53 protein-coding genes and 1 tRNA gene (2 of these 54 cut by a window edge) are annotated in these 57,671 nt (G+C 43.5%); 35 read left to right on the plus strand and 19 right to left on the minus strand.

Annotation, left to right across the window (positions count from 1 at the left end):
* Positions 1–118, plus strand: partial view of an HP1242/YdcH family protein gene (locus L884_RS0117085; RefSeq protein ID WP_028768632.1) — the final stretch only. It extends 128 nt beyond the left edge of the window; only the last 118 of its 246 coding nucleotides appear in the window; its start codon lies beyond the left edge, outside the window; its stop codon occupies positions 116–118.
* 125 nt (positions 119–243) lie between these two features.
* Here L884_RS0117085 and L884_RS0117090 read toward each other — a convergent pair whose 3' ends face one another.
* Both L884_RS0117090 and L884_RS0117095 read right to left on the minus strand, forming a co-directional pair.
* Positions 244–3,348, minus strand: coding sequence for an efflux RND transporter permease subunit (locus L884_RS0117090; protein ID WP_028768633.1), 3,105 nt, complete (start codon positions 3,346–3,348; stop codon positions 244–246).
* A 6-nt stretch (positions 3,349–3,354) separates the two neighbouring features.
* Positions 3,355–4,467 carry an efflux RND transporter periplasmic adaptor subunit gene (locus L884_RS0117095; protein ID WP_028768634.1) on the minus strand — a complete coding sequence of 371 codons (1,113 nt, stop codon included), beginning with the start codon at positions 4,465–4,467 and terminating at the stop codon, positions 3,355–3,357.
* Between the two features lie 192 nt (positions 4,468–4,659).
* On the opposite strand from L884_RS0117095, the gene L884_RS0117100 reads away from it, so the two are divergent.
* On the plus strand, positions 4,660–5,274 hold the full coding sequence (locus L884_RS0117100) for a TetR/AcrR family transcriptional regulator (RefSeq protein ID WP_037411123.1): 615 nt from the start codon (positions 4,660–4,662) through the stop codon (positions 5,272–5,274).
* A gap of 185 nt (positions 5,275–5,459) precedes the next feature.
* Positions 5,460–6,350, plus strand: coding sequence for a DUF6268 family outer membrane beta-barrel protein (locus L884_RS0117105; RefSeq protein ID WP_028768636.1), 891 nt, complete (start codon positions 5,460–5,462; stop codon positions 6,348–6,350).
* 19 nt (positions 6,351–6,369) lie between these two features.
* Here L884_RS0117105 and L884_RS0117110 read toward each other — a convergent pair whose 3' ends face one another.
* From L884_RS0117110 to L884_RS0117120, 3 genes are all read right to left on the minus strand, one after another.
* Entirely contained in the window at positions 6,370–6,930 is a 561-nt protein-coding gene (locus tag L884_RS0117110) for a chalcone isomerase family protein (protein WP_028768637.1), read from the minus strand.
* 30 nt (positions 6,931–6,960) lie between these two features.
* Positions 6,961–7,440, minus strand: a complete 480-nt coding sequence (locus L884_RS0117115; protein WP_028768638.1) for a DUF2947 domain-containing protein — start codon at positions 7,438–7,440, stop codon at positions 6,961–6,963.
* 124 nt (positions 7,441–7,564) lie between these two features.
* The gene (locus L884_RS0117120) at positions 7,565–10,036 is read right to left on the minus strand and encodes a motility associated factor glycosyltransferase family protein (protein ID WP_028768639.1); all 2,472 of its coding nucleotides are present in this window, start codon (positions 10,034–10,036) and stop codon (positions 7,565–7,567) included.
* 240 nt (positions 10,037–10,276) lie between these two features.
* Here L884_RS0117120 and L884_RS0117125 point away from each other — a divergent pair, with 240 nt between their 5' ends.
* From L884_RS0117125 to L884_RS0117155, 7 genes are all read left to right on the plus strand, one after another.
* A complete protein-coding gene (locus L884_RS0117125) occupies positions 10,277–11,341 on the plus strand; it encodes a putative sugar O-methyltransferase (RefSeq protein WP_037411125.1) in 1,065 nt (354 codons plus the stop codon).
* Between the two features lie 221 nt (positions 11,342–11,562).
* A complete protein-coding gene (gene pseB, locus L884_RS0117130; protein WP_028768641.1) occupies positions 11,563–12,564 on the plus strand; it encodes a UDP-N-acetylglucosamine 4,6-dehydratase (inverting) in 1,002 nt (333 codons plus the stop codon).
* A complete protein-coding gene (gene pseC / locus L884_RS0117135; protein ID WP_028768642.1) occupies positions 12,561–13,709 on the plus strand; it encodes a UDP-4-amino-4,6-dideoxy-N-acetyl-beta-L-altrosamine transaminase in 1,149 nt (382 codons plus the stop codon). The genes pseB and pseC overlap by 4 nt, the downstream gene beginning before the upstream one ends.
* A gap of 8 nt (positions 13,710–13,717) precedes the next feature.
* The gene (gene rfbF / locus L884_RS0117140) at positions 13,718–14,488 is read left to right on the plus strand and encodes a glucose-1-phosphate cytidylyltransferase (protein WP_028768643.1); all 771 of its coding nucleotides are present in this window, start codon (positions 13,718–13,720) and stop codon (positions 14,486–14,488) included.
* Positions 14,489–15,556 (plus strand): CDP-glucose 4,6-dehydratase, encoded by a 1,068-nt coding sequence (rfbG, locus tag L884_RS0117145; RefSeq protein WP_028768644.1) that lies wholly within the window; start codon positions 14,489–14,491, stop codon positions 15,554–15,556.
* Positions 15,549–16,865 carry a lipopolysaccharide biosynthesis protein RfbH gene (gene rfbH, locus L884_RS0117150; RefSeq protein WP_028768645.1) on the plus strand — a complete coding sequence of 439 codons (1,317 nt, stop codon included), beginning with the start codon at positions 15,549–15,551 and terminating at the stop codon, positions 16,863–16,865. Before rfbG ends, rfbH begins: the two co-directional genes overlap by 8 nt.
* The gene (locus tag L884_RS0117155; protein ID WP_028768646.1) at positions 16,858–17,709 is read left to right on the plus strand and encodes an NAD-dependent epimerase/dehydratase family protein; all 852 of its coding nucleotides are present in this window, start codon (positions 16,858–16,860) and stop codon (positions 17,707–17,709) included. The genes rfbH and L884_RS0117155 overlap by 8 nt, the downstream gene beginning before the upstream one ends.
* On the opposite strand, the gene L884_RS22665 is transcribed toward L884_RS0117155, so the two are convergent.
* From L884_RS22665 to L884_RS0117210, 11 genes are all read right to left on the minus strand, one after another.
* Complete coding sequence (locus L884_RS22665) at positions 17,670–18,617, minus strand: glycosyltransferase family 2 protein (RefSeq protein WP_028768647.1); 948 nt, start codon at positions 18,615–18,617, stop codon at positions 17,670–17,672. The two genes, L884_RS0117155 and L884_RS22665, sit on opposite strands and share 40 nt — an antisense overlap.
* The gene (locus tag L884_RS0117165) at positions 18,617–20,053 is read right to left on the minus strand and encodes a B12-binding domain-containing radical SAM protein (RefSeq protein WP_028768648.1); all 1,437 of its coding nucleotides are present in this window, start codon (positions 20,051–20,053) and stop codon (positions 18,617–18,619) included. Before L884_RS0117165 ends, L884_RS22665 begins: the two co-directional genes overlap by 1 nt.
* Before the next feature lie 9 nt (positions 20,054–20,062).
* Positions 20,063–21,781: a cytidylyltransferase domain-containing protein gene (locus L884_RS0117170; RefSeq protein ID WP_028768649.1), complete on the minus strand. Its 1,719-nt coding sequence runs from the start codon at positions 21,779–21,781 to the stop codon at positions 20,063–20,065.
* Complete coding sequence (locus L884_RS0117175; RefSeq protein ID WP_028768650.1) at positions 21,774–23,696, minus strand: glycoside hydrolase; 1,923 nt, start codon at positions 23,694–23,696, stop codon at positions 21,774–21,776. The genes L884_RS0117170 and L884_RS0117175 overlap by 8 nt, the downstream gene beginning before the upstream one ends.
* Before the next feature lie 2 nt (positions 23,697–23,698).
* Positions 23,699–24,925: an ATP-grasp domain-containing protein gene (locus L884_RS0117180; protein ID WP_028768651.1), complete on the minus strand. Its 1,227-nt coding sequence runs from the start codon at positions 24,923–24,925 to the stop codon at positions 23,699–23,701.
* Positions 24,926–26,125: a class I SAM-dependent methyltransferase gene (locus L884_RS0117185; RefSeq protein ID WP_245603156.1), complete on the minus strand. Its 1,200-nt coding sequence runs from the start codon at positions 26,123–26,125 to the stop codon at positions 24,926–24,928. It abuts the gene before it with no gap.
* Complete coding sequence (locus L884_RS0117190) at positions 26,118–26,855, minus strand: 3-oxoacyl-ACP reductase family protein (RefSeq protein ID WP_245603157.1); 738 nt, start codon at positions 26,853–26,855, stop codon at positions 26,118–26,120. Before L884_RS0117190 ends, L884_RS0117185 begins: the two co-directional genes overlap by 8 nt.
* Positions 26,845–28,590, minus strand: coding sequence for a thiamine pyrophosphate-binding protein (locus tag L884_RS0117195; protein WP_037411128.1), 1,746 nt, complete (start codon positions 28,588–28,590; stop codon positions 26,845–26,847). Before L884_RS0117195 ends, L884_RS0117190 begins: the two co-directional genes overlap by 11 nt.
* A gap of 5 nt (positions 28,591–28,595) precedes the next feature.
* Positions 28,596–29,456 (minus strand): N-acetylneuraminate synthase family protein, encoded by an 861-nt coding sequence (locus tag L884_RS0117200; RefSeq protein ID WP_028768655.1) that lies wholly within the window; start codon positions 29,454–29,456, stop codon positions 28,596–28,598.
* 312 nt (positions 29,457–29,768) lie between these two features.
* Positions 29,769–29,844 (minus strand) — tRNA-Arg (locus L884_RS0117205).
* A 226-nt stretch (positions 29,845–30,070) separates the two neighbouring features.
* Positions 30,071–31,240: a flagellar assembly protein FlgT gene (locus tag L884_RS0117210; RefSeq protein ID WP_028768656.1), complete on the minus strand. Its 1,170-nt coding sequence runs from the start codon at positions 31,238–31,240 to the stop codon at positions 30,071–30,073.
* A 339-nt stretch (positions 31,241–31,579) separates the two neighbouring features.
* Here L884_RS0117210 and L884_RS0117215 point away from each other — a divergent pair, with 339 nt between their 5' ends.
* Positions 31,580–32,197, plus strand: a complete 618-nt coding sequence (locus L884_RS0117215; RefSeq protein ID WP_028768657.1) for a FlgO family outer membrane protein — start codon at positions 31,580–31,582, stop codon at positions 32,195–32,197.
* Positions 32,198–32,647 carry an LPP20 family lipoprotein gene (locus L884_RS0117220; RefSeq protein ID WP_028768658.1) on the plus strand — a complete coding sequence of 150 codons (450 nt, stop codon included), beginning with the start codon at positions 32,198–32,200 and terminating at the stop codon, positions 32,645–32,647.
* Positions 32,648–33,150: 503 nt separating this feature from the next.
* Here L884_RS0117220 and L884_RS0117225 read toward each other — a convergent pair.
* The 3 genes from L884_RS0117225 to flgA form a co-directional block, all read right to left on the minus strand.
* Positions 33,151–33,576: a flagella synthesis protein FlgN gene (locus L884_RS0117225; RefSeq protein ID WP_028768659.1), complete on the minus strand. Its 426-nt coding sequence runs from the start codon at positions 33,574–33,576 to the stop codon at positions 33,151–33,153.
* A gap of 68 nt (positions 33,577–33,644) precedes the next feature.
* The gene (gene flgM, locus L884_RS0117230) at positions 33,645–33,962 is read right to left on the minus strand and encodes a flagellar biosynthesis anti-sigma factor FlgM (RefSeq protein ID WP_028768660.1); all 318 of its coding nucleotides are present in this window, start codon (positions 33,960–33,962) and stop codon (positions 33,645–33,647) included.
* A 76-nt stretch (positions 33,963–34,038) separates the two neighbouring features.
* Complete coding sequence (gene flgA / locus L884_RS0117235) at positions 34,039–34,812, minus strand: flagellar basal body P-ring formation chaperone FlgA (protein ID WP_037411130.1); 774 nt, start codon at positions 34,810–34,812, stop codon at positions 34,039–34,041.
* A 193-nt stretch (positions 34,813–35,005) separates the two neighbouring features.
* Between flgA and L884_RS0117240 the strand changes: the two genes are divergently transcribed.
* From L884_RS0117240 to fliE, 23 genes are all read left to right on the plus strand, one after another.
* Positions 35,006–35,926 (plus strand): chemotaxis protein CheV, encoded by a 921-nt coding sequence (locus tag L884_RS0117240; RefSeq protein WP_028768662.1) that lies wholly within the window; start codon positions 35,006–35,008, stop codon positions 35,924–35,926.
* Between the two features lie 123 nt (positions 35,927–36,049).
* Positions 36,050–36,889 carry a CheR family methyltransferase gene (locus tag L884_RS0117245; RefSeq protein ID WP_028768663.1) on the plus strand — a complete coding sequence of 280 codons (840 nt, stop codon included), beginning with the start codon at positions 36,050–36,052 and terminating at the stop codon, positions 36,887–36,889.
* Positions 36,890–37,032: 143 nt separating this feature from the next.
* Positions 37,033–37,431 carry a flagellar basal body rod protein FlgB gene (flgB, locus tag L884_RS0117250; RefSeq protein WP_028768664.1) on the plus strand — a complete coding sequence of 133 codons (399 nt, stop codon included), beginning with the start codon at positions 37,033–37,035 and terminating at the stop codon, positions 37,429–37,431.
* 2 nt (positions 37,432–37,433) lie between these two features.
* Positions 37,434–37,850: a flagellar basal body rod protein FlgC gene (gene flgC / locus L884_RS0117255; protein WP_028768665.1), complete on the plus strand. Its 417-nt coding sequence runs from the start codon at positions 37,434–37,436 to the stop codon at positions 37,848–37,850.
* Between the two features lie 25 nt (positions 37,851–37,875).
* Entirely contained in the window at positions 37,876–38,703 is an 828-nt protein-coding gene (flgD, locus tag L884_RS0117260) for a flagellar hook assembly protein FlgD (protein ID WP_108947171.1), read from the plus strand.
* Between the two features lie 106 nt (positions 38,704–38,809).
* Entirely contained in the window at positions 38,810–40,171 is a 1,362-nt protein-coding gene (flgE, locus tag L884_RS0117265; protein ID WP_028768667.1) for a flagellar hook protein FlgE, read from the plus strand.
* A gap of 401 nt (positions 40,172–40,572) precedes the next feature.
* Positions 40,573–41,316 (plus strand): flagellar basal-body rod protein FlgF, encoded by a 744-nt coding sequence (gene flgF, locus L884_RS0117270; protein WP_028768668.1) that lies wholly within the window; start codon positions 40,573–40,575, stop codon positions 41,314–41,316.
* Positions 41,317–41,326: 10 nt separating this feature from the next.
* The gene (flgG, locus tag L884_RS0117275) at positions 41,327–42,115 is read left to right on the plus strand and encodes a flagellar basal-body rod protein FlgG (RefSeq protein ID WP_028768669.1); all 789 of its coding nucleotides are present in this window, start codon (positions 41,327–41,329) and stop codon (positions 42,113–42,115) included.
* 23 nt (positions 42,116–42,138) lie between these two features.
* Positions 42,139–42,813, plus strand: a complete 675-nt coding sequence (gene flgH, locus L884_RS0117280) for a flagellar basal body L-ring protein FlgH (protein WP_028768670.1) — start codon at positions 42,139–42,141, stop codon at positions 42,811–42,813.
* Between the two features lie 32 nt (positions 42,814–42,845).
* Complete coding sequence (locus L884_RS0117285) at positions 42,846–43,952, plus strand: flagellar basal body P-ring protein FlgI (RefSeq protein WP_028768671.1); 1,107 nt, start codon at positions 42,846–42,848, stop codon at positions 43,950–43,952.
* Positions 43,953–43,980: 28 nt separating this feature from the next.
* Positions 43,981–45,075 carry a flagellar assembly peptidoglycan hydrolase FlgJ gene (flgJ, locus tag L884_RS0117290; RefSeq protein ID WP_028768672.1) on the plus strand — a complete coding sequence of 365 codons (1,095 nt, stop codon included), beginning with the start codon at positions 43,981–43,983 and terminating at the stop codon, positions 45,073–45,075.
* A gap of 46 nt (positions 45,076–45,121) precedes the next feature.
* A complete protein-coding gene (gene flgK / locus L884_RS0117295) occupies positions 45,122–47,044 on the plus strand; it encodes a flagellar hook-associated protein FlgK (RefSeq protein ID WP_028768673.1) in 1,923 nt (640 codons plus the stop codon).
* 40 nt (positions 47,045–47,084) lie between these two features.
* Positions 47,085–48,275: a flagellar hook-associated protein FlgL gene (gene flgL, locus L884_RS0117300; RefSeq protein WP_028768674.1), complete on the plus strand. Its 1,191-nt coding sequence runs from the start codon at positions 47,085–47,087 to the stop codon at positions 48,273–48,275.
* 93 nt (positions 48,276–48,368) lie between these two features.
* A complete protein-coding gene (locus L884_RS0117305) occupies positions 48,369–49,190 on the plus strand; it encodes a flagellin N-terminal helical domain-containing protein (protein WP_028768675.1) in 822 nt (273 codons plus the stop codon).
* A 284-nt stretch (positions 49,191–49,474) separates the two neighbouring features.
* Positions 49,475–50,293 (plus strand): flagellin N-terminal helical domain-containing protein, encoded by an 819-nt coding sequence (locus L884_RS0117310; RefSeq protein ID WP_028768676.1) that lies wholly within the window; start codon positions 49,475–49,477, stop codon positions 50,291–50,293.
* A gap of 130 nt (positions 50,294–50,423) precedes the next feature.
* A complete protein-coding gene (locus tag L884_RS0117315; protein ID WP_028768677.1) occupies positions 50,424–50,804 on the plus strand; it encodes a flagellar protein FlaG in 381 nt (126 codons plus the stop codon).
* A gap of 35 nt (positions 50,805–50,839) precedes the next feature.
* Positions 50,840–52,204, plus strand: a complete 1,365-nt coding sequence (fliD, locus tag L884_RS0117320; RefSeq protein ID WP_028768678.1) for a flagellar filament capping protein FliD — start codon at positions 50,840–50,842, stop codon at positions 52,202–52,204.
* A 22-nt stretch (positions 52,205–52,226) separates the two neighbouring features.
* Complete coding sequence (locus L884_RS0117325) at positions 52,227–52,547, plus strand: hypothetical protein (protein ID WP_028768679.1); 321 nt, start codon at positions 52,227–52,229, stop codon at positions 52,545–52,547.
* A 6-nt stretch (positions 52,548–52,553) separates the two neighbouring features.
* Positions 52,554–52,964 (plus strand): flagellar export chaperone FliS, encoded by a 411-nt coding sequence (fliS, locus tag L884_RS0117330; RefSeq protein ID WP_028768680.1) that lies wholly within the window; start codon positions 52,554–52,556, stop codon positions 52,962–52,964.
* Between the two features lie 277 nt (positions 52,965–53,241).
* Entirely contained in the window at positions 53,242–54,675 is a 1,434-nt protein-coding gene (locus L884_RS0117335) for a sigma-54 dependent transcriptional regulator (RefSeq protein ID WP_028768681.1), read from the plus strand.
* 185 nt (positions 54,676–54,860) lie between these two features.
* The gene (locus L884_RS0117340; RefSeq protein WP_245603160.1) at positions 54,861–55,922 is read left to right on the plus strand and encodes a sensor histidine kinase; all 1,062 of its coding nucleotides are present in this window, start codon (positions 54,861–54,863) and stop codon (positions 55,920–55,922) included.
* A complete protein-coding gene (locus L884_RS0117345; RefSeq protein WP_028768683.1) occupies positions 55,915–57,267 on the plus strand; it encodes a sigma-54-dependent transcriptional regulator in 1,353 nt (450 codons plus the stop codon). Before L884_RS0117340 ends, L884_RS0117345 begins: the two co-directional genes overlap by 8 nt.
* A 300-nt stretch (positions 57,268–57,567) precedes the next feature.
* Positions 57,568–57,671, plus strand: the 5' end (the start) of a protein-coding gene (fliE, locus tag L884_RS0117355; RefSeq protein WP_028768684.1) for a flagellar hook-basal body complex protein FliE. 229 nt of this gene lie beyond the right edge of the window; the window shows 104 of its 333 coding nt (coding positions 1–104); it begins with the start codon at positions 57,568–57,570; the stop codon falls past the right edge of the window.

Here is a 57,671-nt window from a genome sequence, read left to right on the forward strand (position 1 = left end):
TCGTGGTCTGGAAAAAACTCAAGTTCCAAGTAGCGATGCTTTTTTTAATCAACTAAAAGCGGAGCGGGTTAATCTGAAAGATCAGATCTACAAATTATTGGTTGCCCACTCGAAATAGAGCCACTAGCTTTTTAGGCAGACAAGTATTTTTTAGCGCTGATTATCAACCGTTTATTTGGCTAGCACTTTATTGGTGTTGTGCTAGCCCAATGTAACGTTTGATTAGTGATTAGTGATTAGTGATTAGGGCTTTATCTGTGCTAGCGACTGAACCTGTGCTGCGGACTCTGTTGTAGAACAGTCAGTTAATCGTCTAGGGCGCATGATCAAATGGTACATAGTGGGTACCCAAATCAAAGACAATAGGGTCGTTAGCAGTGTGCCGCCAGCGATTGCAATGGCAAAGGGGGGCCAGAAGCCGCCGCCAGCAATAATGAGCGGCAAGAAGCCACCTATGGTTGTAATGGTCGTTGAGCCGATATGACGGCCACAGCAGGTCACTAAGTCAACGATTAAGCCTGTATCTCCCGCTCGTGTTTCGGCTCTTTCTTCTAATTCGGCAATAATGACAATGGCTGCATTAATCGCTAACCCCATGAGACCGAGCAGACCAATAATAACGGTAAAACCAAACGGGTATCCAAAACTATACACCGCCAGTAAACCAAGGCCTGCTGATTGCATAGCACTTAACAAGATAATGCCCGTCAGCCTAAATGAATTGAAAGACAACACCACTGTGGTTAACAGTAGCGTTACTACCAGCACTAGATTTGACATTAGGTTACCGACAGCCTCGTTGCGCTTAGCACTTTCACCACCGAGCTCGATTCTGTAGCCACTTGGCAAGGCAATACTTGCTAGCGCTTCGCTGGCATTATCAACCACGGTTTGCGGCAATACGCCCGCGGTCAGATAGGCTTCAATAGTATTCACTCGCTGTCCATCTCGCCTTGGAATGGCGCCACGACTGACTTCAATGGTATTGGTTGAGATAGCTGACAGTGGAATACCATTGCCGTTTGGGGAAACCAAAGTGATGGATGACAGTTTAGTTTGCTGTTCTCGCATACTGTCATTTAAACGTACACGAACGGGTAACGACTCAGTTTGTTCTAATATGCTGCCGCCATTGATCCCCGTTGTCGCCATTTCAACTTGTTTAGCAATATCGGTCAGGGATAAGCCACTCATCAAGCTAGCGTCTTCATTTATTTGTAACCATACTTTTGGTGCGCCAGCACTGAGTGTTGCACGGGTATGAATAACATCAGCGGTATCAGATAAGACTTTACGAACTTGCTCACCTAGTAATTGTAATTGATCAAGATTTGGTCCGAAAATTCGCACTTCTACCGGCGCGTTAAACGGTGGGCCTTGCTCTAGTTTACGAACAATAATTTGGGCTTGTGGATAAGCGCTATCTAGCGATTTTTGTAATGTTGGAATTAGGCGGTTAGCTGTGGCAAAGTCTGTGGTTTTGACCATAGCTTGCGCGTAATTACTTGCGCCTTGTTGGCGCTGTAATAAGTTGTAGTAGAAAGAGGGCGCATTGCCACCAACCACCCAATCGATGCGCTCAACGCCTTGGGTTTGTCTTAGATCGAGATCTATGTTCTCTATTTGTGTGCGAGTTTGGCTAAGGCTGGCTTGTGGCGCTAAATACACCTCTATTTGGAACATATCTCTATCTGAAGGTGGGAAAAACTGTTCAGTCATTTTTCCTGCGGCAATAAAGCCCATTACCGGCAACACACCAATGATAATTGCAGCGATTAAAGGTCGCGACAGGGCTAAAGTTAGCGTTTGACGAAATGCTTGGCTCAATAGTGGCAAGTTTATGCCGTGGTGATACCAGCGGCTTCCCTTACCATCTACACCAAAACGACCTGCAAGTCCGGCGATGATGGTGTGAGAGATAATAAATGAGCCTAACAGGGCAAAAATAACTGAGATAGCAATGCCGCCAACAAACTCACCAGCGGCACCTGGCATTAGTACAATTGGCGCAAATGCCAGCATGGTCGTAATGGTTGAACCTGCCAAAGGTAGCCACAGGTGTTGTAAAGTCTGTTTAACCGCGTTGAGTCTATCCATGCCTTGCTGACGTCGCTGGGAGATGGCATCGACAATAACAATGGCGTTATCGACCATAATACCGAGTGCGACAACAAGTCCGGTTACTGACATTTGATGGATAGGCAGTCCAATAAATTTCATACACGCTAGCGTAAATAAGGCGGTAAGCGGCAATGACAGCGATACGATGACAGCGTTTCTCAGCCCCAGAGTTAGCATCAATACGACAAGGATGATGATAAAGCCAAGTAACAGGCTGCCAATCAAGTCACTTAGTCTTTCAGTGGTATAGCCTTCCTGATCGAATAGCCACTCGATCTCAATATTGGCTGGAATGCTGCTTTGAAGATCATCAACCACAAGTCTCACCTGCTCGAGCCAAAGATCTACGCGAGTATTGCTTAGCATTCTAGCTGCGACCATAACCCCTTGTTGCTGCTCAATTAAGGCGATACTGCTCGCAGGTTCCTTAGGTTGACGGCTGATTTTGGCTATGTCAGCCAAACGAATGATTTGGCCATCAGTAGTAATTTTTAAAGGCACTTGGGCTACACGGCTAATGGAGTCTAGTTCACCGGAAACCTCAACGAGAGCTTTAAAATGTTGGTTGTTAATTTCGCCTGCAGACACTTTAGTGTCAGCATCTTGCAAGATTTGCGCAATAGCAGCAGGCGACAGGCCGAGTTGATTAACTTTGTGACCATCGAGTTGGACTAAAATTTCTTCGTTGGGCTGACCGTACAAGATGACAAAATCTGTGCCACCTAACAGACGTAATCGACTTTGTAACTCTTTGGCATAACGGTTTAGCATGTCGGTTCGAACGCTGCCACTGCCGCGCCAAGCCACGCCCAAAATGGCGGTATTGGCGTAACCAAGTTGGTCATCTAAATTGGAGTTTTGTGCCGATGCAGGCAACAAGCCCTTGGCATCGGCGATCAGATCTCTGGCCCTTGACCAAACTGGTGCGGTTTCTAACACATCATCTTTGAGCTCTAACTGAATAACTGAAATGCCAGGGCGAGAGGTGGATTGCACTAGCTTTAACTCTTCTAGTCGCCTTAGTTGGCTTTCAAGCTCTTCGGTAACTAATGCCTCAACTCGCTCAGCAGAGGCGCCTGGGTAGTGGGTAATCACTGATGCAAAGCGGTTAGTGATCTCTGGATCTTCCATTCGAGGCAGGCTTGAGATCGCACCGAGTCCAGCAACAATCAGCAACGCGATGACTAAGCTAATGAGGCGGCCGTTTTCAACTAATGACTTGACCATCAATGCTTACCTCGTTGCAACTTGGGTTTGTTGGCTAACGAGCTGACCGGCAACCAGTTTATGAAGGCCTTGGGAGACGTATTGCTCATTTGGACTGATAGCACCGTTAATAAATGCTTTATTGTCAGTGGTATAAATAATCTCTACGTCGCGTCTCTCAATGCTAAATAGGTTGTTGTCGGCAGGGCTAAGCGTGTAGATATTCCACAGACCACGGACACCATCTGTAAGCGCGCTGAGTGGCACCCAATAACCTTGGCTAGCTTGGGTTTGTTGGTAGTGTAAATAACTTAGCTCACCATTAATCACCTTAGCCGATTTTGGCAAAGTCACGCGCAAATCAACAGTGCGAGTTACTGGGTTTAGCTCTGCGCCTATCCCTGCGATAACACCTTGCAATGGCTGATCTCTAACGGTGATATCAACGGCTTGCCCGCTGGTTAACTGGCTGGCTATTTCAACAGGAACGCCGATATAGGCTTGAATATTGTTGTGTTCGATGATGGTGAATACCGGGCTACCCACATTAACGACTTCTGCTAAATTATGGTTGCGCTTACTGATCACACCGTCAAAGGGGGCTAGTAAAGTGGACTTGTCGATTTTTAGTTGATTGGCTAGTAACGATGCTTCTAGGCGTGTTTTTGCCGCGAGTAAACTATTGAGTTGCCCCTTGAGTTCATCTAGTTGTTGCTCAGAGACATAGCCTTGCTTCTGCAGGCCTAAGCTTCTATCTAATGTTGCTCTAGCTAAATCTAAATCGGCTTTGTTCTGTGAAAGGCTGGCATTGAGTTCGTTTTGGGCTGCGACTAAAAGACGGGTATCTAGCTTGGCAAGTAGTTGTCCTTGCTTAACATTATCGCCGCTGTCTACTGCTAGCGCCTTAATCTTTCCTGAGAGTTCAAAGCCAATCTCTGTGGTATTGCCCGAACGAATGGTACCAGAGAAGGTTTGTTGGTACAGGTATGAATCGGCAAGCACTAATGACTGGCTGCTAACAGATTGATAGCTTGGTTGAGGAGCTTGTTCTATAACAGGATCTTGGCAAGCGGATACTAGAGAAATTGCCACTAAACCCATTAGCCATTTTTGATTAGCTAGAACTCTTGTCGTTATCATTACATACAACCTGTCTTGTTAAGCACTAGAGTGAGTAAGGTATAAAAAATGTTAAACTAGACTGCCTAGTCTAGTGGCTAAGAACTAGACTGTCTAGTCTATTTAGTAGTTAAATGGACTGGCTAGTCTAGTTTATGTTTAAATATCGTTATTAAGTATTGTTATGGCTAAACAGTAGGAGTGTTGCTGGTGATGAATGTACCTGTATTGAATCGCAGTGAACAAAAAAGATCGCAGATCTTACAAGCCGCAAAGGAGCTTTTTTGTGAGCAAGGGTTTCCAAATACCAGCATGGATGAGGTCGCTAAGTTAGCAGGTGTATCTAAACAGACAGTCTATTCCCACTTTGGCTGTAAAGACGATTTGTTTGTGGCATCGATTGAATCTAAGTGTTTAGTTCACGGCGTGAATCAAGATCTGTTATCTGATCCTTCAAGTCCTGAAGCAAGCTTAGCTTTATTTGCTAAGCATTTTGGCGAGGTGATCACTAGCCCCGAGGCGGTAACTGTTTTTAAGGCTTGTGTGTCACAGTCTGATACCCACCCAGAGATCTCTGAGTTATTTTACAACGCAGGACCCAAACATATTCTTGGTTTGCTTGCAGACTATTTATCAAAAGTTTCTGCGATGGGGAAATATCAGTTCAAACAGCCGCATCATTGCGCGGTAAGACTGTGTTTAATGGTGTTTGGTGAAGTAAGAATGCGTTTAGATTTAGGCCTCAATGTTGATGATTTACAGTCTGAGCGCGACGCCTATGTACAAGATACGGTAGAGATGTTTTTAAAGGCTTACAAAGTGAGTTAAGCTGAAATTGATTACCCCCAAAAGCAGCGATTAGCTGCTTTTTTTATATCAAGTCGCCAGCTAAATAAGTGTTCTACAATAATCAGATACAAAATGATCCTTTGGTGTTGGCGTGCCGTAATATACAGTCATACAAAATATCTTTATTAATTTTCATATAATAATTAGCTAATGGAGTTAGCAAAATGAACAAGTTACTAGCAACCAGTGCGCTAGCCTTATCTACATTAGTTTCGTCGCCAGCGGCATTAGCTGAGCAGCAAGCGCAATCTTCCTATCGACCAAGTCCATTTAGCTTAAGTGCTACCAGAATGACTACTGGCACTGCAGATGTTGGTACTAATGAGCTACAGCGTGACCAATGGATGTTTGATTTTAAAGCTAGCATGCCACTTGGAAAGAAATGGTTTATTGGCGCCGGTGTTGGTTATGACAACCTTGATTACGACTGGCGTTCAGCGAGTTTGGTTGGTAATACTCAAACTTGGGATAAAATTGAGCGTTATCGTGCAAGTTTGTCGTTGTCATACAGACCAAATAAAAACTGGATGTTTATGCTAGCGCCTAAGCTGCAATATGCTTATGCCGATACGGCTTCCGCAAGCAATGCTGAAAGTTACGGTACGGTATTATCGGGTATGTATCGCTTTGATTCGGGCAATGTATTGGGGCTTGGTGTTGCCTACCTAAATGATATTGATGAAGTAAGAACTATTCCTTTTATCGCTGTTAATTGGCAAATTACTGAAAACCTAAAGCTAGGTAATCCGTTTTCGGCGGGCTTTAGTGGTCCCGCTGGATTAGAGTTAAGCTATCAATTAGACCCCAATTGGCAGCTGGGTGCCGGCACATCAAAACGTACTAACCGTTTTTTAATCGCCGATGACAAAGAAACTGCTGAAATTGATGAATGGGTTAGCTTTATTCGTTTAGGTTGGGATATCTCTAAGGCGGTAAGCGTTAATGCGTATGCTGGCTACTTCTTCAATGGTGAGCTGGAATTAAACCCACAAAACAGTAAACAGGATATAGATAACCAGGGCGCTGCCGCCCTGGATGTGACATTCAAATTTTAGCAAGGCGCTAAAATCTAAATTACTTGCCCAGCATAGCTTCTTTTAAGCTATCTTGGGCAGGTGCTTTACCTAGCCAAATTTTTAATAACGCTTGGCGGAAATCTTCACCAGCGATTGTTGCCTGAGCTTGACCATTTTTGTACGCGGTAACGCCTGTTGCTTTATCAGCTAATAGTGTAAATTGGTCGCCTTCAATAATTTCAGCGCTAAATAGCCCCATAAACTGCTCAATTTTTGCGGCAATAGGCGCTGTATTGCCATCGGTGGCATCGTCAAAACCTTCGGTGATGGCATCTTTCATTTTATCAGCAGTGATCATACCTGAGGTGATATTCAAACGTACTGCAACACTTGGCGCATCAAGGGCTGCTTGCGCATTATCAATCTGACTTGGCACATATAGGCTACCAACGTATAAATCGATAAAGAACTTGCTACGAACACCGGCACCATTAAGTACCAATGCCTGATCCTCAAGCGTGATGCTATCGTCAAGTTGTACGCCTGATACTTCTTTTGCTTGTAGCGAAGATGACAGTAACATGCTTGTTGCAAGGAGTAGGGGAGAAAGGTATTTCATTATTATCTCATCTTAAAAAAGCGGCTAGTTTTAGCCGCGAGTACCTAATTGAAACTGGCCGCTTTGATGGAAAATAGCGGCTTGCTTTTGTTTAGCTGAAATAAGCAGAGGACCATCGTCAAAGAATAAGAAACACTTCCAGTTACGGACAAATACATCCCAGCGTGTTTCTATCACTTGGTATTTTTCGTAGCAAAAATAAACTGGAGTATCATCAGCCCAGTTAAAGTGTTCACTAAAACCTTCTGGTAGAGCTGGATCTTCGCTATCCCAAGCACTTTGCCAATGCTCTGTAAGACTCCAAGCATTGCTCTTCGCTGCCCAGTCACCTTTGGTGAATTGTTCGGTACGGCTACTTTTATTACTTATCCATTTATTCCAAACTTCCATCGATGATTTTTGATCAAGCGGTAAAATTTGCGCTTTATCTGCATCAGTGACTGGCAGATCTTTATGGTTAAAGATCCACTTACGTTTGTATTGTTCAAATGGAATATAGGTATGTGCCACAGCGCCTCACTTGCAAGGATAGTAATATTAAAAACGCTGGCATTATACCTTGCAAGGCGGGGGAATAGCAGCGGCGCAATGAGTTTTTTTACTTCACGCCGCAGCTGACTTGTGTTTTGGCTGGTTATGCTTGCAACTGCTGCAAATAGTTTGGCGCTGTAAGGTTATCAGGATCAATGATAAGCACTTGCTCAAAGCTTGAACGTGCACCGTCAATTTGCCCCATCTCAGCCAGAAAAACACCTAATTTTAACAGGACACTAATGTCTGTAGGGTATTTATCCAGATAATCTAAATAGGCATTGAGTGCTTGTTGATTTTTTCCTTGTAGGCTCAATACATGAGCATATTGGCTAAGGTACTCATCACTATAAGCAATTATCTTTTCGAGCGTGTTTTCGGCTAAGTCGATATTATGCAGTTTTAACGCTAACAATAGCAGTTGCTTTAACTCAACTTCAGTACGATTTTGTTTGTCTATTTGTTGAAGTGCATCGAGCGCCGCTACATCGTTTTTATCCAAAATATGCCAATAGCATAGAGCAAGGTAATGCAGCCGTTGTGCCAGTGCATCGCTAGAGGTCATAGGTTTTATATTCTCTATGAGTTGTGATAACCCTGTCATGTTTTGACTTTTATATAGGTCTACCACTTTAGCTAACGTATTGTGTAGCGATTTGTTGGCACTACCTATCGAGAAGTATGCGTGCTCCATTGATGCTAATTGGTGCTGGTAGTCGTTTGCTATCGCGTCAAACTGGGATTGATGCATAGTAACGTCGAGATTTAGCTGCTCTCTTAATTGTAAAACCACATGTATGCGACCAGGTTGATTATGGATACGCCATTGGTCTATCAACCAGTCAAAGTCGGCAGATGGCTGCAACTCAGCTAATCTGACTTTAAGTAAACTAATTGTCTCAGTTAAATATTGCACCAGCTCGATTGAAATAGACTTAAACGCTTTATAGTAAAGGCGAGTCATCTCTTGCATTTGTTCCACAGACCAGTTTTTGCTGTCTTTTGTGGTGAGAAATTTAGAGAATTCAAAGTAGCCATAGAACTTAATGACTTGGCAAAAATCATCAAACTGTTTATTGAGTTGCTCTTCAATAGCGTTGATTTTATCGATGATTTTTTGGTGTTGTTTAGATTGAAATTGATGCTTTCTAGCTTGTGCGTTCAAGCTTATCGCTTGCGTAGAAAGTGCCGTGATAGTTTCAAATGCTTTTACTGCATTTTCAGTTCCACTTAACATCTCATCAAGATGTTTAGCTGTTGATTCTGCAACACTTGGTAGCATATTTAATAAGTCTTTCGGGCTGACTTTTGCAGGCTCGAGCTTTACCTCCGCGACTGACTGGTAGCTAACTCCATCAAGTTTTACAGCATTCTCTGACAAGTTAATAATATTAACCTGCGGATGTTTTAATGCTTCTTCATTTAGTGCTTGTGCTGCATAGATAAGTTGAACTGGCGTTTCTGCCATGTGGCCTGCATAAGTTTGAACCCATTCGCCTATTTTACTGTTATTGGCACCGGCGCTGGCTTCTAACGCCCCTTTAGCATGTGATACCCCTTTGCTTGAAAAGCAAAAATCGGCACCTGTTAATAGAATTGTGTTAAAGCCTAACCGTATCGCGATGCGCACCGCGCTATTGGTTACGGTGGGGCCAACGGTTGGAATATTGGCATAATCTTCCTTTAGCCAAGGTAGTTTAGGGCCTAGGAATAAAGATTTACCTTGCCATTGGGATAATAGACGGTGATTAACATGATGTGAGTTAATAAAAAGACTCTCTTTGGAGAGTGACATCATGTCGCGATTCACTTCAAAGCTGACATCTTGAGGATCCACAGAAACAATAATATGAGCTGGAATATTCTCGCTCGATAGCCTTGCAGCCATTCGAGATACTGTAAGTATGAAAAGATCGTCATAATGCTGCTTGATCCAATCTATATGGTCATCCAGTGAGGGGCCGCCACCTATGACAATACAGGTTTTGCCCTGAAATTTACCATCTAGAAGTGAAGCTGGATATTGGTTGTCTGCTAGGTTCTTGAGCTGTTGAACTAAAAATGCTTTTTGCTCAAAGTACGACTTTTTTTCGACCGTTCGCAGCATTATTTGTTTGTGTACAAACTTAATGCAATGACTGTATTGCTCAATAATGCCCATAGTTGAAGCGATGGAGTTATGGGTAAGACACTGATCTTTTATTAAGTATAAGTCATCATCTCCAGACTCTAGATGTGCGGCAAATTGCTCCATGCTAAGTACTTGAACATACGGTTGAAACTCAGGTTCAATATCAATATTTAATAAATTAAGAACTTCATCTAATTCAACAAAAATGTACTTACTTCCATTGGGTATAGGCTGGCTAAGTATGTAGTTTGCGAGTAAACCGGAATCTAAACCTATGATGATATGTAACGTATCCTCTTTAAAGAGGTGCTGTTTAAATCTTTGTTTAAATGCTGTTTTAGAGTCAATTTTCTCGAATGTATCTCTGTTTACGCTGGGTAAGTAATACTCACCAAAGTTACTCACTGAAAATTGGTTAGTAATGATAGAGTCAGATACGTTCATTGCCTATGAGAGCCTTTTAATCATGAGTTTATGGTGTCATGACGTCAATAATTCGTCGTTTTACCAATAAAAGTAGTGTCGAAGTTTGCTAAGCAATATTTGCGCCAGAAGGCTTTTTGAGATTTGCGTAGAATATTTTACTTGGAAAGTATTTATATTATTTAAATAATATAAGCTAGATGTTTTAATTACAATTTTAGGCTTTTGCCATTATTGGTCACGAAAATAAGTCAGAGCGTTATGTATAAAAATAATATTGAGCAGATCATGATAGATATGCATGATGTAGCAGCATGCTTTAAACCTAGCCACTTTTGGCAAATGGGCGCTGAGAAATTACAGCAAGATCTGCAATCGAAAGGGATGGAGAACTTTCGCCGCTTTCCTAGCGCTCTTGGTTACTTCGTACCAACTTATCAATTTTCAGGCTGGATAAATCAGCCTGACAAGTATCAGCATTTACTCAGCGAAAACCAAGCGACCTTAGTTGATGACAACAAGGCTTGGTTAAACATGCAAGCTTTTTTGTCAGGAAAAATGCAGGCTGAAAGTGACTACCGTGTTTACAAAGCCAGCGAAAGCGCTTTACTGCCAAATACTGCTGCTTTCTCAGAGAGTGCAGTAGGGGCGCCAGTTGAGCAGTTTGAATTTGAGCAGCGTGTTTTTAGTCGTTCAAGCTTGAACTATCTCATGGGAATAAACTTTTTAAAGCAGCATTTACTTGCAGATGAACAGATCAAAAACGTATTAGAAATTGGCGGGGGATTTGGCTCATTAGGCGAAATATTATTAAGTGATGCGGCTAATGATTGTTTTTATTTAAATGTTGATATTCCACCGACATGTTTATTCTCCAGTTACTATTTGCAGCAAGTGTTCGGTGAGCAGTTAGTGGCAGACTATTTGGATAGCAAGCGCTTTACAAATTTGTCTATTGAGGGCATGCGAGTAACCCATAAAGCGGCTGTACTTTGTCCGTGGCAGTTATCTGAAGTATCAGGAACAATAGACTTATTCGTTAATTTTATCTCATTCCAAGAGATGGAACCTGATATTGTTCAAAACTATCTCAATGAAGTTGAACGTTTACAAGCAAAGTATGTGTTGTTGCGAAACCTTAAAGAAGGTAAGCAGATTGCCAAGTCAGCGGGTGACGTTGGTGTTAAAACACCAATATTAGGCGATGACTATGATGGTTTTTTACCAAATTACGATTTAGTCGCCTGCAATGTTTTTCCCTTTGGCTATAAAACCATTGATGGGTTTCATTCTGAATTAAGGTTGTATAGAAGAAAGTCAATTTAGCACGAGTTTTAAAACTGTTTTAGAAGAAACTATCGGTTAATTGTTCACCGATTTAACTGTTTACGTTATAAGTTTTGCGATCAAATATAAAGTTATTATGTACCTAGCTAAATGATAACTTTACACTGTATTTATTATTAACGTTTCGTACGTATAACGAGATGCTCAGTCGCTGTTAATGGTCACTAAGAGCACAGATCTCAAAGGTAGGGTTTAAAATCATGTTTAATAATTCAACGATTTTGATTACGGGCGGAACCGGCTCATTTGGGCAAAAGTATACCGAAACTATTTTAAGCCGTTATAAGCCTAAAAGATTGATCATCCTTTCTAGAGATGAGCTCAAACAGTATGAAATGCAACAGAAGTTTAATGACTCTTGCATGCGATACTTTATTGGTGATGTGCGCGACGCAGATCGTATGATGCAGGCGATGAGAGGGGTTGATTACGTTATTCATGCCGCAGCATTAAAGCAAGTTCCGGCTGCAGAATACAACCCAATGGAGTGTATTAAAACCAATATTCATGGTGCTGAAAATGTCATTAAAGCGGCAATTGCAAATGGCGTTAAGAAGGTGATAGCACTCTCTACCGATAAAGCGGCTAATCCAATTAACCTTTACGGGGCGACAAAACTGGCATCGGATAAGTTATTTGTGGCAGCAAATAACATTGTTGGCGAGGGAGAAACCCGTTTTTCTGCTGTTAGGTATGGCAATGTAGTTGGTTCTCGTGGTTCAGTGGTGCCGTTTTTTAGAAAGCTAATAGCCCAAGGCACAGAGTCACTGCCTATTACCCATCCAGATATGACGCGTTTTTGGATTACGTTGCAAGATGGTGTCGATTTCGTGTTGAAAAACTTTGCCCGAATGCAAGGCGGCGAAATTTTTGTACCCAAAATTCCTTCAGTAAGGATCACTGATCTTGCCGGCGCTTATGGACCGGATCTTAAGTTGGATATTATTGGGATAAGACCTGGTGAAAAGATGCATGAAATTATGTGTCCTGCAGATGACTCTCACCATACGGTAGAATTTGAAGACCATTTCGTTATCACTCCTAGCATTACATTTTTTGGCAGAAGCAACGAATATTCAACGAACCTCCTCGGTGAAAAGGGCACACTCGTCCCGCTAGGCTTTGAATATCACTCAGGTAATAACTCGCATTTTCTTACGAAACAAGAAATCCTATCGATGGAAGAGCAAGCAAAGCAATGATCCTTTATGGTAAGCAAGATATTTCTAATGCAGATATTGATGCAGTTGTTGATGTTCTACAATCAGATTTTTTAACTCAAGGTCCTAAAGTTCCAGCTTTTGAGAAAGCAATATCCGATTACTGCGGCGCAAGCTTTGCCGTTGCAGTCAATAGCGCGACATCTGCTTTACATATTGCCTGCTTGGCATTAAATGTGGGTGAAAATGATTGGGTGTGGACTTCACCAATAACATTTGTAGCATCAGCCAATTGTGCTTTGTATTGTGGTGCAAACATAGACTTTGTGGATGTAGAGCCCACCAGTGGCAATATGTGCCCTAAAGCCTTAGCAGCCAAACTTGCGTGGGCGGCAGAAAATGCATGCTTGCCAAAAGTGATTATTCCTGTGCACTTATGTGGCCATAGCTGCGACATGAAAGCCATTTCAGCCTTAGCTAAACAGTATGATGTGAAAGTCATTGAAGATGCATCCCATGGTATCGGTGGTTCCTTTGACGGGAATAAGTTGGGATGTTGCCAGTATTCAGACATCACAGTGTTTAGTTTTCATCCTGTAAAAATCATCACTTCGGCAGAAGGGGGCGTTGCGACCACCAATGACTCTCAATTAGCCCAATCTATGGCGATGTTGCGCAGTCACGGCATAACCAAAACGCCGCAGAAAATGTTACGTCCTAATGAAGGTGATTGGTATTATGAGCAGCATCAGCTGGGCTTTAATTATCGAATGACCGAGTTACAGGCGGCATTGGGCCTGAGTCAGATGGCGCGCTTAGATGAGTTTATTAGCCGCAGAAATCAGCTGGCTCAGCACTATGCCACGCAGTTATCAGGACTGGCAGTTAACATTGTTGAGCCTTTGTCTAACAGTGTTAGCGCCCGCCATCTACAGATGATAAGGCTACAAACGCCAAATAAAAGAAAAGCGATATTTGCTGCTTTACGCAATGCAGGAATACAGGTTCACGTGCATTACTTCCCGGTACATCTGCAACCTTATTACTTAAATTTGGGTTTTGCAGTAGGCGATTACCCGCAAGCTGAACGCTTCTATGAGCAGATTTTGACACTGCCTTTGCATACACAGTTGACAGAGCAACAAGTTGAGTTGGTAAGTTTGGCGTTAGCTGAGCATATTGTTTAGGAGTTCTTTTGAAAGTAGTTATTTTAGCTGGTGGTTTAGGCACGCGATTAAGTGAAGAAACGGCAGTTAAGCCCAAGCCAATGGTGGAAATTGGTGGCAAACCATTGTTGTGGCATATCATGCAAATGTATTCAGCTCATGGCCTTAATGAGTTTATTGTGCTTTGCGGCTACAAAGCAGAAGTGATTAAGCAGTATTTTAATGATTTTCATCTACTTGATTGTGACATTACATTAGATTTCGCCACCGGAGAAAGAGTCATTCACAATGCGCCGTCAGTGCCTTGGCGTGTCACTATGGTTGATACTGGTAATGATACTATGACCGGCGGGCGTTTAAAGAAAGTCGCTGAATTGCTCAAAGATGAAGAGATGTTTTGTATGACCTACGGCGACGGTCTTGCTGACATCGATATCAGTGCCTCGATCGCTTTTCATAAGTCACATGATAAATTAGCGACATTAACTGCGGTTATTCCTCCGCCAAGATTTGGCGGCTTGTCACTTGATGGTAACTTAGTGACCCGTTTTGATGAGAAGCCGCTTAACGAAGGTGGCCGTATAAATGGTGGCTTTTTCGTGCTGTCTCCTCAAGTGCTGTCATATATCGAAAACGATCAAACCTCTTGGGAACAAGAACCGCTGAGTCAATTAGCACAAGCAGGCGAGCTAATGGCCTATGTGCATAATGGTTTTTGGCAGCCTATGGATACCTTAAGAGATAAAATGCATTTGGAATCTCTTTGGAATAGTAAAAATCCGCCTTGGAAGGTTTGGTAAATGAGCGCACAGTTTTGGAAGGGTAAGCGGGTTTTAGTTACTGGACATACTGGCTTTAAAGGCAGCTGGTTAACCATGATTTTGCATGCGTTTGGTGCGCAGGTGTTTGGTTTCTCAGATCAAGTCAAAGATGGTTGGCTATTTGATATTGCCAAGTTACAGACTATTTGTGATCACATGATTGGTGACATAAACGATACTGAACAGTTTGCAGCTCGTATTGCTGAAGTTAATCCCGATGTGGTGTTTCATTTAGCTGCACAGCCATTAGTTTCAGAAGGTTATAAATTTCCGCTACAAACATTGGAAACCAATATCTTAGGAACGGCAAAGTTATTAGATAACTTTAAAAACTGGCCAAGGCATATTGCGTTGGTGATCATAAGCTCTGACAAATGCTATCTACCGCGCCCGGGCGCACAACCTTTCGTTGAAACAGACCCTTTAGGCGGCTATGACCCATATTCAAGCTCTAAAGCAGGTTGTGAGCTAGTTGTTGAAACTTACAATGCGTCGTTTTTTGCCGCAACATCACATATAGGTTTAGCTTCAGCGAGAGCGGGCAATGTTGTAGGCGGTGGTGACTATGCTGAAAATCGGATTATTCCCGATATTATAACAGCGGCTTTTGCGAATGAGCATGTCACACTTAGAGCGCCGAATGCGGTTCGACCATGGCAACATGTGATGGAAGCCTTAAGCGGTTATTTGTTGTTAGCCGAGAAACTGTATGCAGAGCCTAAGCACTACTCTGGAGCCTGGAATTTTGGCCCACGTGAACAAGATATGTGTGCCGTCGGTGAACTGGTCAAAATGTGTTATCAGAAGTTGGGTCAAACCTATCAGCCGAATATTACGCAGGCCGACTTTAAAGAGACGGACATTCTTAGACTGAATAGTGATAAAGCAGTCAACCAACTAGGTTGGCATCCTAGATGGACACTAGATGAAACATTAAGCAATGTGCTGAAGTGGTACCGAGATGTTGCAAATGCACATGAGCCACTCAAAGTGACTCGTAGTCAAATAGATAGCTATTTTGAAATAAAGGATGGCTTAGTTGAATAAGCAAGAGCAGTTAAAGCAAGACATTTTAACCTTAATCCAAGACTATTCTCAGGTTAAATACCAAGAACAATTATTCATTGCCGGAGAAACTTACGTACCGGTATCGGGTAAAAAGCTCGATGGTGATGAAATGAGTTTAATGGTGGAGGCTTGTCTAGATGGCTGGTTGACCACAGGCCGATTTAATGATGCGTTCGAGAAACAGGCCGCAGAATGGATAGGTGTAGAGCACTTATTGACGACATCATCGGGTTCTGCCGCAAATCTATTAGCTTTTACTGCCCTAACGTCGCCTAAACTTGGTGATAGAGCCATTCAACCCGGCGATGAAGTTATTACCGTTGCCGCCGGATTTCCGACTACGGTAAATCCAATTGTGCAAAACAATGCCGTTCCTGTGTTTGTTGATATCGATCCGCGCACACTCAACATAGATGTAAGCATGTTAGAGCAGGCGTTAAGTCCAAAAACACGCGCGGTGATGATTGCGCATACACTGGGTAACCCTTTTGATCTGAAGGCGGTAAGAGCATTTTGTGACCGTCATAACTTATGGCTTGTTGAAGACTGTTGTGATGCCCTAGGAAGCCGCTATGAAGGGCAGCATGTAGGTTTGCTTGGTGATCTGGCAACCCTGAGTTTTTACCCAGCGCACCATATTACTATGGGCGAGGGGGGCGCGGTGTTTAGCCGTTCTAAAAAGTTGGCAAAAATTGTTGAGTCGTTTAGGGACTGGGGGCGAGACTGTTATTGTAACCCCGGACAAGATAACACCTGTAGACGTCGATATGAGCAAAAAATGGGGGACTTACCTCAAGGCTATGATCATAAGTATATTTATAGCCACATGGGCTACAACCTTAAAATAACCGACATGCAAGCTGCATGTGGACTTGGGCAATTGAAAAAACTCGATGGTTTTTGCCAAATCCGCAAGCAGAACTATCAGTATTTAGCTGAGAAGTTAAAAGGTATACCAGGCTTAGATATTTGCCGTGCCACTCAGGGAAGTGAGCCGAGTTGGTTTGGCTTTCCGATCACCTTACGAGGTGAATTGGCGGCGCATCGTAATGAATTAGTAAAAGCATTAGAGCAAGCTAAAATTGGTACCCGACTGTTGTTTGCAGGCAACTTGACTAAACAGCCATATTTTAAAGGACGTAACTACCGAGTGGTTGGTGAGCTTGCCAATACTGATGAGGTGATGAACTGCACTTTCTGGCTGGGTGTGTATCCCGGCTTAACGCCAGTAATGCTGGATTACATTGCCCAGACATTAATTGACTTATGTCGAGGCTTAGTTGAATAAGCGAATCGTTGTAACTGGGGCGAGGGGGTTTTTAGGTAAACACCTTGTCAATGCTGCGAAAGAACGCGGCGATGAAGTGTTGTTAATTCATCGCGCTAGTGATGAGTTGGCGATTGGGTGTAATGATGAACAGCTTGAAGCTAAATTGAGCCAATTTGCTCCTGATGCAGTAGTGCATCTAGCGGCCACTTATGCTGATTCTGCAAAAGGGGACGGACTACAAGCTAACTTATTATTACCTTTGCGTTTGCTTGAGTGGGCGGCATCAAATGGCGGGGTAAAGTTCATATCTGCCGGCAGTTTTTGGCAATATGGCGATCTGCAGTCTCCCGGTGCGGTGGACTTTTATAGCGCCAGTAAAAATGCGCTAATGGCTTACTTAGAGTATTACCGACAACGAGAGAAGGTCGAAGCATATCAACTTGTGCTTTCATCGACCTACGGCCCCGATGATCACCGCGGCAAATTGGTTGATTACTTAGTAAAGTGCGCTATCACTAATCAATCAGTCGAGCTGGGGAATAAAGCTAAGCAGTTCTCCCTAACGGATGTTAGGGATGTTGTTGCAGCAATATTAGGGGTGGTAGATGACTCAAGCCAGCTTTCACAGCTGAGTTATAGAGTAAGAGCCGATGAGCTATATACCTTTGAGCAGTTATCTGAGCTATTTGCTGAATTAGGTGTGCCTCTACACCTCAAGTTTGATAATGCTGGTTTTCCTTTTGAGATCCTGACCCCATTAGACAGTGATGTCCCGCAGCTGCCAAGTTGGCAGCCTAGGTTTTGTCTTGCAGACTATTTAGGTTATGCGTTAAGCAATATTGAGCCTGCTGGTGGCGCATAAGGTGCAGAACCTGATGGCAGTTCTGGCTTATCGATAGTGACTTGGCTGAGTTTATTTTCCAATTCAGAGATCTTTTCTTGGTAGAAGGCTGCCTCTTTTAATAAGCCGTTATTGTGCATTTCGTCTCGATAACGGTTTGCCAGTTTTAAGCTATTGAGTATCACACCACGGATTAAATTAACGTTTGATAGCTGGTATTTCTCAACAAACTCATCTTTCATCGCGATAACTTCATCTAAGGCGATGAGTTGCTGAACACATCTATTGGTTTCGTTTTCTTCATGTTTGCGATAAAGGAAAAGTGGTGCCTTTACGTAGGCAACTTGCTTTGCTATAGCACTCATATTGAGCCAAGCATGCCAGTCTGTGCAGAAGTTCTTAGTTTGATCAAACCAGCCAATGTCTTGCAATAACTGCTTTTGGAACATACAAGCTGTCAAAGGGAAGTTGTTACTTTTTAGAAAGATTTCACTTTGGGCTGAGCCAGGAATAATGACATTATCTTGATAAAAGGCCGTTTTAGGCGTGCGAATATCATTAATAAGAAAATCATACTCAAAGAAGATAGCTTGTACTTGGTTTGATCTTGCGATGTTTTTTAAACGACAGATACTATCAGCAAGCAGTAAATCATCAGCACATAGCATGATTACCCATTGCCCTTTAGCAGCTTGGACAACTTTATTCCAATGGGCTGACATCGATACCGTTTGCGGTTGCTGTAATAGGGTTAGCTGAGTTTTATGTTTAAATTGGTTAATCACATCTAAACTGGCGTCAGTTGAAGCATTATCTGAAATAATGACTTCAACATCAGTAAGATCTTGATTGAAAACAGCATCAAGCGTTTGTTTAAGCAATGAGCCGTGGTTGTAGTTTGGAATACAAATGCTGATTAATGGCTTCACTAAATAATTCCCTCACCAACTTTTCGAGCTGATGTTGCATATACTGGTGCACACCACTGCTTGTCATATGAAGAGTAGTGAACGCCACTTTGTTGATTTTTTTGGTTGATCCGAGTCCGAACTTGGGTGCCATAGTCGAAGGCTTTATTGATTTTTTCTGCCGGATAATCCGGAAGATCCACCATTGAGCCATAACTGCCGTCATAATCAGAGTCGGTCATAATTAACCAGTCAGCTTCTTTGGCTTTAGTAAAAAATGGCGTGCCTTGTAACGGGGTATTAATAGAGAGCGAGAACTCCTGTATATAACCTTGGCTATGGAGCTTTTCTACGGTATCTAGCGACTCGATATCTGAGTCGAAATTGGCCCCAACAGTGCCAACAGACATGGTACCGTATATTTTGATGCCTAACTCTTTGCAGTCATGAAGCACGTCTAATAGGCGGCTGACATTACTTTTAGATCTAAATTTAGAAATGTGTTGCATGACTGATTCATCTAAGCTTTCTAAACCAATCCTGATCTTGTAATAACCGGCTTGCTTCATCAGCTTGAGGGTTTCAGTATCAAGGGTGTCGTAATTACCCATACAATTAAATTTTAATTGCTGGTTGAGTCCTTCATCGATAAGTCGTTGGCACAAGGCTCGCAAATATTGACGATTAATCGTATGCGCTTCTTCATTAAAGAAAATGCCCTCTAAATCCGGAATCGTTGATTGTAGGTATTTTATTTCTGCAATCACATCATCAATTTCACGTACTCTGTGGTTTGGGCGACCGTAATAAACGTTGGCTACTACACAAAAGTTGCACATCACTGGGCAGCCACGAGTGACCCACATTTCAACTTCGTTATATTCTGAGCCATATAAGCGGCAATAATCTCTTCTTTTGATATCGTTATCTTCGGGAAAGGGAAGTGTATCTACATCCAGAAGTTGACGGCGACTATTTGGATAGATCCCGGCTATATCGCTGGCAAATCCACTTTCAATCAGTTCTACAATTGAGGCTTCAAATTCACCTATTGCAACGTAATCCGCACCTTGGCTGAGCGTGTCCTCAGCTGTTGCTGTAGGCTGTGGGCCGCAAGCAATAATTTTTAAGTTCGGTAATTCACGCTTAAGTGTAGTGAAGATAGCCTTCTGCTTACTGTAGATAATCGAGTCGATTTCAACGATTAATACATCAGGATTCAGTTTGCGCACAATATCGATATATTCTTCTGAATCAACACCATAGTAATTCATATCAACCATTTTCACTTGGTGCGTTGTTGATTGTTTCAACATCGCAGTGAGGTAGGCTAAATTAAATGGGTAAAATGACGTGACTTTGTACTGTCCAGAGCTCCCGCTCCATCGACTAGGGTAGTAATCTATCTGTTCACCAAGTTCGGTTCTGCCAACCGGGGTTGTGACAAGAATAAACATAGTGCTTCCTTATACTTTAGCGTTTTTGTCTAACAGCGTGCGAACATGGTTTGCTAATGCTGTTAATCCATTTTTAGTGGTAAATAATGAGCGGCACTTTTCAGCAAGCCTAGCTTGCTGCATTGGACTGCTTTGAATGTTGACTAACAGCTCTGCGATATCATCAAGCTTCTCAACCATTTCACATGCTTGTTGCGCGCGTAGTGCTTTAAGCTCGTTTTCGCTGCATAAATGCTGGGTTGGTAATAAGATGACGGCGGCACCTTGTGCCATGGACTCAAATAGAGACAAGCCATAACATGTGACAACGATCTTTGCTGTGGCAATCAAATCATTAAGATCGGCTGGGTTTTGTAGGCACTCAATAGCGGCGTTTGGCATGATATTTGGGGCACTCGCCATTGGCCCTTGGACCCACACATAGCGCCAATCTTGATCGAGTTTAGGTAATAATAGATCTGGTAAAACATCACCATAACCTAACGCATCACTGCCGCCTGTAAGGATTAAAACAATATTTTGTTTTGTTGATGCTGAAGCTGTAGGCAATAAATAGTTTTGCCAGCCAAAATCGACTTTAGGATCGCTTAACTCACTATAAAAGCTCGGTACAAAAAGCAGATCACACCAAGGCAATAGAGCAGACATTTTGTCTAAGGCCACAATTGGAATTTGCTGATGTTGCTTTTTGAGGCAAATGGTTTCTAGCATCTCCAGTGGAATATGTTCTGGGTGAAGATCGATAATCAATAATTTATTGATATCGTTATTCATATGGGCAAGAAAATCAGCTGTTTCACTAAACCAATGTGGTTTGCACTTTAGCCATGGTAGTTGAGTCTCTTCACCTAAAATAACCACTTCTGTTGCAACGCTTAACTGCTCTTGTAACGCATCGGCAATAAGCGCGCAGCGCTTTAAGTGGCCGAGGCCGACTAGCGGGCCTATCTGACAATAAATAGAGACTTTTTCATATTGACGATCAGGTGCCTTTTGATTGACATGAGCGTTAATTGACAGCAGATTTTCATCTTTTTGTAGCTGCTTAATAACCCATGTTAGGCTCACAATGCTATCGCTTGGGTTCGCTGCGTACCAGCGTTGGTAGACTTCAGCCATAAAGCGATAGTCGGCTTGGGTGTCGACAGAAATCCTGTGTTTTATAGCGGAAAAATCGTCGCTATCAGCAATAGATAGTTTGTTCAGAACTGGTGATAAGCTATCAGCATAACCAACATGTTCACGTGACATTGCGCATTGACTGGCTTGCATCAGTTTGTTCCAGCCTGCCAGTGTATAGAACGCCATTCCTTCATGAATACTTTTTATGTCAGTACTTAATTGAATCGTGTCTTTAGTCTCTGCACCTGATAAGGATGTTATGGCATGGTCGATAAAGCCGGGATCGATTAACGGGCAATCACCGCAGATATATACGATAAAACGCGGTTGTTGTTGCTGAATAATAAAATCAAGCCTCGCCATGAGATCATTGACATCCCCAGTATATGGCGTGCAATTAACATGATGATCAGCAGCCCAATCAATCAAAGGTTGATTAAATTCATCTGCGGTTGTCGCCAACTGTATTGTGTCAATTTGCTGGCATTGCTTTAGTCGTTGGCAAATGCGTTCGATCATAGGCTTGCCAGCAAGTTGCAGCAGATGCTTATTGGGCAGTCGGCTTGAATTTAACCTAGCCCCCACAATAGCGAGCGTGTTAGTCATGAAGTCTCCGGCAAGTCGGTTTAATACAGTATTCAAAGTCTAATAAAGTGCCGTTTTGTTTGAGGGTTTCGTCAGCTTCAGCTAATGAAAACCACACTCGATTGAGATACTGATGATTGATTTTCTTGCTTGAAATCATTGGCAGCGCAGCGCACTTAGCCGGATCCCAAGTTATTTGAATTCCAGTATTATTTACGCCGAAGAGTAGCTCACCATTGGTAGCGCCAATTGCGCTATTCGCTGAGACCAGTGAAGACACCGGCGCACCTTGGTCGATATCAGAGCTAAGTTGAAAATGCTCTTTTTGATAACCACCTAAGTGGCAGGCATACCATGGACGTTGTGAGCAATCCTGCATGGTAATAAAGCCTAAGCGAATGGCGGCTTCTGGACGTAGGCTATCTTCAAAATGAAATCCGCAGTGCACAGACTCTTGCTCAAGCATATACCACTTCAATAACCCACCGGTCTTGAGCTTTTGATGGCAATAAATCACTAAATTGCCGTCTTTTTGGCCGAGTTGATAGTCCACTTTATTAAGATCTGTCACTCTATCTCTGTCTCTAAAGCGTTCGAATAGTAAGTGATTACTATAGAAATCAGCGCCATAGCTTATATGATCAAAATAACCATGAGATAGGGTGGCTAATGTCGGTTTAAATTGTTGTGAGCTGAAGCTGAGCTGCTCGATGGCAAGTCCGCGATTTGCATTCAGGCTCAGTGCTAAGTGAGGGGTGCGCACATGTAAGCGATGCCTTTCTGCATCGTAATCAATTTTGAACTGCTCGGTGTCAAGTTGATACTGGTTTTGCCATGACTCGAAAACGGGCGCTGGTTGATTAACTGCTGCTAGGTTGAGACGGTCATATCTTGATTGTGTGAGATGAGTGCGCAGATCGCTACTCCACATTCTACATAGCGAGCGCCACAGAGAATCGTCAGCAGCTGTTTGTTTTAGTTGTTGCCATTGCTGATAGCACAAGGTATTTAAAAGCAGGTCGTTACGACCACTAAGTGCCCAACGGGTAATATTGTACTTGGCTTGTTTTTTGACCGAGACCGGATGTTCAGCATTCGTTAATGCCAAAGGCTGCTGTTTTTGCCAGAGGTTAAGGATCTCAGAAGGGCATTGCCAATTAAATTGCTTACTTGTGGCTAAAAAATTAAATAGTGCGGCAATTCTTTGCCATTCACCCTGTGTAGATTTTGTTTCTGTTTGATATCGGCCAGGTCGAAAATCAAATACTTCTGCATCACTACCATAAATAGGAAATGCGCTCATATTTTGCTGGCACACAGTGCTGAGGTAGTCAGTATAATCAGCTAATGGTAGTTCGCCATGGGCATAGCGTTGGAACTTTTGAAACGCGATAGCATTGTTCCAAATCACTTTGATTTCACGGCCACTTGCAGCAGTTAATGATTGTGGACGCTCGAGAGCCTTGGTAGTCCAGTTGGGGTTGTGAGAGTAAGGGTTATCCCATTCAACCACGACCGCTTCGAAACCGACATCTATGTATACGTCAAGTAAGCCTGCGGATGTCGCTTGCTCATTGATATAGGCAATTTTCGGTGTCACTTGTAGCTGTTGTTGATAGCTTTTTTGGCCGAGCACTAGATTGGCTCGGTTGACTTCGGCAGGGATAAGCGGGCCTATAATTTGGCTGTCACCACTGGCAATTAACTCACATTTTTGCTGTTGTAAAAGCGAACGAAACAGCGCTATCCATTTGCTATCAACTTTTGCTATACACTCAAGTGTATAGGCTGTCATTTCAATTCCGACTGGGATCCCTTGTTGAGCCAACTTGAGTAGCGGCCAATAACAGTGTTTGATAACGTCTAAATGTTGCTCTTGTTCGATTGACGAAAACGCAAGATTCAAATGAAAAACAGTATAGAGATTAACAGCCATAGTTATTGTTCATACTCGATTGTAATGCAGGCTAAAGCAGAGAGTGATTTTTCGATTGCTTGTTGCTTCGTTGCACCACAAGCGATAGCAAAACCCGCTCTTTGGGTGTGATTGGCAAGCGGCTGAATAATATCTCCGGCATTAATAAATAGCTTTAGCATCTCAACCCCTTCGGTTTGATAAGCTTTATCCAAGCCGTTTATCGCTCGGATTTTGCCAGGTGCTAGATCTAAATAACGAATTGCAACCGCATTGTTTTTAGTCGGTGTTACAGCATCGGTCGTTAACGAATAACCGAGGGCTAATTTTATCGCTTGTTCGATAAAATTAACCCCAGTGGCCAGCGGGATCTGCGTGGTGGAAAAAAAGCCACCAGATAAACGTCCGGCTATTTCAATGACTTTTGCACCGTCTTTGGTATACACCATATCGCCTTTAGCAACGCCTTGAGTGATCCCTAAACAGGCGGCAGCTTGCTCAACAGTTTCAGTAACAGCAAGTTTGACGTCATCGCTTATAGCAGTTGGGGAGTCGCCGCCATTTTCGATGATAAATGGCTTGGTTCTTGGCAGCCATTCATAATTTCTGTCGGCAAAGCCCAGAGTATACGCTTTGCCGTTATCAATGAGTGTTTCTGTACTGAATTGTGGTCCAGCCAGATACTCTTCCAGCATGACTCGTGCAGTTGGCGACTCTTGAGCTGCCAACTGCCAAGCTTCAGCAAGTTGCTCAAAATGTTCAATTAGCTGAACACCTCTAGCCCCACGACTATCGACAGGCTTAATAATCAAAGGCAGGCCAATTTCTTCAGCACGCGCTTGCAGTAACGTCATATCAGAAACGTCAGCGTATCGCGGAATAGCGACGCCTTCAGCTTTAAGCCTATCTTTCATTGCAAGTTTGTCTGAAACCCAAAATGCTGACTCAATAGATAGTCCTGGTAGTCCTAGCGCATTGGTGACTGTGGCTACGCTCATCGGTACATCGGCACACATTGCAATAGCGCCGTCGAGAGTAATTCCTTGCTCTGCTAGGGCTTTTACTTGCTCAAGAATAGCGGCGCCATCATAGGTACTGGCAATAATTCTCCAGTCAGCCATTTCTAGACCCGGAGCTTGAGGGTTGCCATCGGCAATGATTAGCGTTAAGCCCATTGCTTTAGCTGTTTTAATGCCTTCACAGGCCTCTATGCCTGCGCCAATGATTAATAGGTTTTTATTGAATGGCATTTAATGGGCCTTAGTATCGTCAACATTATGTAATCTAAGGGTATTAACCCCTTTAGCCCTAAGCCAATCAAGGGCGTCATAGATCTCTTTCTCTGAAGCGTAGGAGGAGATAATAACCGTATCGCCCGCTTGCCATTGAATGCTATCAGGGGCTTGGCAAATCCAATCTCCTTGGCGCAATCCCCATTTTAATGATGAGGTATCAGTTAGTCCGGCAATGTGCCACTGCTGCAGTAAATCTGTATTGGCAACAATTTGGCTGGTATGAATGCCTGCTCCCCAGAGGAAAATTCGTTCGCTTTTTTCAAGCTCTGGGTTGATGCTATCAAGACAACCTTGCCAATATTCAACTTCTTTAGTGCGATAGTCTTTTAAGATCTTGGTGTTTTTCTGCACTTCAGGGAAAAAATGGTCATAGTGTTGTTGTGCTTTGCTACTGGCAAGCACACCAATAATTGGAGACAGATTACTGTTAAAATGCTCAACAACAGAGACAGGGCTATAACCTGCGTCTGTTAAGCTTCTTAAGAGGTTCTCTTTGGTGTAATAATTGATATGTTCAAACGAGAAAAAGCCAGGGCATAGGCTTTTTGGGTTAGCCATTAATGGCACTTCAACGTAAATAAAGCCTTCTTTTGTCTCATCATGTAGTGCCCTACATTTAGCTAACGTCTGCTGTGGCTGGTATAAATGTTCCAACACATGGGTAAGCAAAATGAGATCGAAACTTTCATTAACCTGAAACGCTTCAGCACTGCTGTGAATGCAGTCAATGTCATAGACTCGTTTCGCTATTTCAACCGAGGCATTGCCGGGCTCAACGCCAATAACTCGTTGGACTCCCGCATCACGAAAACGTGACAGGGTATAACCGTCAGAGCTGCCGATCTGCAGTACTGAGTCTGGAAGCGTGCCTATGCCACGTTTGATAAACTGAATTTGCTCATCGAGATCGCGGATTTTTGCGTCTGAAGGGCGCTCTTGACGCCCTGGATTGGTGTAAACAGCCATTGAGCTGTAAAACATCATCATCTCGTTAAAGCTAACCGTAGGGCTTTGACAGACAGAGCCGCAGTCCGGGCAAATTGAAAAACCAATCTCTCTCGGTTTTAAGCCGGGCAGTACCCAAGTTGTTGAAAAAATTACTTCAGTTTTTGAGCCACAAATAAAACAGTCTCGTATCACTTTTTCGTTAACCAAAATACATCCCACCATTTGCGTTAAGTGTTTGCCCTGTTAAATAAGCAGCTTGCTCAGAGGCTAAAAATAGCGCTATTCCGGCAATATCTTCCGTTGTGCCCATGCGCTGCATCGGGATCGCTGCGACCTTACGTTTTCCTGCTTCGGTGCTAAGTTCATTGGCGGTCATATCCGTCTCGACAAGGCCGATGGCAATAGCATTACTTGTCACTCCCTTAGCAGAATAAACTTTCGCTAGAGATTGGGTCAGGCTGATCAGCCCTGCTTTAGACGCTGCATAATGTACTTGATTAAGGCCGCCCCATTGCCCGCCAATGGAGGTAATGTTAATGATCCTACCTTGGCCTTTATTGACCATTTTTGGCGCCAGTGCCTGTGAAAGCAGAAAAGGCCCTTGCAGGTTAGTGTTGAGCATATTAGCCCAATCATCTGCGCTGATCTGTTCAAAAGGCTTTTCTTGGGCGATAGCGGCGTTGTTTATCAGTACATCTATGCTGGTTGCAAAATGCTGCTCAATTTTGCTGATAGCTTGCTCGATATCAGCAGGCAAGCCCTGATCCATTTTTACCGCAAAGCAATTATTACCTAGCGCTGACATTAAGCTGTTAGCTTGTGCTTCTTGCTGACAATAGCTGAAAGCAACCTTATAGCCCGCTTCGACAAACGAAGTAACTAGCTGTTTGCCAATGCCCCTTGAACCACCGGTGATGAATACGAGTTTATTCATCATTGTGCTCCAGCTTATTGCCTTGCATATCATAGTAAGGCCACATCTTATCTGTAGTTTGCCCGCCTAATAACATAGGTAATACGTCATGACGATTATCGATTTCAATGTGCAGTAGTGCCGCGCTGTCGGTTTGAACAAATTGTTCGATAGCACTGGCAAGTTGACTCGGATCGTTACAGTGCTGAGCACTTAGGCCATAACCTTTCGCTATCATGCAAAAATCAGGAGTATGCTTTTTGCCGCAGGCGACATCGGTGTCCCAGTTCATTAACTGGAATTGGGAAACTAAACCTAGCCTATGGTTATCAAGTACGACAATTTTTACTTTTAAACCGTATTCAGTAATGACGCCTAGCTCTTGAATATTCATTTGGAATGAGCCGTCACCAACGATACACAGGACTTCAGACTCAGGTGAGTGCATTGCAGCACCTATCGCGGTAGGGAGATCATACCCCATAGCGCCATGACCAGCTGAAGTGAAAAACTGTCTATTCGGTAGTGCAAACCTAAAGTGGCGAGCAACCCAGTGTTGATGAGCGCCCACACCGGTAACACAAATGGTGTTTTCTGGCATTTGAGCTGATAAGGTCTCGATAACCTTAACTGGAGATATACCCGGGTAGGCAGGGTAAGGCCAGCTGAATTGGGATTTTAATGAAGCGATCTGCTGGTGCCAATCAGCGAGGTTGATAGGCGTTGCTAATGCTTCGATTTGTTGACAGAAATGAGGTAAAAATAGCTCTAATGCAAGGCTAAGTTGCTTATGATTTTTGATACGAGCATGGGTTAGTTCATCGCTGTCAAAATCGACACGATACAGTTGAGCGTTAGGCGCAAATGTATCCACAAGGGTACCGGTTTGTCTAACATCTAGACGCGAACCTAGCACTAATACTAAGTCGGCCTCATTAATGGCATAGCCTGCGACTTGGCTACCTGTGTGACCATGAAAACCTAATGCAAGAGGCGAGTGGGAATCTAGCACGCCAATGCCAAGTAGGCTATGACTCACAGCTGCAGGCCAACAGGTCAAAATCTTATTTAGTACCACAGATAACTCTTTGTTAGCCATGCCATTTCCGCAAATGATGACAGGCTTTTTCGCCTGAGCAACTTGTGCCATTAGCGATTGAGTAAACTCGGTAAGTTCACTGTTATTGACGAGCTGCGCAGGCGCTGCTTTTGGCGTAATCGTTTGCTGATACGGACTGCGCTGAACATCCATTGGTAGGTCAATTGAAACAGGTCCTTTACGCCCCTCAATGGCGATATTCCATGCCTGCGGCAATATTTCTATAAGCTCTGCCACGCTTTTAGGTTGGAACTGTGCTTTAGTTACCGCCTTCATTAATAAAGGTGTATCAACTTCTTGAAAGCCGCGTTGGCGAATGCCTTGATAACGATTGATATCACCTGTGCCAACCTGACCGGTAAAAACGAGTAGCGGAATACTGTCAAAATAGGCATCTGCAACTGGGGTGAGAATATTGGTCACACCTGGGCCTGAAGTGACGCCAACAATACCCGGCAAGCCGGTTAATTTTGCTTGCGCTAACGCGGCGTATCCAGCACCTTGCTCATGACGTGAAGTGATGACATTAATATCAAATTGAGGGCAAGCATCCAGAAGTGGCGCAATAGTCCCGCCCGGATAATTGTGGAATGTATTGACCCCCATGTTATGTAAGAAATGAATAACGGCGTCAGCAGCGACTTTTATTGGATTTGTCATGAAGTTTATAGTCCAAAGGTTGAGCGGATCTGTTTAAATGGGCGTAAACCGTCATCTGGATCGGCACGCCATTCTCTGTCTGCAGTTTCGCAAGGAACAAATTGTTTTACTGGGCTACCATCAATGTTATCAATGAGTTTTGCCCCTCGAATAACCGGTGCTATCTGTTGTGGAAGCCAGCAATGTCCAGCTGCATATTCAGCACCTTGCTCATCTAAATCGAGATGAAACTCAATGGTGTCAGCTTGCCACTTATGAATTGCTCGATTAAGTACAGCGGGGGATACAGTGTGATCAGACCAACCGACTTTCACACCGTATCTTTCTCTAAATGTTTGTAAAACTGCTAAATTACATTGGTCTTCAGGGGTTGGATAAGCGGATACACAATGCAATAGCGTAATATCATCGGCACCATGTTGTTTAAGCGTTGCAATTGCGCCATCTATCTCTTCAATGGTTGCCATGCCGCTAGAGATAACAATAGGCAATTGGGTCTTGGCGCACTCAATTAATAGGTCTGTCCAAAGTAGCTCATAAGAGGCTATTTTGAAAAAATGTACATATGGCTCAAGCTCTTTTACTGCTTTTAAATAAAACGGTGTACAAGAAAACTGAATATTAAAATGCTCACAGGCTTCACGTAACGCTGGAATAAATTCAACAGGCAGTTCCCACTCTTTTCTGGCGCGATGCATTTCACTTTTCTGCAGAATTTCACTTGCGAAAAGCTCATCAATTTTAAAGAGCTGGAATTTGACCGCGTCACAGCCAATAGCGGCAGAAGTTTCTATAAATTCGATACAACGATCTAAACTTTTATGGTGGTTGCTAGACACTTCTGCAATAAATAACGGCTGACTCATACTTGGTGATTCCTAATGCTAAACTTGTCCATTTGCGCTTATTGCTCTTACGCCTCTACAGTAACGGTATAGGCTGATAAATGCGCGTAATCATATCACACTCAAACTGGATAACTTTGCTGAGTATTCAAAGCGATAATTTAGGTAATACTATCGGCGGCAAAACCAATAAATTTAGCGTTGTTGGAATTTAAACAGGGTTTTCAGGACATCAAAATAGATGATGTTGGCTTAGCAGTAGTGAAGCGACACTACTTCACTAGCAGCAGATCTGGCTGATAATCACTAAATGCATATACAAAGGTATGTATATGGTCTCCCCACAGGGACTCGAACCCCGATCGATCGCTTAGGAGGCGACTGCTCTATCCTGTTGAGCTATAGGGAGACGATGTCGATTATACTGGTTTTGACTTAGATGAAAAGGCCAGATGAAAACTCTTTAAATTTAGTTGCTTAATTAATGTTCGTTAGCCGTGTTTTTTATAAAGAATGATTCATCCTATGGCGATTTTTATCAACTTCATAGTACCTCTTTTGTGAGTTTATGGACTCTTGAGCGCATAAATATCCGCTTATTTGATAACTATGCGCTTAATCATTGTCTGTGTAGCTTACATTTTTATGGCTAAATCACTAAGTTGTACATTAAGTGATGCCGCTATGCCTTTAAGTTCAGCGGTTGCGCTTTGCTGACTCACTTGGTCAATAGTGATGTTTGCTCTGCTTTTACTGGCCACGGCGCGCATATTATCTAACCTATCTGGCATGTTTTGCTGTAAAACCAGCTGTAATTTATCGCCGACTCGTAACCCATGATCACGGCCAAGATTAATAATAATCCGCTTACCTTGCCTAGAAACAATCTGTCCAAGTAGTGGTCTGCAATTTAGATTGTCATCAATATCATGGCTAACCTGCGTGAGCACTCGGTCAATGGCTTCACCATATTCGGATTGCCAAAATAGTTCGCTATTTGAATTAACGGTTTGCTGCCGTTTAAATTCCCACTCGGCAGTTTCATTGTATTGCTGGCTCCAAATTTTTTCGCCGCTGATAGCATGAAATAGTGAAACGCGGATTTGGAACGTACGTAGTGGATCGTTATCCCACAGGCCTAACGTGCTAGTAAATGGCTCGGTTGAAATATCAATGATTTCGGGTAATAAGATATATTGGCTATCGGTAATTTCACCTAACCAAGTTGGCAGTCTGTAGCCGCGCACATTGACTAATTCCTGCGCAATATCTAAACGCTCGTTGGCATGCACTAAGGGAAAGCCGGTATTAGATTGTTGAGTTAACGTCTCAGCTAAGCGCTCAGATAAGTTTTGTTCGAACAAGCCTAAATTGCCGTACCTTAACTGGGTGCGATCCTTTATCAGCGCTTGCGGAACTAAGATTGCGGCCTTTAAGTCTCCTAGGCGACAGGTTGGCTCGATTGGTTCGATTAAGTCGAGTCTGATATTGACGGTGAGTACATTATTATCTATTTGCTCAGAGATCAGTTCAACCTGTTGACTTTGAAGCTCTCGGGCAAGGGTGAACGATTCATCGATAAGCTGGCCGTTATTGACCGTTTGCTGGCTGGTAAATTGAGCACCAGATTTTAAAGTGGCATAACTCACCGCCTGATGAATGGCATCTTCACGTGCTTGCGCTACATCGTTATTAATTATCTCAGCTTGACCTGTCACAGAGATCCACTTGGCTTCAGCAGTGGGAATTATGCTTGATGCTGTTAAGCATAAAAAAACGGTAAGTGAATATAGCGTTGATCTCATCTCTGCTTCCAATAGTTAAATTCAATTCGTTTAGGGCAAACGTCGCTTATCTGACACTAGCGCCTTATTTCCATTGTTAAGCAAATTTTGTGCCTGCAATACACACGTAGCTCACTTTGCAAGCTACGGGGTGAGGATTTTCTTGGAATAGTCACCAAAGGCAAGGGCGTAGATGAAATATAAAAGTCATAAAGTTATTTGGCTTGCTGCCGATAACAGCATATAGAGTGAAACTCAGACTTGAGCAGACGCTAGCAATCTTAGTTGGCTTCTTGTTTAGGTTTTCTATTTGCAGTGAATAGCTATGCCTATTGGCGCTACAAAAAGGCGTAAGAAAGTATGTATAAAACTATGATTTGTTTACCAGTGCTGTTTGCCTTAGGTTGTCAAACAATGTCACAGGATGAGGCACAACAATTAGACAACAGAAGTTTGCCGCAAACCAGTGCTGTTAATACTATCTCACAGCAAATGGTAAACAGTTTGACGTTACAAAACGACAGTTTACGTCCCGATCAGCCGATAATTGTTACAACACCTGTATTGTTAGATGATCTACAAACAACTAATGCACTTGGTTTGCAACTGCAACAAGGTTTGATTGCTGCAATGCATCAAAAGCAGTTTAATCTAGTGGATACTAATGTTGCTGAGGCGCTAAGAGTGACACCAAGTGGAGATTTCATTTTAACTCGCGATTGGCAGCAATTACCGGCAGATCTTGCGGTTGAACATGCGGTTGTAACTACGATGAGCTTATCAAGCGCTGGTATGGCGATTAATAGCCGTATAGTGAATGTGACGAACAATAGAGTCGTGTCAGCTGCGCAAGGCTTTATTAATTCAACAGCCATGAGTGACTATATAAAGCCTTCAGAAACCGTTGTTTCAGCTCATGGACTTTTATATCGAAATGCTCAGGCAGCGCAAACCGTAACGGTAGTGGGAGATAAATAAATGAGAGCGATGTTATATGCTTGCTTTGCGTTAATGCTAACGGGCTGTGCGGCTCAAGATCGTTATGTTCAGTATGAAACTGAAGCGCCGAAATCATTTCCTAAGTTAACAGCCATAGGTTATGCATCGCTTGATGTACAGCCAGCAAAAGAGCAATCTCAACGAGTGTTAATGGCAATGCAGGCATCAAAAATTGCCGCTTACCGTGAACTTGCCGAACAGGTATATGGTCAGCAGTTAAGTGCGAATAGCCAAGTGAGTGATTGGGTGTTGACGGCGGATGAGGTTCAGGCGTCGGTATCAGGGATTATTCGCGGTGCTAAAGTCGTAAAAAGCTATCCAGCTGGAGAGCATTATGTGACTGAGCTTGAGCTCGACTTTGAACAAGTATGGGCGTTATATCAACAGCAACACCGTTCGCAGCGAGTAAAGCAAGTGACGTATTTTTAAGAGACAGGGCGTTCGCAAGCTCACTTCGAGGACCTAGAGTGGACTTCGTCCTTCTAGGTGAGACAGGGCGTTCGCAAGCTCACTTCGAGGACCTAGGGTGGACTTCGTCCTTCTAGGAGCTAGGAAAAGCACAAGCAAAGATAAAGACCAAGTCAAAGACGAACATTCTTATCTGATTGGTATAAGCTTTACCTAGGGCCTAGGGCCTAGGACCTAGGACCTAGGATTCAGGGTGGACTTCGTCCTTCTAGGTACTAGGCAAAGCACAAGCAAAGATAAAGACAAAGTTAAAGACGAACATTCTTATATTGAGTGGTATAAGCTTTTACCGAGGACCTAGGATTCAGGGTGGACTTCGTCCTTCTAGGTACTAGGCAAAGCAGAAGCAAAGTCAAAGACGAACATTCTTATCTGATTGGTATAAGCTTTTACCTAGGACCTAGGACCTCGAAGTGACGTAGTCACGTCCTAGTAGCGAAGCGTCCTTCTCAACAGCCTCAGCTTTACGCTTGTAGGTTATTGCCCAAAGTTGAAATACTTGAGGTTTTGCCTTTGCCATCATAGGTCAAGCTCGATGCATTTCTACTGACTTGTAACGCTTGTGAGAATCGATTCAAGCTGGCTAAACTCAATTCGATTAATGATTCGTTTTCAGCGTTAAGTTGCTGGCATTGAGCCAGTAAGGCTTTGGTTTGGCTCACTTGCTGTGACAGGTCAGGGTCAGTTTTCAATAGAGCAAGATCAGGCTGGGCTGCAATCATCTCATCATTTTGCTTCAGGCTAGTGAGCAAGTTTGCCTTAGTACTGGCAAGCGCAAGTAAAGCATCGGCTTTTTGTTCATGCAATGCTTGCTTCTCTTGGCTTATCACGGCGTTTAGCTCAGTCAACACTTGGTGTTGTGAGCTAAGAAGTTGAGATAGATTTGTCATATTGGCTTACTCATAAATGAAAGTCTGCATACTTGCCGAATATCGGCTAAGTATTATTAAGACGAAAGCTAGTTTAGATCTTTAAGTTCATTTTCAAAGTTAGCAATGTTAGATGCAAGCTTCTCTGGATCGATTTTGTAACGTCCTTCAGCAATTGCAGCTTTTATCTCATTTATTTTGTTTTGATCAACATCAGGCATATCGGCCATCTTAGTTTGCACGTTTTGAATTTGTTGAGCTTGAGACGTGATAGACACCGAGTCACCTTGTTGCGGTGTTGGTGTAGCACTTGTCGGCGCCGATTGTGTAGGCGTTCCTTTAGTGCTTGTCCCGCTGCCAATTCGTGAATTGGCATGGGGGTTAACTTGTTTAATATCAATAGCCATTTTGAGATCCAACATTCTATAAAAAGAGTTTCTTACACACACTATCGGCAGCGTGCTTTATTACTTTAGCTTTATTTTACATTCTTACTTCGACTTCACCAACGCCAGTGACTTGAGCATCAAGGTTTTTTTGTGAGTGGCTGTTTTTAATGCGAATTTTATCACCAACATTGCCATCATGTAGCGCCTCGCCAACGGTTTTAATCACAAAATTTTCTGAACGAGCATAAATCGAAACGCTGTCTCCCTTACATATAATGCAGAGTTGGTTTTCAAAAATAGGTTGCCCGGGTACCACTCGTCTTTTAAGTCTAGCACCGACAACTTCGGATAGATTTTCAAATTGATGGCCACGCAAACTGGTTTGGTCAATGTACTCTATTGCCAAATCACTCTCTGAGAGTAGGTCACCCGGCCCCATGGTTGATTTAGCGACAACGACTGGGTAGAGGATATCGGCTCTCACGGATAGAAATATTTGCCATGGATAAGCTAGATCAGGACTTTTACAGCTGATTTTAACTGTGTTATTGCGCTTTATTTCACGATTACTGGCAATTTCCGCAGTAATAGGCGGATAACAATTGGGTAAGTTAACCCGAGTATCTAGGCTTTGCGGCGTGATTTGGATCTTAGCTTTTTCAGGAGCTTCAATTTTTTGTTCAACTGCGGCTATAGCTAATCGAGATAAGGTCGATATAGAGGGGATACTTGCGGGCTCTATGGCAAATGCGCGCGTAGATAACAAAATAGAGATTAAAACTAACCCAAAGTTCAAATTCCTAATGAATGCAATCGCTTGATTAGCTAGAATGCCTCTATATGGTGTGATTTTTGGGGTAGCAGTCATTGTTATCCTTATATGTAGTGAGCGTCATTAGTTTGACTGAATGTGTCGAGCTAGCGCTGTTCACCAGCAATAAGCAAGTTGTGTGCCGAATACTGCAGTAGCTGATAGCAATCTGGAGATTGGCTATTGGCGTAACCTTATCAAATGAAACAAATATAAACCTATCGAAATAGGTAACAAGGCAAAATATTGTATGTCGAATATTCTTGAATCAGTAAACAAACGAACTCAATTGGTTGGACAAAACCGCTTAGAGTTATTGTTATTTAAGCTAAATGGACGCCAGCGATTCGGCATAAACGTATTTAAAGTAAAAGAAGTCTTACAGTGCCCACCTTTGACTAACTTGCCAAAGCTCAACTCAAAAGTGCGTGGTGTGGCGCATGTTCGTGGAATGACGATTTCAGTGATTGATTTAAGCGCGGCAACAGGTGGCCGTCCAATCGAGAATATCGAAAACTGTTTTATTATTATTTCTGAGTACAATCGCAGCGTACAAGGTTTTTTAGTCAGTTCTGTTGAGCGGATTATTAACATGAACTGGGAAGCGATTATGCCTCCACCGCAAGGTGCGGGGAAATTCTCTTATCTAACCGCTGTAACTGAAATCGACAATGAACTTGTTGAGATTTTAGATGTTGAAAAAATCCTTGATGAGATCTCACCCGTCAATACCAATACCAGTAAAGAGCTTGATGAAGCGCTCACCATTGATAGAGACAAGCATTACCATATTATGGTGATAGATGATTCATCAGTTGCACGTAAGCAAATTATTCGCGCGCTAACGTCGCTAGATCTGCAAATCGATACCGCTAAAGATGGTAAAGAAGCGCTCGATAAGCTTAGAGCAATTTCTGCAGAGTTAGATGATGTATCTACCGAGATCCCATTGATCATCTCTGATATCGAAATGCCAGAAATGGATGGTTATACTTTGACTGCTGAGATCCGCGATGATCCTAAGCTAAAAAATATCAAGGTGGTCTTGCATACATCACTCAGTGGCGTGTTTAACCAAGCTATGGTGCAAAAAGTTGGGGCTAACGATTTTATTGCTAAGTTTAACCCTGATGAATTAGCTGCGGCAGTGAACAAGCATTTAAGTTTATAATAGGCTGTATTGTAGAGTGGCATAGGCTTTGGCTTGTGTTTCTCCCTTTGCTGATGTATAACGCTGCCTTCGTTTTTGCTGTTGCAGACTACGCTATTGCAGTTTGTTTTATTTTATTAGGATATAAGCGTGTCAAATAAATCTCTCGCTGAGAATGAGTACAATCAGTTTCGTCTATTCTTGGAGCAGCATAGTGGTATTGTGCTGGGAGAAAACAAACAGTATTTGGTTCGCAGCCGCTTAGCGCCTTTAATGGGTAAGTATAACTTGCCCTCTTTATCTGATGTGGTTAAACACTCGATGAAACCGACCGAGCGCCAATTGCGCACAGAGGTGATCGATGCCATGACCACCAATGAAACGCTATGGTTCCGTGACCGTTACCCCTTTGAGCTGTTGGCTGATTCAATATTACCAACCTTTAGTCGTTTAGGTCGTCCAGTTAAGATCTGGTCAGCAGCATGTTCATCTGGGCAAGAGCCTTATTCGTTGGCGATGAGCGTGCTAGAGCACCAACAGCGTAAGCCGGGCAGCCTGCCAACAGGGGCGACAATTTTGGCGACAGACTTGTCGCCTTCAATGCTTGAACGCTGTAAAAATGCAGAATACGACAACTTAGCACTGGCACGTGGTTTATCAGATGAGCGTAAGCGTCAGTTTTTTGATGCTTTGCCGTCAGGCAACATGGTAGTCAAAGCCAATGTTAAGCGACTCGTTAGCTTCAGAGCTCACAATTTACTTGAGAGTTATACCTTATTAGGCAAGTTCGATATTATCTTTTGCCGTAATGTATTGATCTATTTCTCACCTGAGGCAAAGCGGAAAATACTGCGGCAATTTGCTGCCGCACTTAACCCTAACGGTATTCTATTTTTAGGTGCATCAGAGTCTATAGCTGGGTTATCTGATGAATTTGATATGGTGCGCTGTAATCCTGGCATCTATTATCAAAAGAAATCCTAACTGCTTCTACCAATAACGCGCTTATTCATAAGCGCGTTTTTTATTGTCTGCTAATTATCCACCTTCCAAAATTTCTTTATATCTACTCATTCTTGGCACAGCTATTGCTTTATTTTTGCCTGTAACGCTGAGGAGGCAATTTTATGGCGATTAGTTTTGATAAAGCATTAGGTGTTCATCAACACACTTTGGGGATCCGTTCTCAACGTGCAGAAGTGTTGTCTTCAAATATCGCGAATGCTGATACGCCAAATTATAAAGCCCGTGATGTGGATTTTGCCAAAGCGATGACTGCCGCACAGTCAAAGCAGTCTGGCTTAGCCATGGTTAAGAGTGACAGCAAACATTTCGATTTAGCAGCCTTAACTCAGCAGCACATCAGTTACCGTGTTCCAAATCAGCCTGATACGGGTGACGGTAATACCGTTGATATCCAACAAGAGCAGTCGGCATTTATGCAAAATGCGCTTGAGTATCAAATGTCACTCGGTTTTTTAGACGGTAAGTTTTCAGGCATGAAAAAAGCGATTAGAGGCGATTAATTATGAGCTTATTTAATATTTTTAATGTGGCTGGCTCGGGGATGTCTGCGCAATCTGTGCGCTTGAATACCACTGCCAGCAATATCGCCAATGCTGACTCTGTCTCAAGCAGTGTCGGTGAAACTTATCGTGCTCGTCATCCTATTTTTGAAGCCGAGATGAGTAAAGCGCAGCAACATCAAAGTGCCTCAGCATCGGTTGCGGTAAAAGGCATCGTTGAAAGTGATTTACCGCTAAATAAAGAGTTTGCGCCAGATCATCCAATGGCTGATACCGATGGCTTCATTTATAAACCCAATGTCAATGTGATGGAGGAGATGGCCAATATGATTTCAGCCTCTCGCTCTTATCAAATGAACGTACAAGTCACTGAAGCGGCAAAATCTATGCTTCAGCAGACACTTAGAATAGGCAAATAAACTCAGTGCAAGCTGGAGGTAAATTTTGAGCCTTATTAATCCGCTCACCGGAACATCGGCAGCGCCAGGGGCAACTCAAGTTGGTGGGATCTCGCCTCAAAGCAATCCTATTTCGCCACAAACAGCTCAAGCAACGCAAAGTAGCGCGGCTGCGGCAACCAATACAGAGCAAACATCAACAGGCAACCCATTTCTTGACGGTCTGCGTTTGCCTGAAGAGAACGCAGTACCAGAGCCAAACAATCAAGAGCTGACTCAAGAAGACTTTTTTGCGCTTTTGAGTCAGCAGTTATCAATGCAAGATCCGTTTAAGCCTGTTGAAAACGACCAGATGATCCAGCAGATGGCGTCATTCTCAACGGTTGACGGGATCAGCAAGTTGAATGAAGAGATTGTTAACCTAAACGCGTTAACCAGCTCAAGTCAGGCGTTGCAGGCATCAGGATTGGTTGGGCAAAAGGTACTTATCCCTTCTGATACCGCACATATCTCTGCTGAAGACACCAGCATGAAGGGCATCATTAGTACGCCGGAATCTATTGAATCGATTACCGTACGCATCGAGGATGAAAAAGGTCAGCTGGTTGACACTTACACCGTTGATGGCAGCGCCGGGGGCAATATCGATGTCAGCTGGGATGGACTCGATAAAAACGGTGAACCAGTTGCTGAAGGTAATTATACCTTTAAGGCAAGCGGTAAGGTTGATGGTAAGAGCGAAGAGTTGCCTGTATCAACTTACGCACATGTTACTAGTGTTTCGCTAGGTACGGCGGCAACAGGTGCTATTTTGAATTTACGTGGTGTTGGCGGTATTAAGATCAGCGATGTACTTGCTGTGTCTGAGACCTAATTAAAAGCGTTAGCACAACAACTAACGACATAAATAATTTTCGGAGCGTTGCATAGCAAGTTGGCAGCGTTTCAATATCGAATTACATAAAGGACTGGGGTGAATCATGTCATTTAATATTGCATTGAGCGGGATTTCATCTGCGCAAAAAGATCTAAATACAACGGCAAATAACATCGCCAACGTAAATACCACAGGTTTTAAAGAATCACGTGCGGAATTTGCCGATGTGTATGCAAGCTCGATTTTTGCCAACAGCAAAACGACTGTAGGTGGCGGTGTAGCAACTAGCCAGATTGCGCAGCAGTTCCACCAAGGCAGTATGCAATTTACCAATAACTCGTTAGATATGGCGATCAACGGTGGTGGCTTCTTTGTTACTTCATCAGAAATTGGTTCACAGGATCACTCATATACTCGAGCGGGTGCGTTTAAGTTTGACTCTAACAACTATATTGTTGATTCAGCGGGTAACTACTTACAGACTTTCCCTGTTGATAAAGACGGTAACTCGACCTCTGTCAGTTTAACCACCACTAAGCCTGTACAGATCCCAGATACAGCGGGTAGCCCAGTTAAAACTGATAATGTTGGCTTGCAAATGAACCTAAACGCGGGTGAGGGGACACTTGATCCGGCAGCGTTTGACCCAGATGATCCAGAGACCTTTAACAACTCTACTTCAGTGACCATCTATGACTCACTGGGTGAGCCACATATTTTGACCTCATATTTTGTGCGTCCGCCAAATGCAGCACATAACAATGAAAGTAACTGGGTCGCATTTTATGCGGTTGATGGTAAGCCAGTTAACCTAGATCCCGACTCTGGTGAATATAAAATTGACGCCGATGGCGACGGCACTGCAGATGGCACGGCAAAAGCTGAAAATGCTGCAGGTTGGAAAGGTGCTGCTGTATCCTTTAACGCTACAGGCGGCTATGAGGGTAGTAACCCTGCGGTAATCACTACTGAAGAGCTAGGTGTTGGTGGTGCTAACGTATTAGGCCCAGGTGCAGACGGTAGCCAAAAGTTAACTCTTAACTTTAATAACCCGACTCAGTTTGCATCACCATTTGAGGTGACTGAATTGACTCAGGATGGTACTACAGTAGGCCGTCTAACCAATGTTGAAGTGGGCGCAGATGGCCTTATCAATGCCAGCTATAGTAATGGTTCTACCGTGCCGCTTGCCCGAGTAGCCTTAGTACGCTTTGCTAATGAGCAAGGTTTGTCACAGTCGGGTAATACCTCTTGGAAAGCCAGCCTAGACTCAGGCCCAGCGTTAGCGGGCGAGGCTAATAGTGGTACATTTGGTAGTATTCGTTCGTCAGCCCTTGAGCAGTCAAACGTCGATCTAACCACAGAGTTAGTTGATTTGATTTCAGCGCAACGTAACTTCCAAGCTAACTCTCGTACCCTTGAAGTGAACAACACCTTGCAGCAATCAATTCTACAAATCCGCTAATCGATAACGGCTAAGGCGGCTTCGTTTTGAGGTCGCCCTTTGCGCTACTAGGACCTAGAACCCAGAACCTAGGACCCAGAACCTAGAACCTAGAACCTGGAACCTAGGACCTAGGACCTAGGAAAAGCTCGCATTGCTTTAATTTTATTGCCGTCGATTTTATTTTATTGCCGTCGCTTTAATTTTATTGCCGTCGCTTTAATTTTATTGCCGTCACTTTAATTTTATTGCCGTAGCTTTAATTTCTCCGTTTTGGAAGCGCTCCTACGAGGCAATCCCACTTGCCGTTAATGAGTTTGTTTCATCTTATCTTTGACCTAGAACCTAGATTCTTCTTTTTGCCAGTTTTGGCACGATGTTTGCTTTCTTGTTGTTTAGACGGAAGTTTGACGGAGTGTCACGTGGACAAATTGCTCTATGTCGCTATGAGCGGCGCTAAACAGAATATGAATTCATTGGCTATCAGTGCCAATAATTTGGCCAATGCGAATACAGATGGCTTTAAGGCTGATCTTGCTCAGGCGCGCTCTATGCAGGCCTTTGGTGAAGGTTTACCTACCCGCGTTTTTTCAATGACCGAAACTCCGTCAGCGAACTTTGCCAGTGGTCCAATAAAAACCACAGGCCGTGATCTCGATGTCGCAGTTAAAGGCGACGGCTGGATAGCTGTTCAGGCTGAAGATGGTGGTGAGGCTTATACTCGCTCCGGCAGCTTACGCTTTGATAATACCGGTGTGCTACGTAACGACAGAGGCACTGCAGTGATGGGCGATAACGGCCCAATTGTGTTACCACTGCCTATTGAAAAAGTCGAGATCTCTCAAGACGGCATAGTGTCCGTTCGTCCGTCAGGTGCTACCGCTGAAGTGATTGAAGAAGTCGCTCGTATCAAGCTAGTTAACCCAGGAAATCAGAATTTAATGCGTGGTGAAGACGGTTTGTTTCGCCTAATGTCCGGCGAAAATGCGCCGGCTGATCCTAACGTAGGTTTATTAAGCGGGGCTGTTGAAGGCAGCAACGTTAATGCAGTACATGAAATGGTATCTATGATTGACCTGCAACGTCAGTTTGAGATGCAAGTAAAAATGATGAAAACCGCAGAAGAAAATGATCGCGCATCTTCTGCCTTAATGCGCATAAGCTAGGAGAGAAACTATGCATCCCGCTTTATGGATAAGTAAGACAGGCTTAGACGCTCAGCAAACTGATATTTCAGTTATTTCAAATAACGTGGCTAACGCAAGTACCGTTGGCTTTAAAAAGAGCCGTGCGGTATTTGAAGATCTGCTTTATCAAAACGTTAACCAAGCTGGTGGCATCAGTGCCTCCAATACAAAGTTGCCTAATGGTTTGAGCATAGGTGCAGGTACTAAGGTTGTTGCTACCCAAGAGATGTTTACCCAAGGCAACATGTTAACCACAGATAACTCATTAGATCTAATGGTTGAAGGCCCTGGCTTTTTTGAAGTGCAGCTGCCAGATGGCACCGCTGCTTATACCCGAAACGGTCAGTTTAGCTTAGATGACACAGGGCAAATTGTAACGCCGGGTTCTGGTTATGTTGTGCAACCAGCGATCACTATTCCTGAAGATGCTACCAGTATTACGGTTTCTGCCGAAGGTGAAGTATCGGTGAAAACCCCAGGCAATGCTGAGAACCAAGTTGTGGGTCAATTAGCGATGTCTGACTTTATCAATCCGTCAGGGCTCGATCCTATGGGGCAAAACCTTTATTTAGAAACTGGCGCAAGTGGTACACCAATTCAAGGTACTGCATCACTTGATGGTATGGGCGCTATTCGCCAAGGTGCGCTTGAAACTTCAAACGTTAACGTAACTGAAGAGTTAGTTAACTTAATTGAAAGTCAGCGCATTTATGAGATGAACTCAAAAGTGATCTCAGCTGTTGACCAGATGTTGTCTTACGTAAATCAGAATTTATAAGCATTTTTAAAGAGGCTTTGACTATGAAGCATTTGTTGGCATTTGCCTTAATTGGCCTAATGGCAGGCTGTAGCTCAACCAATGGTAAGCCTATTGCGGATGATCCATATTACGCGCCTGTTTACCCAGAAGCGCCGCCGACTAAGATCGCTGCAACAGGCTCTATGTATCAAGATAGCCAAGCCTCGAGCCTGTATTCAGATATTAAAGCACTCAAAGTGGGTGACATCATTACTGTGTATTTAATGGAGCAAACTCAGGCTAAAAAGAGTGCCAACAATGAGATCTCTAAAGGTACCGATTTATCACTTGATCCAATTTATGCCGGCGGCGGCAATGTCACTATTGGTGGTAAGCCAATCGATTTACGTTACAAAGACAGCATGAACACTAAGCGTGAATCAGATGCAGATCAAAGTAACAGCTTGTCGGGCAGTATCTCCGCTAACGTTATGGAAGTACTGAATAACGGAAACTTGGTTATTCGCGGTGAAAAATGGATAAGCATTAACAATGGTGACGAGTTTGTGCGTATTACCGGTATTGTCCGTGCGCAAGATATTCGTCCTGATAACACCATTGATTCACAACGAGTAGCGAATGCCCGTATTCAATATAGCGGCACTGGCGCCTTTGCCGATGTGCAAAAAGTGGGCTGGTTAGCGTCGTTCTTTATGGGCAGCTGGTGGCCATTTTAGGTGCTTATGTTGCGCGAGAGGGAGTGAGGATGATGAAATTTAAATTAGCAATGCTGTGTATGGTGCTCTCGTTGTCAGCGGTAATGCTAACCACGCCGGTACAAGCTCAGCGTATTAAAGATATTGCCAACGTACAGGGCGTACGTAGTAACCAACTGATTGGTTATGGTTTAGTGGTAGGTTTACCCGGTACAGGTGAGAAAACCCGTTACACAGAGCAAACCTTTAAAACCATGTTGAAGAACTTTGGTATTAATTTGCCGGATAACTTCAGACCTAAAATTAAAAACATTGCGGTTGTTGCCGTAAGCGCCGAGATGCCGCCGTTTATCAAACCGGGGCAAACCTTAGATGTCACAGTATCTAGCCTTGGTGAAGCTAAAAGCTTACGTGGTGGTACATTACTGCAAACTTTCTTAAAAGGGGTCGACGGTAACGTATATGCTATCGCGCAAGGTAGCATGGTGGTCAGTGGTTTTAGTGCCGAAGGCATGGATGGTTCTAAGGTGGTACAAAATACGCCTACGGTTGGCCGTATTCCTAACGGCGCATTGATTGAGCGTACTGTTGCAACACCGTTTTCAACCGGTGACCATTTAACCTTTAACTTGCGCCGTGCCGACTTTTCGACAGCAAAACGCTTAGCGGATGCGATTAATGATCTGTTAGGCCCAGGTATGGCACGTCCGCTTGATGCTGCATCAGTGCAAGTAAGTGCGCCACGTGATGTATCGCAGCGTGTCTCTTTTTTAGCAACGCTTGAGAATATTGAAGTCGAGCCTGCAGCGGAGTCGGCCAAGGTGATTGTTAACTCTCGCACCGGCACCATAGTGGTTGGTCAAAACGTCAAATTATTGCCAGCAGCCGTTACCCATGGTGGCTTAACGGTGACAATAGCCGAAGCGACGCAAGTATCTCAGCCTAACCCGTTTGGTAATGGCCAAACCGTTGTCACTACTGATAGCACGGTTGATGTGGCTGAAGAAGATAGTCGCATGTTTATGTTTAACCCGGGAACCACGCTAGATGAGCTAGTTCGTGCGGTTAATTTAGTTGGTGCCGCCCCTTCGGATGTACTTGCTATCCTCGAAGCGTTAAAGATGGCAGGAGCTTTGCATGGAGAACTGATAATTATCTAAATATTGTCAGTTTTAATGGAAAGGTGTCATGGAGAAGCTGTCGAACGCATCGCAATTTCTGGATCTTGGAGGCTTGGACTCATTAAGATCCAGAGCCCAAAAAGATGAAACCAGTGCGTTAAAAGAAGTTGCTCAGCAATTTGAAGGGATCTTCGTGCAAATGCTGATGCAAAGTATGCGTGACGCCAATGCGGTATTTGAATCAGATAGCCCAATGAACAGCCAGTACACAAAGTTTTATGAGCAGATGCATGATCAGCAGATGTCATTAAACTTATCTGGCGAAGGCATGTTGGGCTTAGCTGATCTTATGGTACAGCAGCTCGATCCCGCTAATAGTCCAATGACACCTGCCTCGGTATTACGTGGTGATATTAATGGTGGTTCTAAAGCTGCTGCGTTAACTATGGATACGGCGGCGGTGATGCAAATGCCATCAGGTTCAAGCCGTGTTAATCAGCAAGTGGCGGCAACAGATGCGTTAGATGTAGTTTCGACCCCATCAGCTTCAATTCAGCCTGCTGGAACCAATCAAGCCCAGTCACTATTTTCAGCTAAACAAGCTGACACGTTAGATTCAGTGTTAGCAGGCAAAGTTTTGCCGTCTGCGGCAGCCGATAAGTCGCAGGCAAACTTTACTAGCCAACAAGAATTTGTTTCTCGTTTGTACCCTTATGCTGAAAAAGCGGCAAAAGCGCTAGGTACAACACCAGAAGTGTTGATTGCACAATCTGCGTTAGAGACAGGTTGGGGCCAGAAAATGGTTAAAGGCCAACAAGGGCAGCAGAGTAACAACTTATTCAATATCAAGGCTGATAGTCGTTGGCAAGGCGAGCATGCTGCGGTCAATACCCTTGAGTATGAGCAGGGGATTGCAGTTAAACAGCGAGCTAACTTCAGAGTGTATGAGGATATCGGCCAAAGCTTTAATGACTTTGTCTCATTTGTGGGTGACGGCGAACGCTATCAACAGGCGCTTAAGCAGGCTGCCAATCCGCATAACTTTATTCGCTCTTTACAAGATGCAGGTTATGCCACGGATCCAAAATATGCAGACAAAGTCATCCAAGTGATGCAGACCATTACGCGAGACTTCAAAGACGCTTTACAAGGGGTTAAATAATGCAAACACAAATTGTTCAACCTCTTGAGCGAGGAGGCCAGTACCCATGTCTTTAGATTTAATGAATATCGCCCGCACAGGTGTATTGGCTTCGCAATCGCAGTTGGCGATCACCAGTAACAATATTGCCAATGCTAATACTGCTGGTTACAACCGTCAGGTGGTATCGCAATCTGCGCTAGATTCTCAACGCGTCGGAAATGACTTTTATGGCGCAGGTACTTATGTTTCTGATGTAAAGCGAGTTTACAACGATTACGCCACCAGAGAATTGCGTATTGGCTCAACAGCAGTCAGTGAGTCACAAACAACGTTTACAAAAATGAGTGAGCTTGATCAGCTGTTCTCACAATTAGGTAAAGCCGTTCCTCAAGGATTGAATGACTTTTTTGCCAGCATGAATGCGCTGGCGGACATTCCTGATGATATTGGCATGCGTGATTCTTTTCTTACCAGTGCTAACCAGTTAGCTAATGCCGTCAATCAAATGCAAAGTCATCTTGATGGTCAGATGACACAAACAAATGACCAAATTTCGGCAGTGACAGATCGCATCAATGAGATCAGCACTGAACTTGGCAACATTAACCGCGAGTTAATGAAGTCTCAAGGTCAAGATATGCAGCTGTTAGATAAGCAAGATGCGCTTATTTTAGAGCTGAGTGAGTATGCTTCAGTTAACGTCGTGCCGCTGGAGTCAGGTGCCAAAAGTATCATGCTTGGTGGTTCAGTGATGCTGGTTTCCGGTGAGATGTCGATGCAAATGGGCACATCTCAGGGTGATCCTTACCCAAATGAGTTACAGATCACCGCGCAATCAGGCGGTCAAAGCATGACGATTGATGCCTCTAAAATGGGTGGCCAGTTAGGCGCGTTGGTTAACTACCGCGACGATACCCTTATTCCATCACAAATGGAGTTGGGTCAGTTTGCCTTAGGTATTAGTGATGCGTTTAACCAAGCTCAGGCACAAGGTATCGATTTAAATGGTCAGGTTGGTGGCAATATTTTTACAGATATTAACGATCCTGCCATGCAAATAGGCCGAGTCGGTAGCTTAGCTAGCAATACTGGCAACGCAGCGCTTAGCGTCAATATTGATAGCGTTGGTGATTTAACCGGTAGCAGTTATGAACTTAAGTTTACTGCGCCATCGACCTATGAGTTAAAAGATAGTGTTACCGGCAACGTGACTCCGCTGACGCTTAACGGCAATACGCTAGAGGGAGCTGACGGTTTCAGCATCAATATTGATGCCGGGGCAATGGCCTCTGGTGACACTTTTGAGATAAGACCAACAGCTGGCGCCGCGGCGTCGATTTCTGTAGTGATGACAGATCCAAAAGGTATTGCTGCCGCAGGCACAAAGATCACTGCCGATGCGGCTAACTCTGGTAATAGTCAGGTAAGCATAGTGAGCATTAATGATAGAAATGCCGCTAACTTTCCGACCACTGGTGCCGAGCTGACATTTGAAATTGATCCGTCAGCGACACCACCAACCTATGAAGTGTTTGATGTTGACGGTACGTCTTTAGGCGCTGCTGCGCCATACACGCCGCCAACGATCACTGCACATGGTTTTACCTTTGAAATTAATTCAACGGCAACATCTGCTGAGCGTTTTACTTTCGACTTATCTTTTGCCGAAGGTGACAACAGCAATATGGTGAATATGGCAAAGCTCAATGAAGCTAAGTTGATGAACGGCGGTAAAACTACATTAAGTGATGTGTTTGAAGATACCACCCTTGCGGTTGGCAGTAAGGCAAAGTCGGCTGAAATCTCAGTCGGTTCAGCCGAAGCTATCTATAACCAAGCTTATACTCGTATTCAAAGTGTTTCAGGGGTAAACCTTGATGAGGAAGCGGCAAACTTAATGCGTTTTCAACAATCTTATCAAGCCTCAGCACGGATCATGAGCACGGCCAATGAGATTTTTAACACACTATTTAGCTCACTACGTTAATAGACGTTAACGACTAGGGCAAAGATTAGGAACGAACACCATGCGAATTTCAACCGCACAAATGTTTCATCAAAATATTAATAGTGTGACTAATAAACAGTCGCAAACCAGCAAAATCATTGAGCAGTTATCAACTGGAAAGCGCGTTAATACCGCTGGAGATGATCCAGTGGCCGCTGCAGGTATAGGTAACCTTAATCAACAAAATGCAGTGGTTGATCAGTTTTTAAAGAATATTGATTACGCTAAAAATCGCTTATCTATTACTGAAAGCAAGCTTGGCAGTGCATCAACTTTAGCCAGTAGTGCTAGAGAGAATGTATTGAGGGCGGTAAACGGCACATTGACCGACACCGATCGGCAAACTGTTGCCGATGAACTGCGCGGCACACTAGATGAGTTAATGGCGATTGCGAATAGTAAAGATGAGTCTGGTAATTATCTGTTTGGTGGCTTTAATACTGGCACTCAACCTTTCACATTAGATGCGAGTGGCAATGCGATTTACCACGGTGATAGTGGTGTCAGAGAGACGGTTGTTGCATCAGGTACAACGATTGGTGCAAATATCCCTGGTGACAAGGCTTTTATGAATGCCGCTAATGGTTTAGGTGACTACAGCGTCAATTATTTGGCCAGCCAAACCGGCGAATTTAGTGTTGAAAGCGCAAAAGTGACAAATCCTGCGTCACATACTCCAGATACGTTCACTTTTACGATGAATGGTAATGATTTAGAAGTCAGAGATTCGTCTAACGCTGTTGTAACCACAGTGCCAGCTTTTGACCCGAGTAATCCTGTGTCGTTTAACGGTATGGAAGTTAAATTAGATGGCAAGCCTGCTGCAGGAGACTCATTTACCCTAGAACACAAGCCTGAAGTGAGTTTGCTCGATACCATTAGCAGTGCAATTGCCCTGATTGAAGACCCAAATAAGGTTAACACTCCAGCTGGTAAATCAGAGTTGGCACAGATGTTGAATAATATCGACAGTGGAATGAACCAACTGGATGTTGCCCGAGGCGAAGCTGGCAATAGCTTAAAAAGCTTAGACAGTTACGCAGCAACCCATGAAGAAGAAAAAATTGTGAATAACTCGGCTTTATCTATGTTGGAAGATTTAGATTACGCCGAGGCGATAACGCAATTAGAGCAGCAACAGCAAGCTTTAAATGCCGCATCAAGCGTTTTTACTAAGGTAGGTACAGTGTCATTGTTTGATTACATATAAATAAGACGCACTACCTAAATAATTAGAATTCAAATTAACCGAAATTAGCCAAGCCTGAAGTCTTGGCGGTAAATTTAGATAAGGGAAATCACAATGGCTATTACCGTTAATACCAACGTTACATCAATGAAAGCGCAGAAGAACCTAAATGCTTCAAGCCAAGGTCTTGCAACGTCAATGGAGCGCTTATCGAGTGGTCTTCGCATTAACAGTGCAAAAGACGATGCCGCTGGTTTGGCAATTTCTAACCGCCTAAACTCTCAGGTTCGTGGTCTTGAAGTGGGTATGCGTAACGCAAACGATGCGATCTCAATCGCACAAATTTCAGAAGGTGCGATGCAAGAGCAGACTAACATGTTGCAGCGTATGCGTGACTTGGCGATTCAATCTGAAAACGGTGCCAACAGCGCTGATGATTTAACTGCTATTAAAGAAGAAATGGATCAGCTGGTTACCGAGATCACCGCTATTGGTGATAGCACAGCGTTTGGTAATACTAAGCTGTTAACTGGTGATTTCTCTGGCGGTAAAAGCTTCCAAGTTGGCCATCAAGATGGTGAAGATGTCACTATTACTGTAAAAGAGACCAATGCGACTTCACTATCTGTAACTGGTCTTGATGTGACAACATCTGCAGGTCGTGACACTGCAATCGGGCAAATTGATGCCGCGATTAAGAGTATTGATACTCAACGCGCCGAATTAGGTGCGGTACAAAACCGTTTGTCTCACAACATCAGTAACAGTGCCAATACCCAAGCTAACGTTGCAGATGCGAAAAGTCGAATTGTAGATGTTGACTTTGCTAAAGAAACTGCAGAGATGACTAAGAACCAAGTGTTACAACAAACAGGTAGTTCTATGCTTGCGCAAGCTAACCAGTTGCCACAAGTTGCGTTATCACTGTTAGGCTAAAAGCTTAATAAGCTTATTATTTTATAAGCTGTTTATGCAGATACAAACTAGTCCACATTAGCAGATTACTGCTAATGTGGATTTGTTTTTTTAGCAGTTTGAAAGTTATTTGTTATTGTTTTTTATAGTGTTTTTCTATTGTTGATTGAAAAGTGCATATTTTTTTAAAAAAAGTCTAAAGAATAAAAAATCGCTGCCGTTAAAGTTACTGTAACCCAATAGACCCGCCTGGCGTAAATAGACAGGCAAGTTTTTAAGCCAGGTATTTAAAGAGGAAACAAATTATGGCTATTACAGTAAATACAAACGTGACTTCTATGAAAGCGCAAAAGAACTTGAATGCTTCTAGCCAAAATTTGGCTACATCAATGGAGCGTTTATCAAGTGGTCTTCGCATTAACAGTGCTAAAGATGACGCTGCGGGTCTAGCTATTTCTAACCGTCTAGATTCACAGGTTCGTGGTCTAGATGTTGGTATGCGTAACGCGAACGATGCTATCTCTATTGCACAAATTTCAGAAGGTGCAATGCAAGAGCAAACAAACATGCTACAACGTATGCGTGACTTGGCAATTCAATCTGAAAACGGTGCAAACAGTGCCGACGACCTAACAGCTATCAAAGAAGAGATGGATCAGTTAGCGACAGAGATCACTTCAATCGGTGATACAACAGCATTTGGTAACACTAAGTTAATGACAGGTGATTTCTCTGGCGGTAAAGATTTCCAAGTTGGTCACCAAGACGGTGAAGACGTGACGATTACTGTTAAGCAAACTAACGCAACCACACTTTCAGTTGCTGCGCTAGACGTGACAACTTCAGCAGGCCGTGATGCTGCAATTGGTAAGCTTGACGCTGCGATTAAAAACATCGATAGTCAGCGTGCAGAGCTAGGTGCGATGCAAAACCGTTTATCGCACAACATTAGCAACAGCGCTAACACTCAAGCAAACGTTGCTGATGCTAAGAGCCGTATTGTAGACGTGGATTTCGCTAAAGAAACTGCGGCAATGACTAAGAACCAAGTACTACAACAAACTGGTTCTGCGATGCTTGCCCAAGCAAACCAATTACCACAAGTTGCTTTGTCACTTCTTTAATTTTAACTCTCCAAGTGAGAGTCAAGATTAATAAGTAGTAAAAAGGGGGATTCATTGTGGATCTCCCTTTGTTGTTTCTACTGTTTAGCGAAGTGATATCTTCAAATAGCTATGGAGGTGGAGTATGACAATGGATGTAAGTGCAGTTGCAGCTAACCCGTCAATGGTCAATCTTGATGCTAAGGCGGCAACAACCGAAGCCGAACAAGCAACTCATGAGCAAAAAGTTCAGCAAGTTGCTGGGAGCCAAGAAGCAGCTTTGCAAGAAGAACCAGCGAAAGAGTTGGATTCTGAAGCACTGATGAGTGTGACTGACGAACTTAACGATATGATGTCGTTAATGCGCAAAGGCTTGGCGTTTAGAGTGGATGAAGACTCAGGTCAAAGCGTAGTCAGTGTGATGGATGTTGCCTCAGGCGATGTGATCCGGCAAATACCTAATGAAGAAGCATTAGAATTGGCACAGAAACTTGCAGAAGTGGCGGGATTCTTGCTTAAAACTGAGGCGTAGTCGAGCGTCAATTAAATTTTGTCTAGGGGGCAAAAATGGCATTAACAGCAACCGGTATAGGCTCAGGCCTTGATATTAATACTATTGTTGGGGTATTAGTTGATGCCGAAAAAGTACCTAAAGAAGCAATTTTTGACAAAACTGAAGCTTCGATAGAAGCCAAAGTATCCGCGATTGGCACTTTAAAAAGCCAGTTGTCGACATTCCAAGATGCACTTGAGAAATTAAGTGATCCTGACTCGTTAAATATCCGTTCAGTTTCAACCGGCGACAGCCCTTACTTTAGCGCTACAGCTGACAAAAATGCACAAGTTGGTAGTTATCAAATTAAAGTTGAGCAACTAGCGACAGCCCATAAAGTTGCTGGCGCAAATGTAGCTGATCCGACGGCCGCAGTGGGTCAGGGTAAACTTGACCTAGAAGTAAATGGCAAAGCATTTTCTGTTGATATTGAAGCGGGTGATTCGCTAGAGACTATTGCGAAAAAAGTTAATGATTCGGCAGATAATTCAGGCGTTACAGCAACAATCATTAAAAGTGATGGCGGTAGCCGGCTAGTTTTTAGTTCTGATGAAACCGGCACAGACAATCAGGTCAGCGTAACAGCGACGGATACCGTTGGCTCAGGCTTAAGTGATATGTTTGGCGGTAGTAACCTAGAGACTTTGCAAGTTGCTCAAAATGCTATTGTGCATATTGACGGTCAGAAAGTGACTTCGCAAAGCAATGACGTTGAAAATGCCATTACCGGTGTGACGCTTTCATTAACTGATGCTGACCTCAATAAAACCTCAACCTTGAAGATTGAGCAAGATAATGAAGCCGTTAAAGAAAACATTAAAGGCTTTGTCGATGCCTATAACACCTTAACTGAGTCGATTAATAAGTTATCAAGCTACGACATGGAGAAAGAGGAAGCTGCTGCGCTGCAGGGCGACTCAATGATCCGTTCAATCGAATCACAAATGCGTAATATGATCAGTAATCGTGTTGATGTCGATGGCGAAACTTTGGCGCTCTACGATATCGGTATTGAGACAGATCGCTATGGCAAGATGTCTATCAATGATGAAAAGCTGGACAAGATGATTGCTGAGGATATGAGTGCAATCGAAGGGCTTTTCACTAAAGAAGATTCAGGTATTGCCGTTGGCCTCGACAACTTAGTTGAAGGTTATGTGAAATCGGGGGGCTTAATCGATAGCCGCAATAATGCGTTAACTAATGATCAGCAACGCCTTGATGATCAACGTGAAGCCTTTAGTTTGAAGATGGAGATGCTTGAAGCGCGTTTGTTCAAGCAATTTAATGCGATGGATCTGCTTGTAGGCCAACTTAATCAACAGAGCGCAGGTTTAGCTGACAGATTAAACTCTCTTCCCGGCGTGATTAGTCAGTAAACGGTAAGCGAGGGAGAAGAGTATGGAGCAGTTAAACCAATTAAATACAGAGATTGAGAGCATTTTAAATAAGCTCAATCAGATCCCTGCAGAAGATGAGACGACTGATGAGTTGGTATCATACTTGCAGGAGCTTGTAGGCAAACGTCAAGTTTTACTCAACAGTGTTTTTGAACATGCTACAGCAGCGAATGCCGCTGAGTTACAGCAGCAGCTACAAATGACGCAATCCTTTGAAGCTAAAGCTGTGATGATAAAAGAGCATAGGCAAGCATTGCTGCATGTGGGACGTAAAAATAAACGCCAGTTAAATGTCTACAAGACGATAGATTCAAATAGGTAGGTTTAAATGAGAAGTTCTCTCCAGTCATATCGTAAAGTATCGCTAGAAAGTGAAATCGCTGTAGCATCGCCACACCGAATCATTCAAATGATGTTTGATGGTGCATTGCAACGTATTGCCCAGAGCCGTTATGCAATTGAAAACAATGATCTTGCTAACAAAGGGATATTTATCGGCAAGGCTATTGGTATTATCACAGGGTTAAATAATAGCTTGAATATGGAAGCGCCTGGAGAAGTATCAAAAAACTTAAGTGATTTGTACGACTTTATGTTACGTCGAATTTCTGAAGCCAATTTGAATAATGATGTGCAAGCGCTTGATGATGTGAGCAGTATCATTAGAACAATTAAAGAAGGTTGGGATGCGATTCCACCGGAGCAACATCATATAGACTCGCATTCAAGTGCGATGTAAAAACGGTAAAACAGGAGGTTTCAAAGCCTCCTTTTTGTCATCTGTCAAAAAGATGACAAACTGGACTGTCAGTGAGGACTTTTTAAGCGAAAAGCAAGTGAGTTAGGCATAATACTCATCAGGGGCTTGCTTATAGCGTGCTGATAATACACTATTCCTATTGATAGTTAGTTTGAACAAGCTTTTAGATAACTATCCGCTTGAAAATGAGCTTTAAACAAAGCAACCAACACTAATAATTAATGCGCTGAAATATTTGAGCCTAACGGCCTTCGGAATGATGCAAACAGATCAACGAATTCTACTGGTCGGTAACCAGTCTGAGCGAATTAATCGCTTGTCATGTGTATTTGAATTTTTAGGTGAGCAAGTTGAGTTAGTCGATTTTGATAAACTTAACCTTTACACTAAACAAACGCGCTTTCGTGCGATTGTTCTGCCGTCTGAAAATCAAACACCAGAACTCATTCAGTCACTGACTGCTGCGCTTCCGTGGCAACCCATATTATTACTTGGTGGTGGATGCAATGCTAAAGCGTCGAATGTATTAGGCGTTATTGAAGAGCCATTGAATTATCCGCAGTTAACTGAATTGCTGCACTTTTGCCAAGTCTATGGTCAAGTAAAGCGTCCTGAAATTCCAACAAGTGCTAACCAGACTAAACTGTTTAGAAGTCTAGTTGGACGTAGTGACGGCATTGCCAACGTTCGCCATTTAATTCACCAAGTTGCTAGCTCTGAAGCAACAGTGTTGATCTTAGGTCAATCTGGTACCGGCAAAGAGGTGGTTGCGCGTAATATCCATTACATTTCAGATCGCCGCGACGGGCCTTTTATTCCGGTCAACTGTGGCGCAATTCCGCCAGAGTTATTAGAAAGCGAACTTTTCGGTCATGAGAAAGGCTCGTTTACTGGTGCAATTAGTGCACGTAAAGGTCGTTTTGAGCTTGCTGAAAAAGGAACCCTGTTTCTTGATGAAATAGGTGATATGCCTTTGCAGATGCAAGTTAAGTTGTTACGTGTCCTCCAAGAGCGTATGTTCGAGCGGGTTGGCGGTAGCAAATCAATCTCTGCTGATGTGCGAGTCGTGGCTGCGACTCACAGAAATTTAGAGCAGATGATCGAGAAAGATGAGTTCCGTGAAGATCTGTACTATCGCTTAAACGTATTCCCAATTGAAATGCCAGCGCTATGTGAGCGCAAAGAAGATATACCGCTGCTGCTACAAGAGCTTGTCAGCCGCGTATATAACGAAGGTCGTGGCAGAGTTCGTTTTACTCAGCGTGCTATTGAATCACTTAAAGAGCATGCTTGGTCAGGTAACGTACGTGAACTATCAAACTTAGTTGAGCGACTCACTATTCTTTATCCGGGCGGACTTGTAGATGTGAATGATCTGCCGATTAAGTACCGACATATCGATGTGCCTGAGTACTGTGTTGAGGTGAGTGAAGAGCAACTCGAGCGCGATGCATTGGCTTCAATCTTTAATGATGAAGAGCCAATAGAGATCCCTGACACACGTTTCCCAAGTGAATTACCACCTGAAGGTGTCAATCTAAAAGATCTGTTAGCAGAACTTGAAATCGATATGATCAGGCAAGCATTAGATCAACAAGATAACGTAGTGGCACGAGCAGCAGAAATGCTAGGTATTCGTCGAACTACTTTGGTTGAAAAAATGCGTAAATATGGTTTAAGTAAAGAGTAATTACTTAGCTAAAACTGAAACAGATAATCCTTTTTAAAAGCGACTTTATTGTTAATAAAGTCGCTTTTTTCTATTACCGGGCTTTTATTTAAGTAGCTTGGCGCAATAATTGCTTTACTCCGTGCAAATGCAGTTTTTTTGACGGGGTCACCATGTCCGCAATATTGAAGCCACAACATAATGCCATGAAGCTAAAGGCACCACTGCGCCCACAGTTAGTGGATGTGCAGCAAGCCGCTAATATGTCCAATAGAATGGATCATATTCTGCAGGCAATGCCATCTGGCGTGGTGATCATTAATGGCGATGGTATTGTTACCGATGCAAACCCTGTGGCAATTGAACTGCTCGGCAGCCCGCTTGAAGGCTTACGTTGGCTGCAAATCATTAATCGTGCCTTTTCACCACAAGATGATGATGGCCACGAGGTGTCTTTGCGAAATGGCCGTCGTGTAAAACTAGCTATTACGCCATTAACCCCTGAGCCTGGGCAGTTAATTGTGTTAACGGATTTAACTGAAACCCGTTTATTGCAAAAAAACTTATCTCACTTACAGCGCTTATCAGCACTCGGTAAAATGGTGGCAACCTTAGCTCACCAAGTACGCACGCCGTTAAGTGCAGCACTGCTATACGCATCAAATTTGGCAAGTCCGAAAATATCAGATGATGCCAGAAAGCGTTTTCAGGGGAAGTTGGTCGATAGGCTTAATGAGTTAGAACATCAAGTTAATGACATGCTATTGATGGCTAAAGGGCGACAGCAAGAGCTTGATTCCATTTTAACCATAGATGAGGTGGTTGATAATGTATTAAGCAACTGTCAACCGATAGCTGAGCAGAAGCAATGTCAGTTGATGTTCAATAACGCCTCGAAACAAAAAATTCGCGCTAATGATGCAGCACTATGCTCTGCGATTAATAACTTAGTGATGAATAGCTTAGAGGCTGGCGCCAATAAAATTGTGCTGCATGCGTTTGATACGCCTACGGCCCTGCATTTGGATGTGATTGATAATGGTAAGGGCTTAGATGCCGCCATGCAACACAAGGTGCTTGAGCCATTTTTTACCACTAAGTCGCAAGGCACAGGCTTAGGTTTAGCCGTTGTTCAGTCAGTGGTCAACAACCACGGAGGCCGTATGCAGTTTAGTTGTCATCAAGGCCAAGGTTGTACCGCATCGTTAAAATTTCCCCTAATAGCTAAAAATGCAAATGAGCAGCATGGAGAAGCCGTACATGTCTGAAGGTAAGTTATTGTTAGTTGAGGATGATGCATCATTACGAGAAGCATTGCTCGACACCTTGATGTTAGCCCATTATGAATGTGTTGATGTCGCTTGCGCTGAAGACGCTATTTTGGCGTTAAAAACCGATAACTTCGATATGGTGATCAGTGATGTGCAAATGGAAGGGATTGGCGGCATCGGCTTATTGGGCCACCTGCAGCAATATTACCCGAAACTACCTGTACTGTTGATGACCGCTTACGCAACAATTGATAATGCAGTTAATGCGATGAAACTTGGCGCCGTGGATTACCTATCAAAGCCATTTTCACCAGAGGTGTTGCTTAACCAAGTATCGCGTTATATGCCAGCTAAATGTGTTGAAGGCACACCTGTGGTGGCTGATGAAAAGAGCCTAGGTTTGCTATCACTGGCGCAAAGGGTCGCGGCATCTGATGCATCAGTGATGATTATGGGGCCAAGCGGCAGCGGTAAAGAGGTGTTAGCACGTTATATTCATCAGCATAGCCAACGTGCAGCAGAGCCATTTGTGGCAATCAACTGCGCGGCTATTCCAGAAAATATGCTAGAAGCGACACTGTTTGGCTATGAGAAAGGTGCCTTTACCGGCGCAGTACAAGCTTGCCCCGGTAAATTTGAGCAGGCGCAAGGTGGCACCTTGTTACTGGACGAGATTTCAGAAATGGAGCTTGGCTTACAAGCTAAGTTGCTAAGAGTATTACAAGAGCGCGAAGTCGAGCGTTTAGGCGGGCGTAAGACCATTAAACTTAACGTCAGAGTGTTGGCAACCTCTAATCGGGATCTAAAAGCGATGGCAACATCGGGTGAGTTCCGTGAAGATTTGTACTATCGCATTAACGTGTTTCCGCTAACTTGGCCGGCACTGCACCAGCGCCCGGCTGATATTCTGCCTTTGGCAAGACACCTACTGCAAAGACATGCATTAATCGCTAATCGTAGCGAAGTTCCTGAGCTCAGTGAGTGTGCGTGTCGACGCTTATTGGTTCACCGTTGGCCGGGAAACGTCAGAGAATTAGATAATGTGGTACAAAGAGCATTAATATTGTGTCCGGGCAATGAGATCAGCGCTAACGATATTATTATTGATTCTTTAGAGCTTGATTTCAGCGCTGAGGCTGCAAGTAGCAGTGAGGCAAAACCCGCTGAACTTGAAGGTTTAGGAGGTGAGCTAAAAGCACAGGAGCATGTGATTATTTTAGAAACCTTATCTCAGTGCAATGGTAGCCGTAAGTTAGTTGCAGAAAAACTGGGGATCAGTGCCAGAACCCTACGCTACAAGATGGCGAAAATGCGCGACTTAGGTATTGAAATACCCGTTTAATTACGCCTCTTTCGTCCTATCGAGTGTGGCCATACCGTGACAAGTTATGGCCGCATCACTTAACCTCTTTACTCGTTGCTCGTTGCTCGCTGCATGGTCTTGTATGTGCCAGATATACATAAAGGATAGATGCCGCGAATGTCATTAAAGCTGCTACACGCAATGACCTCCCTCAGAGCCGTAAAACTCTCGCATTTTTGACTAAATGATTATATTGATTGGTATTAAAATATTGGCAAGCTAATTGCTTAACTTAGTTATATCAACATTTTCGTCAAGAAAACGACATGGGAGCTAAGTATGCAAATTGGTGCGAATTCTTTGCTGCAAGAGATGCAGTCGCTAAACGGTCAAATTGGTACTGCTGGCGTTCAAACAGGGATCACTCGCCAAGTGCAAAATAC

Origin of the sequence: Shewanella fidelis ATCC BAA-318, from assembly GCF_000518605.1 — a bacterium.
GTDB lineage: Bacteria > Pseudomonadota > Gammaproteobacteria > Enterobacterales > Shewanellaceae > Shewanella > Shewanella fidelis.

Coding starts and splice junctions, on each gene's coding strand:
- L884_RS0117285 (WP_028768671.1), top strand. CDS start 42,846: ATGAAATTTAAATTAGCAATGCTGTGTATGGTGCTCTCGTTGTCAGCG.
- L884_RS0117175 (WP_028768650.1), bottom strand. CDS start 23,696: ATGGCTGTTAATCTCTATACTGTTTTTCATTTGAATCTTGCGTTTTCG.
- L884_RS0117215 (WP_028768657.1), top strand. CDS start 31,580: ATGTATAAAACTATGATTTGTTTACCAGTGCTGTTTGCCTTAGGTTGT.
- flgH (WP_028768670.1), top strand. CDS start 42,139: ATGAAGCATTTGTTGGCATTTGCCTTAATTGGCCTAATGGCAGGCTGT.
- pseC (WP_028768642.1), top strand. CDS start 12,561: ATGATCCTTTATGGTAAGCAAGATATTTCTAATGCAGATATTGATGCA.
- L884_RS0117310 (WP_028768676.1), top strand. CDS start 49,475: ATGGCTATTACAGTAAATACAAACGTGACTTCTATGAAAGCGCAAAAG.
- pseB (WP_028768641.1), top strand. CDS start 11,563: ATGTTTAATAATTCAACGATTTTGATTACGGGCGGAACCGGCTCATTT.
- L884_RS0117335 (WP_028768681.1), top strand. CDS start 53,242: ATGATGCAAACAGATCAACGAATTCTACTGGTCGGTAACCAGTCTGAG.
- L884_RS0117305 (WP_028768675.1), top strand. CDS start 48,369: ATGGCTATTACCGTTAATACCAACGTTACATCAATGAAAGCGCAGAAG.
- L884_RS0117195 (WP_037411128.1), bottom strand. CDS start 28,590: ATGACAAATCCAATAAAAGTCGCTGCTGACGCCGTTATTCATTTCTTA.
- L884_RS0117110 (WP_028768637.1), bottom strand. CDS start 6,930: ATGAAATACCTTTCTCCCCTACTCCTTGCAACAAGCATGTTACTGTCA.
- flgA (WP_037411130.1), bottom strand. CDS start 34,812: ATGACTGCTACCCCAAAAATCACACCATATAGAGGCATTCTAGCTAAT.
- L884_RS0117240 (WP_028768662.1), top strand. CDS start 35,006: ATGTCGAATATTCTTGAATCAGTAAACAAACGAACTCAATTGGTTGGA.
- flgE (WP_028768667.1), top strand. CDS start 38,810: ATGTCATTTAATATTGCATTGAGCGGGATTTCATCTGCGCAAAAAGAT.
- L884_RS0117200 (WP_028768655.1), bottom strand. CDS start 29,456: ATGAGTCAGCCGTTATTTATTGCAGAAGTGTCTAGCAACCACCATAAA.
- L884_RS0117125 (WP_037411125.1), top strand. CDS start 10,277: ATGTATAAAAATAATATTGAGCAGATCATGATAGATATGCATGATGTA.
- flgM (WP_028768660.1), bottom strand. CDS start 33,962: ATGGCTATTGATATTAAACAAGTTAACCCCCATGCCAATTCACGAATT.
- L884_RS0117095 (WP_028768634.1), bottom strand. CDS start 4,467: ATGATAACGACAAGAGTTCTAGCTAATCAAAAATGGCTAATGGGTTTA.
- flgJ (WP_028768672.1), top strand. CDS start 43,981: ATGGAGAAGCTGTCGAACGCATCGCAATTTCTGGATCTTGGAGGCTTG.
- flgK (WP_028768673.1), top strand. CDS start 45,122: ATGTCTTTAGATTTAATGAATATCGCCCGCACAGGTGTATTGGCTTCG.
- fliD (WP_028768678.1), top strand. CDS start 50,840: ATGGCATTAACAGCAACCGGTATAGGCTCAGGCCTTGATATTAATACT.
- flgC (WP_028768665.1), top strand. CDS start 37,434: ATGAGCTTATTTAATATTTTTAATGTGGCTGGCTCGGGGATGTCTGCG.
- L884_RS0117180 (WP_028768651.1), bottom strand. CDS start 24,925: ATGCCATTCAATAAAAACCTATTAATCATTGGCGCAGGCATAGAGGCC.
- L884_RS0117340 (WP_245603160.1), top strand. CDS start 54,861: ATGAAGCTAAAGGCACCACTGCGCCCACAGTTAGTGGATGTGCAGCAA.
- L884_RS0117345 (WP_028768683.1), top strand. CDS start 55,915: ATGTCTGAAGGTAAGTTATTGTTAGTTGAGGATGATGCATCATTACGA.
- flgG (WP_028768669.1), top strand. CDS start 41,327: ATGCATCCCGCTTTATGGATAAGTAAGACAGGCTTAGACGCTCAGCAA.
- L884_RS0117105 (WP_028768636.1), top strand. CDS start 5,460: ATGAACAAGTTACTAGCAACCAGTGCGCTAGCCTTATCTACATTAGTT.
- flgL (WP_028768674.1), top strand. CDS start 47,085: ATGCGAATTTCAACCGCACAAATGTTTCATCAAAATATTAATAGTGTG.
- L884_RS0117170 (WP_028768649.1), bottom strand. CDS start 21,781: ATGACTAACACGCTCGCTATTGTGGGGGCTAGGTTAAATTCAAGCCGA.
- L884_RS0117100 (WP_037411123.1), top strand. CDS start 4,660: ATGAATGTACCTGTATTGAATCGCAGTGAACAAAAAAGATCGCAGATC.
- flgB (WP_028768664.1), top strand. CDS start 37,033: ATGGCGATTAGTTTTGATAAAGCATTAGGTGTTCATCAACACACTTTG.
- L884_RS0117165 (WP_028768648.1), bottom strand. CDS start 20,053: ATGTTTATTCTTGTCACAACCCCGGTTGGCAGAACCGAACTTGGTGAA.
- rfbG (WP_028768644.1), top strand. CDS start 14,489: ATGAGCGCACAGTTTTGGAAGGGTAAGCGGGTTTTAGTTACTGGACAT.
- L884_RS0117090 (WP_028768633.1), bottom strand. CDS start 3,348: ATGGTCAAGTCATTAGTTGAAAACGGCCGCCTCATTAGCTTAGTCATC.
- L884_RS0117315 (WP_028768677.1), top strand. CDS start 50,424: ATGGATGTAAGTGCAGTTGCAGCTAACCCGTCAATGGTCAATCTTGAT.
- L884_RS0117120 (WP_028768639.1), bottom strand. CDS start 10,036: ATGAACGTATCTGACTCTATCATTACTAACCAATTTTCAGTGAGTAAC.
- L884_RS0117325 (WP_028768679.1), top strand. CDS start 52,227: ATGGAGCAGTTAAACCAATTAAATACAGAGATTGAGAGCATTTTAAAT.
- L884_RS0117225 (WP_028768659.1), bottom strand. CDS start 33,576: ATGACAAATCTATCTCAACTTCTTAGCTCACAACACCAAGTGTTGACT.
- L884_RS0117190 (WP_245603157.1), bottom strand. CDS start 26,855: ATGATGAATAAACTCGTATTCATCACCGGTGGTTCAAGGGGCATTGGC.
- L884_RS0117210 (WP_028768656.1), bottom strand. CDS start 31,240: ATGAGATCAACGCTATATTCACTTACCGTTTTTTTATGCTTAACAGCA.
- L884_RS0117220 (WP_028768658.1), top strand. CDS start 32,198: ATGAGAGCGATGTTATATGCTTGCTTTGCGTTAATGCTAACGGGCTGT.
- fliS (WP_028768680.1), top strand. CDS start 52,554: ATGAGAAGTTCTCTCCAGTCATATCGTAAAGTATCGCTAGAAAGTGAA.